The sequence below is a fragment of the Pinibacter aurantiacus genome, assembly GCF_019130065.1.
In the GTDB taxonomy this organism is placed as follows: Bacteria; Bacteroidota; Bacteroidia; order Chitinophagales; family Chitinophagaceae; genus Pinibacter; species Pinibacter aurantiacus.
Window position 1 is genome coordinate 115344 of the sequence record NZ_JAHSPG010000006.1, and the last position, 57671, is coordinate 173014.

Below are 57671 nucleotides of genomic sequence, written 5' to 3' on the forward strand. Positions count from 1 at the left end.
GATTTTCATCAATACACTACCAATTACCAGGAGATGTTGAATGATCCGGAAATTGATGTGATTGCGATTTATACACCTGATCATTTACACGCACAACATGTGAAGCTGGCATTGCAGCATGGCAAACACGTGATTTGTACAAAACCTTTTATAGATGATCTTGCCGATGCAAAAGAATTGCTCGAACTAAGTGAGCAAACAAAGAAGAAAGTGTTTGTTGGTCAAAGCTCCCGTTTTTTCGAACCGGCAAAAAGACAAAGAGCAGATTTCGAAGCAGGATTGCTTGGGGAATTGATTACCATTGAAAGCCACTATCACGCAGATCACCGTTGGTTTTTGGAAAAGGGATGGTCGTTGCAACAATCATTCAAATGGTTGTATGGAGGTCTCAGTCATCCTGCAGATTTTATTCGCTGGTACCTGCCGGATATTGAAGAAGTGATGGGCTATGGCATGATCAGCAGCAATGGAAGAAAAGCAGGCTTGAAAAATGAAGATACCATGCACTTTATTTTTAAAGCAGCAGACGGACGCATTGCACGCGTGAGTGGCGCGTACACAGGACCTACACAGCCTGCACAACGCGATAGTGGCATGAGTTGCATCTTGCGCTGCACAGAAGGTGCAAGCCAGGCAGATTATCATGAATTGCGCTACAGTGTGACGGATAAAACAGGTGAAGAGAAAATCGTAGTGTGGGGCGATTCCACACTCAAACATTATTTCCGTTTTGAAGGGCAGAGTCATCATGCCGGAGAATACCAGAATTACCTTGAATATTTCGCTGATGCTATCGAACAGGATTTTGTTGCCTATCCGGATATGAAAGAAGGAATCGGTACAATTGCATTGTTACAGGCAATGGATCGTAGCCTGAAAACAGGGCAGCCGGTGAAGGTGAAAGATGTGTTGAAGGAGCATGGGCTTTGAATGCTGAACGCCAAACGCCAAACGCCAAACGCCAAACGCCAAACGCATAACGCAGCGAGCTGAGCTATCGGAAATTGCGTTAAGCATTAAGCGTTCGGCGTTAAGCCACTTAATAAAACTAACAACAAACAACTAACTAAAGCTTGCCGTGAATAACATTGTAGAACGCCTAACAAGGCTGGATTATGCCATTGTTGTGGCTTACCTGATTATTTTGATAGTGATTGGTTACAGGGCCAGCTTCAGTAAAAAGAAGAAAACTGGAGAGTCACTTTTCCTCGCCAGCAAATCATTGGACTGGCCGAGCATCGGATTCAACATGTGGGGCACAAATGTAGGGCCCTCCATGTTGCTCGCTTTTGCAAGCATTGGCTATAGCACCGGCATTGTGGCGGTGAATTTTGATTGGTATGCTTTTGTGTTTTTACTGTTGCTCGCAATGGTGTTTGCGCCCCGCTATCTCGCCGCGAATGTAAGTACGATGCCAGAGTTTATGGGCAACCGTTATGGTGATTCGACACGCAATATCTTAGCGTGGTATGCACTCATTAAAATATTGATCTCATGGCTTTCACTAGGGTTGTTTGCAGGAGGTTTCCTGGTCAGGCAAATATTAGGCATACCCATGTGGGAGTCAGTTATTGTACTCGTGTTGTTTGCCGGATTGTTCGCGTTTGCCGGTGGATTAAAAGCCATTGCCAAAGTGAATGTTTTCCAAATGATTTTGCTGATCTGCGTTTCGCTCACGCTTACTATTATGGGTGTATCGAAAGTAGGTGGCTTATCAAAAGTATTTCATAGTGTGCCGGGACACTATTGGAATTTGATTCGTCCCGCTTCTGATCCTAAATATCCGTGGTATGCAATATTGTTGGGTTATCCTGTAGCGGCTGTAGCATTCTTCTGTACAGATCAGGCGATGGTGCAATCGGTGCTGGGCGCAAGGAATTTAGAACAGGGACAACTCGGTGTAAACTTTATCGGATGGTTGAAAATACTGTCGTTGCCTTTGTTCATCCTTACAGGTATTTTGTGTTTTATTTTATTTCCGCATTTGAAAGATCCGGCAGAAGCATACATGACAATGGTAACGCATCTCTTTCCGCCGGGCATGAATGGTTTGGTAATTGTAGTGTTGATAGCCGTACTTGTAGGAACTATCGGTTCTTCGCTTAATTCACTGAGTACAGTTTTTACGATGGATGTGTACGCAAAGAAGATCAATCCAAACGCAACGAATGAACAGATCATTAAAGTGGGAAGAATGACGGTAGTTGCCGGTTGCCTGTTTGCCATAATGATGGCTCTGGCAATAGACAGCATCAAAGGTTTGAACTTGTTTGATGTGTTTCAATCGGTACTTGGTTTTATTGCACCACCATTGTCTGTTGTGTTTTTGCTGACTGTTTTCTGGCAGCGCACGACACGTAAAGCGGTAAATGCAATACTTTCATTTGGCTCTGCATTCAGTCTCGGCGTGGGTGTGTTGTATCTGTGGGTGCTTACGCCGGATAAATATCATTTCTGGCCGCACTATTTGTTGTTGTCTTTTTTCATTTTCTTATTTCTCCTTATTGCAGCTGTCGTGATTTCATTGTTTGATCCATCACCAGTGGTGATGGACAAAGAGGCACATGCAACACATGATCTTCCAAAGCCAACAAAAAAAGTTTGGAGAGCGTGGATATTGCTGATCATTACGATGCTAGCACTGTATGTTATTTTTAATGGGCATTGATAAACAAAATGATTTTTTTCAAAATACAAACCTTGTTTCCAACCATTAACCTTAATCTCTAAACGCATGAAACCTTTCTTATTGGCTGCGGCGCTTATGTACACAGCGTTGTCGTTCGCTCAAAAAAGTGATGAACTGACACTGCCCATTACTTATGTCTCCGGCTTTGGCTCATTTGATCCCGCATATGGTGGTTTGAATTTTATGGAACCTCCTGTAGATCATCCGTTTTACAAAGCAATAAAGGCTCTTCAGTTTAAGGGCATTCCATCTGGCTTAAAGAACGTTAAAAAGGGTTTTATATTTATCGATGCTGAGCAGTGGGTGTATCAAACCTACCGCTCGGGGAACCTTTCGAAGGAAACATTCGAACAAGTTGTTGCAGAACAACAAATGAATCTTTCATTCAGAAGTTTGACCGCGGATTCTATTGCTTGCCTGGTTTTGATTGTAAAAGGTACTGACGAAAAAGGGGACGAAAAACTATTGGTGGACTACAACAATAATGGTGATTTTAGCGATGAAGAACCTGTTATTGTTCCGCAAACAGCCCCGCTTTGGAAAGTAGACAGTCTTGTCAGGTACTCAAAAAATGTAAAGTACCAGGTTGGTAAAACCGCTTCAAAACAAATACCATTGTTGATTTTCAAGACTGGAAATAATTATATGTATTGTTTTTCTCAGTACGCAGTAGCGAGTTTTAAACAAGGTAGCAATACGTATAAAATTGCGGTAAGTCATGGGTTTGTTTATCCGTCGTTTTGGACTTTTCAGGCAGGCTTATGTTTAAGTGATAAGCTCGATAAAAATGCGCTTGTGAAAAGAAATGAGTTTCTTAATGTGGGCAACCAATTTTACAGTGTAACAGGAGTAAATGTAAATACAGATATGCTGCTGTTGAAGAAAGCCGCTGTCAATGGTAAGAATATTGAAAGCTCACAGGTTGGCTATCGCGCAATACAATTTACGGGGAAAGATATCTTGAGTGATAAAACTATTGCGCTCGGTAACTACAGTGGTAAATATGTGTTTGTTGATTTCTGGGGCAGTTGGTGTGGCCCTTGTTTGGGCGAAATTCCGGCACTAAAAGAAATATATGCTAAGATGGATTCTTCGAAGATTGATTTTGTTGGCGTCGTTGGAAAGGATACGCTTCTAAACGCCAGAAAAGCAATTGTGGAGAAAGAAATACCATGGCCGAATGTCTTGTCTGATAAAGAAAATTTAATTGTCGAAAAGTATCACAACTTAGCTTATCCCAAAGGTTTATTAATTGGCCCTGATGGTAAAATAATTGCAACTGACTTGCATTCCTTTACACTTAAGTCAAAATTAAAAGAGCTGGGTTTGTTGCAGTAAAACAAACTTTGTCTTTTGCTGTTCAGGACACCCGTTGGAACATCCTGAACAGCAAAAGAAAGTATGAAATATTAGGAAGCTAATCTCTTGGTACGCTCACGCATCAATTGAATCGCTTGTTCACGCGAATCGAACATGCCATTAATGTTTACAAGGTTATCAGCAAGTTTATCGTATCGTTTAGTCATAAGGTAAATGAACACATGTAAGTAGTGGATGCCGTCAAACACGATCGCTTTCTTTTCCGCGAATTCATTTCTGCGTTTCCAAAACTCATTCGGCATTTCTGTATAGTGCATGCCCGGGCGCAGGTGATGAATGATGTGGTAGCCATCATTCCAGCAAATATGGTTGTATTTGGTATTGATGCAGTTAATTGAGTTTGTATAAATGTCGTCAGGGTTAGTATGGTCAATAAACGAATGCTGCGTCCAGTTTCCAAGCATCATCACAAAACGGGCGAACGCCAATGGGATCACAAAAACAACCAGCGTCGCTTTTAAGTTTACAAAGCACATGCCTATGCAAAACAAAATATACAACCACTCCCCAAGAGTGAATCTTGTGTACAATGTTTTTCTTTTGCGGTCATACAAGTATTGGAAAGTCTCTTTAAAACCAAGCAAAACAAAATTGAAGAAATAGGAAAGAAAACTTCTGAAGCTGTCACGCTGATAAAACATTGTACTGCTGGAATCCTCTTCTGTATTGTTTTCTACGTGGTGCATGCCAAGGTGATGGCTAAAGTAACCTTCCGGCGCGTGGCCAAAAAACGGACACACTAGCCAGGTAATATAAAAGTGAAATTTGTTTTGATAAGAAGTCTTGAATGTTTTGCGATGGCACAGACAATGAAACATCAATCCAAATCTTCCCTTAAAATAGAACTGCGAAATATAGAAATAGCCCGCGGCAACCAGCCACCACGCCCAGCCCGTCAGCACATTGGTAAATAGCAGAATGGCAATAGGGGCAACAGTTAAATGTATGATTGTCAATAAATGAATAAAGGGAAGATCACGTTTGTCATTCATAAACCTAAGCCAGAATCCATCGTATGCGGTTTTCTCATAGGTAGGATCGTAAGTAGGGTCAGTAACGGCCTGTAATAGCTTCATTATTATTTTTTAGGATTTAACAATTATCTAGCTTGAAAGGAGAAGGTGTTAGAAAGCTGTAATATAAGCCTAATAATTGTCATATGAACACGCACGGTGTTAAAAGAATGGTTTTGTCTGTTAAAGTAACAGATATGTTCAGTGAAAGCGTTGCCAGTGTTGGATTGTTCGCTGTTCGGGATGTTCCGAAGGGCATCCCAAACAACAGATAACGGGGAATTAAATCCCTGGGTTGGGCAGCACCATTGTTCCTTCATAAAACGCATTGGATTAAAATCCTTTTTATCGATGCTTCGGGATGCCCTTCGGAACATCCCGAACAGCAGCGTTTATTTCGTCGTCTCGCTTCCCATTTGTTTGCCTAATTTTTCATACTCGACATCATTTGGCTCCCAAAGCTCTATTTTGTTGTTTTCCGGATCAAGAATATGAACGAATTTTCCGTATTCAGCCGATTGAACGGAGTCTGTAATTGTTACGCCATTTTTCTTCAATTCTTCCAAAAGAGCTGCCATGTTTTCAACCCTGTAATTGATCATGAACTCTTTTGTGGAAGGCTCGAAATATTTTGTTGTTTCCTTGAAAGGGCTCCATTGTGTAAAGCCTTTTTTTGTACTGTCTGCGCCCTGGTACCATTCAAACACAGCGCCATACTGATTGGTGTTCAGTCCGAGATTTGCCTTGTACCATTCTCTTACTTTCTTTGGGTCCTTGCATTTGAAAAAAATGCCGCCAATGCCGGTTACTTTTTTTATCGAAGCGTGTTTATCAGATTGATTTGAAATGATGCTCTTAAATGCGAAACCAAAACAAAATGATGTCGCAATAATTAAGATCAACAATGGTGTCTTTTTCATTGTACGTTTATGTTTATTTGCGCAATATTTTTTCCATTGCCTTTCCTTTCGCCAGTTCATCGATCAGTTTATCCAGGTAGCGAACCTGTTGCATTAGCTTGTCTTCAATATCTTCCACGCGGTAGCCACATATAACGCCGGTAATTTTTGAAACGTTCGGATTTAGCTTTGCATTCGCAAAAAAAGTTTCAAAGTCTGTCTTGTTGTCAATGATTTTTTGCAAAGCTTTTACATCATATCCCGTGAGCCAGAATATAATGTGGTCAACTTCTTCTTTTGTGCGTCCTTTTCTTTCCACTTTTTTGATGTAAAGTGGATAAACACTTGCGAAAGACATTTTGTATACGCGGGTATTGTCCATTTTTTTTAATTGAGAGTTGAGAATTGAGAGTGGAGAGTTGAAAGTGGAGACTAGAAGCTGGGTTGCTTTAATTTTGGCTGTTTGAAATTAAAGAACTCTCAACTCTCCACTCTCAATTCTCCACTATTCTATCGCTTCGATTCCCTGCGCCTTCAGCTTCTCTAGCGCGTCCTTCATTGCCTTCACTTGTTCCTGTGAATGACTTTGCCAAATGGTGACTTCGCCCACCACTTTAAAAGGGTGCAGAGAGCGGAACGACTTTGTCGGGTTGCCTGGAAATTTTTTATCGGTTAAATTCGGATCGTCTTCTATGGGACCTGTGGCTTCGACCAGGTATATTCTTTCGCGCCCATCGCCTGCAGCCAATTCCGCTCCCCAAACAGCGGCATCAAGCGTAGCGGAGAGATAAATGTATTTTGCTTTTCTCTGTTGGCCGTAATTTGAATTAAAATTAATATCGATCATATCCCCGATTTTCAGGTCAGCCCTTGTTCCGTGAAAATATGTCTGGGCAAAAGGAGTGTGGCCCGGTGGATTTGGCTTTGCTTCAATTTTGTTTTCCATGGCGTTTTTTTTGCAGATTTTTTCGATCGGGAGTGAAATGCCTACAGTAAAAATATATTAATTAGCTGAAAGATTTATTGCCTGCAAAGATTCATCGTGAAATCGTAAACCTTCTTTAAAAAAATAAAGAAAAGTTATTATTATGATCGAGATGGCTTTTTCTGTTTTGTGTTTCTTAATTTTCAACCACACACTTTAATGCCTGACTTACATGAACTTTGACGACTTAAATATTCAGAAAGAGATCATTCCTTTATTCGATACATTCCTGAATCGAAGAAGCAGGGAAGCTCTTGAAAGCATCTTTGCCGATATGCCGGCAACACTTGAAGATGTATTGTACAGGCAACAAATTATTTCCGCCATCATTTCAAATAGGAAGAGGATAAGGTCGATTGCTTCAATCAGGTCGGATATTGAAGATGCCTACCGTTTTTGTAAAGCAATTGGAGAAACACATCAGGAACTTTTTAGTGACAATATAAATGCAATCATTGTTCGTCTTTTATTTAACAGTCCATCCCGTGCACGGCTAATCAGTGGTGCAATACAGCTGGGACATGTTTTGAAAACAATGGACGAAAGATATTTTACGACATTGAAAGTTGATTTTTTCCCCCAGGCGTACGGGTTGGAAATGTCAGGTGCGCTTGGTTTTTTGAACAGTCTCAGATCGTTTTATAGTGTGGAAGGGTTTACCACCGGCAATCTGCCGCGCCGTAAATATCTGCTATTCTTAAAGCAGGTTGCAATGCATGTTACTGAAATGGAATTGTTCTGGAAGTTTTTCTTCAGGTTCGACGCCTATGTGTCCATTGCAGGAACCATGGAGTCAAAAGGGTTTTGCGTGCCGGTATTTCAGGATTGGGGAATAGCAATTGACGACGTCTTTCATCCGTTTTTGGAAAAGCCTGTGAGAAATAGCATTTCAAGTAAAGCCGGTATTATACTTTTAACCGGGGCGAATATGTCCGGTAAATCCACCTTTTTGAAAGCGATAAGCATGTGTGTATATCTGGGGCACCTGGGCATAGGTGTACCTGCATCCAAATGCGTGATGCCATATTTCAAGGACATTGTTGTAAACATTTATAGCAAGGATAATTTGCAGTCGGGCCTAAGTCATTTTATGTCAGAAGTAAAGGCTTTAAAGAGTGCCGTATTAAGTGCAGAGAAAGGGCAACATGTATTTGCAGTGATGGACGAACTTTTTGCAGGAACAAATACCCAGGATGCAGAAGCATTATTGCAACTTACCATCGAGGGTTTGAAGAAGTATTCTAAAGGACTGTTTATTATTTCGACGCATTACAGCCAGCTAAAAGAGTTTGTGGCAAGCAGGCCGCATCTGTCAGCCAGCTATTATCTGGACGCAACATTGGAAAATGGATTTCCTCGGTTCAACTATCAACTGAAAGAAGGCTGGTCGAATCATAAGTTTGGCATGCTGTTGTTCGAGAAAGAAGGTCTGAAAAAACTGTTCGAGTTGTAGATTATTCTAGTTCTCTACTTAACATTTATTAGGTCATAACGCTGTTCCATCAATGGTTTGCCGAATGCGGTTGAAGGTTTTTCCTCTGTTAGTTCGAAACCATGTCTTTTGTATAACGATGCTGCTGAATACAACTCGTTAGTGGTCCATAAGTACGAAGATTGATATCCTTTTTCTTTCAGGAAATCGATATAGAGGTTCATTAATTTTTTGCCCAAACCAATTCCTCTGTATTCAGGTTCGATGAGGAAATAGCGAAGCTGGGCTGCATTGTTTTCGCGATGCATCAGCAATACAAATCCAACGATTTTGTTTTCATGCTCACATATCCAAACCCTGTCCATTGCAGGATCATAGCTGCTATAGAACTCATACAAACCGGCACCAACGTATGTTTCAAATGATATGCCGTAGTTGTATTCGGAGTGATATAATTCTCCGTGCCTGTAGATCACGTAACCCAGGTCGCCGGGCATTAAGTCTGTCCTTATCGTGATGTCATCTAAAGTTGCGTTTATCTTATTCATTTTGCAGGCTTTTTTTAAGTAGTTTTTGTATTCCGGAAATTTTCTTTACCAGCTCGTCACACTCTTTATCGGATAGCTTTTCAAACAAGGTCGCAATCTGTTTTTCAGAAGCTTTGTCCAACGTTTCAAACTCTTTTTTGCCCTTTGGTGTCAATTGTAACATAATGGCTCGTTTGTCAATACCCGAACTAACTTTATTGATCAGTTTGTTTTTTTCAAATCCTTTGAGAATGCGACTCAGGTAGCTTTTGTCAATATCGATCTGCGCAATAATATCCGACGCCGTCATGCCACGATTGTGATACAGCTCAAACATTATACGTACTTCCGGCAGTGAATAATTGCTATGTAAAATATGCCGGTCGAGCAAACCGATAATGTTTGTATAGAACCTGTTGAAGGCCCTGATTTCCTGGATATGTTTTGCATTCATGCCGTAAATATACGAAATAGTGGACAAAGTCAACTAAATTTGATTGAACGCTTAATGCAGAACGCTTAATGCTGAACACACACAGCACGTCATTTCAATAATGAATGTCGCACCTCTTAATTATTAATTATTAATTCGTTGTCGCCACATCTCTGTTTGCCCCAATTTCGATTCACCGACACAATCCTAACCTTCACCGAGGTGATTTTTTGCATGCTTACAAAGCGTATACTTTAAGGTGTTTTTTAGATCGCAGTTTTTTCATTTAAGAAATCTGCCTTATGATGAAACTATTTACCAATGAACGAAGGGATAAAGAGAATTGCTTTTATTGTATGTCTTTTAGTATGCTGCAGTGCAATGTTGAATGCCCAGGTTTGTTCAGGTAGCCTTGGCAGTCCAGTTGTAAATTTTGACTTTGGCACCGGAACCGGAAAAGGAGCGGCACTTGGAAACGCCTTTACTTCTTACGCTTACACGGCGTCAGGGTTTCCCAACGATGGCTATTACACTATCACGAACTCAACAGCCGGTTTGCTCGGAAGTTGGTGGAGCACGTATGACCACGACTACCAGGTAACGGGTAAAACGAATGGCTATATGATGGTGGTAAATGCCAGCTTAAGCGTAACGGATTATTTTTTCAAGGATACCGTCAGCGGTTTATGCGCAGGCACCAGTTATCAATTTGCCGCATGGGTGTTGAACCTGTTTAACAATGGCAACACTGTTTATCCAAATCTTACTTTCAGCATCTACGACGCAGCCAGCGGCACACTGCTGGGTACTTACAATACCGGAAACATTTTAGGGAGCACGTCCTCAGTTCAATGGAAACAATATGGCTTATGTTTTACTGCTACTACCAATTCCGTTATACTGAAGATAACAAACAATAAAGCGGGGGCCGCGCCGGGAAATGATTTGGCGCTTGATGATATTACGTTCAGTCCTTATGGAGGCACCATTACAGCAAAAACAAGCGATGGCGCAAGTTCCAAGGATATTTGCCTTGGTGCTGCAAAATCGCTGAGTCTTGTTTCTACGTTTGCCTCTGCAACGGCAAACACAAAATATCAGTGGCAGTCGAGCACAGACAACGGAACTACCTGGATAGATATTTCAGGGGCAACTTCTTCAACATACACCACAACCGATATAAAAGGTGCAGGCACTTACTTGTATAGGATCGCGACAGCAGAAGGTTCGAACATTAATTCAACAACATGCCGTGTCAATTCTGAGAATGTCACAATAAACGTAACAGGCTTTACAGGTGCGAGTTTACTGCCTTCGTACATCAATTGCGATAACTATAGCTTCAACTTTAAAAATGAAAGTGCAGCAACTGATGTAACAACATACACTTGGGCATTTGGCGATGGCAAAACCTCGTCAGCTGCCGCACCAACATATGCGTATACAGATACCGGCACTTATACATTAAAGCTAAAAGTTGCCAACTCAAATGGTTGTAGCGATTCAGCAAATGCTATTGTGAAAGTTTATCCCGGTTTTACGCCCGCCTTTTCAATAACAGGAAGTTGCTATTTGTCACCGTTTCAATTTGCCGACAAAACGCTTGCGAAATATGGCAGCATTAATAGCTGGAGCTGGAATTTTGGAGATGGTGCCGTATTAAGTGATACATCGCATTTGCAAAATCCTTCTTACACATTTTCATCAACAGGCAGTTACGCCGTTTCATTGAATGTTACGAGTTCGATGGGTTGTTCGGGCACCGCCACAAAAACAGTTGTTGCGTATAACAAACCGTCTATCCAACTGCCTTTCTCAGATACGCTAATTTGCAGCAACGATACGTTACCATTGCTGGTGCAAACTTCCGGGACAAATATCACGTGGTCTCCGGTTATCGATATGGTCGCTTCTACTGCGCATTCCACAACTGCCAGTGTCTATCCGCAAGATACAACAGTGTATACAGTTACAGTGCAGGAAAACGGATGTCTAGATAGTGCAAAGATCCAGGTAAATGTGTTGCCCTTCATTACTGTAAAATTCAATGCAGATACCGTATTGTGCAAAGGTGATATCATTGAGTTATCTCCGGTAAGTCAAGCTTTAAGTTACTTGTGGAGCGAGTCGCCGGCAGACAATTCACTGAATAGCTACACCATAAAAAATCCTTTGGCCTCGCCTGCTCAAACGACAACATATTACCTGAAAGCAAATCTTGGTCATTGCCAGGATAATGCGCAAATGACTGTTTATGTTTCTCCTTATCCCACTGCAAACGCCGGGATGGATACTGCTATTTGCTATGGCACTACAACACAATTATCGGGTGCCACAGATGCGCAATACTATGCATGGTCACCTGCTGCGAACTTAACGGGTGCAGGTACGCTCATTCCAGTAGCTGCGCCGCTGAGCACAACAAATTATTATCTTACAGTTCACGGTCTTGGCTATTGTCCCAAGCCTGTAATAGACACTGTAGTGGTAACTGTAATTCCTAAACTCGTTATCAATGCAGGTAACGACACGACGGTTGTGATAGATGAACCTTTGCAATTCAATGCGGCGGGAGGCGATATAACAAACGACGGCTACTCATGGACTCCCGCAACAGCATTAAGCGGCCGTTATATTTACAACCCGGTTGGCACTTACTCGAAAAACGATCCGGATTCCATTTTATACACCGTAACAGTTACGACGCCGCAAGGTTGCAGCGGCACCGATGATGTTTGGGTCAAGATCATGAAGATCAAACCGGACATTATAGTTCCATCAGGTTTTACGCCCAATAGCGACGGACAGAATGATGTGCTAAGGCCGCTGCCATTTGGGATCAAAGAGTTTAAATACTTCAGCGTGTATAATCGTTATGGTCAGCTGGTTTATAAAACAAACAGAACAGGAGAGGGCTGGGACGGCACCATCCACGGGCAACCGCAACCAACCGGCGTGTTTGTATATGTGGCAGAAGGAATAGATTATTTGGGAAATAAAATTTTCCAAAAGGGCACGAGTGTTTTGGTGAGATAGTGGAAAAGTAAAAAGTAAAATATCAAAAGTAAAAAAGTGAACAACGCGACACGAAATGAAGCACGCGTTCGCGGCGACTATTTTTTACTTTTGATTTTTTGCTTTTTACTTGCCTAAGGCGCAGCTGTCCATTTGGAAACGTTGATGGCATGTTCATTTATTTGCGCCGGATCAAATATCTTGATTTTTCCATCCTTAGCCTCAACCTTTAGCGTAGCTTTTGTTGAAGTGCCATCCTGCTGTACTATGTAACCTTTGTAAATAGAATACCCTTCTGTCAGATCCGAATTTAAGTTACAGTCGATGCTTTCTATTACGGTGTCAAAGTTGACTTTTTGCTGGGCAGAAGGAATTTCTGCGTGTAAAGAAATAATTTTTGTAGTTGGGTTAATTACAAGGTCAACATCGGCAGCTACTTCGTTCCCTTGCTCGGAAAGTTTATCGGCGTGATAAGTAATAGTCTGGCTGCATCTGTCATTCGTAACCGGTTGTGAATTGGATACTTTTTGTGGTTTGCTTTCCACCTTAGAAGACGGCTTACAAACAGAAAGCGTTGAAATAATGGTGAATGATACAATGATCAGGGAAAATAATCTTCTTTGTGGCATGGTGGTTGAAATGGGTTATGGGATAAAGTTAGAAAATCAAAAGTAAAAAGGAAAAAGTAAAAATAGTCGCTAAATGTGCATGATTCATTTAGATCCCGATGTTCGCCTTTTTACTTTTGATTTTTTACTTTTGACTTATCAGCAACTACCAACCAACAACTTTTTTTCACTACCAGTACTGCACAACTGTTCCCTCCGCGGCCTTGCTCGCACAATATACAACCTGCCTGTGTTGCCATCTTTTGTCCATTCTATGTCCATTGATTTTGCATAGTGGTCGTGTATGATGGATGCCCATTTCGCAAGTTGAATTATTTCCTCATCTGTTAATACATAGTTTGGAAATTCTGGAAGAACGGGTTCTTCAGCATTCATTTCTCTGCCTTGTGCAGGCTTTTCTTTTTTTCTGCCGGATCGTTTTCTAAGGATGGGATTTTTCCCTTTTTCCAGTGCAGGTTTGAATACGAGGAAATGGTCAGGTGAGGTAATTTTGAGAATGTCTTTGCAAAATCCTTTTACAGCGCTTATGTCCAGCATGTCGCCGGAATCATCCAATTCTATAATCATTCCGGAATAGCCACAACCGGATTGTACCATTTTTTGAACGCCTACGGAGAAGAATAACTTTGCGTGCGTAAAATGATTGTCCTCCCTGTATTTTATTGCGCGGTCGGTATAGAGCGATGCAAAACATTTTTTAATAGCATCGAGCAATGCATCTGCATCGTCAATATTTAGAAAGCTTTCATGGAGGCCCACGAAACTGGCGAGTGGAAGATTTTCCGCTGATGCACTGCTGCGGACCGCAACACTCACCTTGTTGCCTTCACTATTACACAGGTTATCATATGCCTCTCTTATCGCCACTATCATATAATAGGGAATAGTGCCCGCGAGGATCATAGATCTCGCTGAAATACCGATCTCCTCCAGGTTAGAAAAATTGTCACGATCCAGCTGACGCATGAGTTCGTGCAGGCGCTGGTGCAAAACATTAGCTGTTAGAAAATGTTCAAATGCGAAAGAAGTAACCGCAAATCCATCGGGAACATTTATGCCAAGAGGAGAAAGCTTTGAATACATATCTCCAAGTATTGCATTCTTACCGCCTACAGAAATCACATCGCAGGCATTGATGTCACTGAATTTGCGGGTATATGCACTGGTTACCATTGATTTGTTTTTTAATGGACCGACATGACGGGTACATGTGTGTGAAGCACCAGGTTTTGGGAATGGCTGTGTCTGAACAGATCTCGTAACAGATTGTATTTTTTGGGAATGACGATCATCAGGTCTATCTTGTTTTTTTCTGCAAATTCCGTCAGGCACTCTTCCACATGTTCACCGTGCAGAATGTGATATTTGGAGCATGTCCCTTTTAAAACGTTTTTCAACCATTCAAATTCTTTTTCATAACGCAGCGTATTCGAATCATGGTCATGTTTTGCAATATGCACCACTTGCAGCTGCGCATGCAGGTCGTCCACCAGTGTTTTAATGTAGGTAAGCGGAATGGTTGACAGCACATCTTTGCAATCGCAGGCAAGCGCTACTTTGCGAATGTTTGCGAATCTTACGGCAGGCGGCACAACAATAAGCGGCCACGCAAGTTGTCTTAATGCAGAGACAGCTTTTCCGGCAAACAGAAATCTCTCAAAGGCATTAGCGCTTTCTGCGCCGATGATTACGATGTATGGCTTAACAGCGTTGCAGTAATCATTTATTTCCGAAACAGCATCGCCAACGCGCAAATGTGCTTCCACAGAAAGCAAGCCACCAGTTTCGTCTATAATGCTTTCTTTAAGTCTTGCGAGTTCGATCTCTGCGTCGGACTGCATTTCAATGAGGTCAAAAATAGGTGCCGGTACTTCGCTGAATGACAACGGTATTGAGGAGACATGCAGTATAGACAATTTCATTTGCAGAAATAGAGCGAGTTCTGTAGCGTAGTCAACTGCATTCTGGGAAATGAGTGTAAAGTCTGTTGTTACAACAATTGTTTTCATATGCTTTCCTTTTTCGATTACAAACGTTAGAGATATTCGCTACTTTGAACAAAGTATTTTGCATTCGGTTTCAACAATAGGGCCCGGAGGTTAAAGAAGGTTGTTGTTGAATACCAATACGAAAGTACCCACAGTAGCCACCGATTCAAATGACAATTGTCACCGGAAAATATGATTTGAGGACAGAACGCAGATTTTCATGATTGTCATGATTGGTGATGATTTGAGATTTGAAACTGGGTCATTTGTTTGGGAGCTGGATGTAAGTTTGAAGTAGTAGAAAAAAATCGGAACAGAAATTTGATTTCGAAACTCAAATCTCAAATTGAATATTTTATCAAATCATGAAAATCTGCGTTCCAGTCTCACTAAAATAAATGTCAATATCACAGTTAAAATGTTTATTTTGACATCGATCAACCTAATACTATCTCCTTAATGAAACGATTACTTTGCCTGCTGTTCCTTTATAATTCTGCATTTGCACAAACTGCCACAATTAAAGTGGACCTTCGTAAGGAACTCGGTGACATGAAGCCCGTGTGGGCCTGGTTTGGATATGATGAACCAAACTATACCTACATGAAAGATGGAAAAAAATTGCTTTCAGAAATTGCGGCGTTGAGTCCAGTACCGGTTTTTGTGCGAACCCATAATCTACTTACGAGTGGCAATGGTGAGGCTGCATTAAAATGGGGTTCTACAAATGTGTATACAGAAGACTCTTTAGGCCGGCCAATCTACCATTGGAATATTGTAGACAGCATTTTTGATACCTACGTGCAAAGAGGAATGAAGCCTCTGGCACAAATTGGCTTTATGCCAGAAGCATTGTCTGTTAAGCCACAACCATACCGGCATTACTGGAAGCCCGGCGATCCATACAAGGACATTATTACAGGCTGGGCCTATCCTCCAAAAGATTATCAAAAGTGGGCGGACCTTGTGTATGCATGGGTGACGCATTGCGTGGCACGCTACGGTCAAAAGGAAGTGGAGAGTTGGTATTGGGAACTGTGGAACGAACCCAACGGAGATTACTGGAAGGGTACAATGGATGAGTTTTTCAAGTTGTATGATTATACAGTAGACGCGTTTAAGAAAGCGTTGCCCAATGGAAAGATCGGTGGCATTAACGTTGCAGGCACACGCGGTGCAGGCGCGCAAAAATGGCTCAATGCATTTGTGAAACATTGTTTCGAGGAAAAAAATTATGTTACGGGAAAAATAGGAACGCCGGTGGATGCAATATTGTTTCATGCAAAAGGATGGCCCCACCTTGTTAATGGCCGTGTCGTAATGGATATGAGCCCACAGTTGCGCGACATAGAAACCGGTTTCAAATTCGTTGCATCAGATCCGCGATTAAGGGATCTGCCCATCATCGTTGGTGAATCAGATCCTGAAGGATGCGCCGCTTGTGGAATGGCCACCAATCCGGAGAATGCCTATCGCAACGGAACAATGTATTCAAGCTATACTGCAGCTTCATTTGCTCGTGAATATCTTTTGGCTGATCAATACAAGGTTAACTTTAAGGGAGCTGTTTCCTGGTCGTTTGAATTCGAGCACCAGCCGTGGTTTTATGGCTTTCGCGATCTTGCAACAAATGGAGTGGATAAGCCTGTGCTGAATGTGTTCAGGATGTTTGGAAAGATGAAGGGCAAACGTGTTGCGGTAGAGTCAGCCCGCATGTATGACTTGCGAAAGATAGTAGATTCAAGTGTTCGCGGCTCAACTGATATTGGTGCGGTTGCAGCCGCAGATAAAAAAACAGCGGCCATTATGGTGTGGAATTATCACGATGTTGACAGTGCGGGTGATGGTGAACTTGTTAAAATTCTTGTTGACGGATTAGAAGGTAAACGTGTGGAAGTTTCTGAGTACAGAATTGACATTGAACACAGCAATTCTTACGAAGCGTGGAAAAAAATGGGTTCTCCTCAAAACCCTACGGCAGCTCAAATTGAAGAACTTCAAAAGGCGGGTCAATTGCAAAAAATGGACGATATTGTAATTGAAAAACAATTAAAATCGCCATTGGAAACAAAGATCATTCTGCCTCGGCAGGGCGTATCTTTGATTTGCTTAAAATGGTGAGAGTTTTAATTCCTGATTTCTAATTCAATGTCTTTTAGTTAAGGGAGATCCCTAGGATTAATGCCCTACGGGCAAAAATGGATGACTGTGCTGGTTTCTATTGATATTATTCCGCTACGCGGAAGGTTCTATTGCCCGTAGGGCATTGATATCAATAGAAAATCTAACCGAAAGGACACCATTGTCCGTAGGACATTGATCTGACATGCTGGCTGTTGCTTAACTAAACGACATTGAATTTCTAATTCCAAACTTCAAGCCATGCCAATCAAAAGAAGCGAACACCTCATACGACTTTCCCGGGAGCACCACTCCGGACTTTTGTTTTGCTGGAAAATAAGACAAGGGTTAAAGAAGAATGCAGACACAGAACGCATTAAAAAGTATGTTGAGTATTTCTGGCATCATGATCTTGCAGATCATTTTCGTGAAGAAGAAGATATTCTGTTTGCGTTAATGAAAGATGATGATAAAGTTAAAAAAGCATTTCGCGAACATGTTGAAATAAAAGCACAGATTGATTCTATAACAAAAAGCGCTGCGCCAGAAACAAGCCGGTTAGTAGATCTTGTTGATGCGGTTGACAATCACATTCGTTATGAAGAAAGAGAATTGTTTCCATATCTTGAGACAACATTTACTCCGGAGCAATTGGTGAAGATAGGAGAGCAGCTCAATGCAGCACCTTCTGCAGCTGATAATTATACAGATGAATTTTGGTTGTAATGTACTGTGTGCGAAAGTTATCCGTGTAGTGCAATCGAGTGAATTTCGTACACCGTACATTGTACACCTCACATGCTTAGAGTTTTCTTAAAAATAAATCTGCTGTTTTCAATTCTGGCCTGGTCGATTGTGGCTCAGCAATTGCCAGCAGCTGCTTGTAATACCTTGCAGCGCTTGCATTATCTGCGTTCAATTCTGCACTTCTACCAGCACCAAAGAGGCTGTTAAATCGATTGGGCGATTTTTTTAGTGCCAGTTCATACTGCGCAAATGCTGCACTGTATTGATGTGACTCAAATAACATATCAGCGTATAGTTCTCTCGCTGGTAAAACTTCTCCGGGCGTTACGGGCGATTTGGAAACGCTGTCTTCCTGGTCGGCTGCAGATTCCATAAGAGCCAAAGCTTGTTTCTGTTCTGTGTTTGCGAAAGCGATCCATGCTTTGCCTGCATTCATTTGTATTTCGACCTGTCTCGCTTTATAAGAGTCATTTTGTTTGACAAGGTTTGCGTGCAGCGAATCTAGTTTTGCCAGTTCTGCCTTTGCAGCGTGTAAATTGCCGATATGTGCTAGGCCCATAAGTTTTCCAAAATGTATGATCGCTTCCTGCCACGGATAATTGTTCCATGGCAGATCTGCAGGTTGGGGAGCAAGCTGCGCAGCGGCTTTCCAGTCTTTGTTTTCAACCGCAATACGACATGGAACCGCAGCGAATGTGTAAGCAACTTTAAAATTAGAAGGAGATACTTCTTTGATTGTTGACAAGTATTGCAATTGCTTTTCAGCCGCACTGTCATTGCCCTTTTGCAGATAAGCATATGCCAAATAATCCAGTCCGTGCAGCTCTTCATCCCAATGCCCTTTTATTCCTGCGGCCTTTGCATAACATTGCGCAGCTTCTACTGAGCGTGTATTCATTCGAATGCTCTCATCCCATAATCCAAGTCTCGTAAAAATATGCGAAGGCATATGCAAAGCGTGTGCGGAGGATGGAGCTACATCTGCATATCGACGTGCTGCATTTAAAGCGAGAGTAGCGATGCCGGGATAGTCATACGTGTGAATAATGTAGTGCACAATGCCCGGGTGATCCGGCGCCACTGCATACATGCTGTCCAATATTTTTCCCGCCTTCAATTGATGGGCATATGTTTTGTCTGCAGGGTTTGCAGAAGCATCCAGGGACAGCGCATAAAAGATCGCGGCCTCCCTGTCATCCGGATATGATTGGTGCAACTGTTCCATTGCGTTCTCAAAACGTACGGCACGACTGTGCGGATCTGTAGTGCTCCAATCTTTATAATACAATGCAATAGCATCGATAAATTCCGTTTCTTTCGGTGATTGTTTTTTTATAGAGTGGGCGATCTCTATTGCCTTTGAACCTTTCTTCAGATTAGCTTCGGTTGGAGGCTCCCACAAAGGATGAAAGTTGCACATCGCTACGCCCCAGTAGGCCATCGCGCAATTGGGAGATTCGTCGATGACTTTTGCGAATGCTTTTTCAGCGTCGTCGTATTCAAACGAGTGTAACAAAGCAACGGCCAAATTGAAATCCTCCTGGGTTTGTTTACTGCCGGTTATGCGAAAGTCAACCGTTCCGAATTCTTTATCCGGAGGTCCACAGGCAATAACTTGTCCCCGTTTCAACCCCAACTGATCAAGCATTTTTACAGACGGTGTTGTATTTCCCGCACATGCAATCAGCAATGCCGCCTGGAATAAAAGAACAAGGTATTGTTTGAAATTAATCATTGTAGAACATTGAGCAACTCTTTGTTAATGTAAGAAAATGAATTGAAAATTGAAAGCGGAAAATTGATAATTGAAAGTTGAAAATTGAAAATGGGAAGTCAAAATTATCAACTCTCAACTCTCCATTCTCAACTCTCAACTCTCAACTCCCATTTGCTACCCCTCATTTTCAACTTTCAACTTTCAATTTTCAATTAAAAACTGAGTGTTTCTACCTAATTCCATTTTTAAGTATTTAAGCTTACCGGGCAAACTTTTCTTAGAAATATCTTTATAACCGGTGCCAAATAACCGGTTGATCTCTTTGAGATTGAAATGATACTCAGTATGTTTGATGTAATTCGCTGCACAAAGCAACCTTCATCCACTGCCTATTCATTAGACCTTTCCAACTCGATCAACCTTATTTACAATATCCCTGGTAAAGCCGACCAATACTAATAACGCATGATGAAATTGAAGATGAAACGTTTAGTTTATATACTGCTTTTTTTATTTGGCTTACAAGCTGTATCCAGTGCCCAAAGGATAACAAATAAAGGAACGGAATTTTGGACCGGAATGGGCCACAGTTCTTCCTATGAGCGCTCATCCTGGTTTCCTTCTGATACACCACGTTTCACGATTATCATTAGTACTGATGACAAGCCTGCTAAAGTAACTGTTAGTCTTGATGGGACCACTTACGTCAAAACGTATAATGTGCCTGCCAATACTGTTTTTACAACGGAAGAATTTCCGATAGGGGTTAGAGATGTTCCGGGTTCTCCATTTGATGCTACATTGTATACGAGGCCCATTATATGGGGCGGTACAAGTTCAGAAGGTGTCTTTAGTAAAAAAGGGATCCATATAGTTAGTGATGTGCCCATTGTTACCTATGCTTTTTGGCCCAATGAAGCGGCCGCCACGGCAACCATGTTGATACCGGTTAATTCATGGGGATATTCCTATAAGGTAGTAAGCGCCGATCAAACGGTGAATAAATTTAGTGACTATGAGCGTTTCGCCTGGATCTTTGTGGTAGCTAATTATGACAATACAAAGATCAGAATCAATCCCTCGCATAAAACGAGAACCGGCCTTCCCGCCAATGTACCGATTGATGTAGTGCTGAACAAAGGGCAGATCTACCAGATATTGGCAGCTGTGGATGATCCGGATATCACCAATGATTTTTGTGGAACAACAGTTAATTCAATTGCCAACAGCAATGGCATTTGTTATCCAATCGCCACCTATGTTGGTAGCAGTGCGGGATATGTTGATTTCTGCCCCGGCTCTTCGACCGCCATAAAGACCGAAGATCAAATGATGCAGCAAATGTTTCCGGTAGAGTCGTGGGGAAGAAGATATATCACCACCCCTTCAAGCCAGAGCGGAAACTTTCGTTTGCATAACCCCAATATGTTTAGGGTAATGGTTAAGGATCCGTCGATTGTAGTGAAAAGGAATGGAGTTCCTCTTACCGGCCTGACGCCCCAAAATTATTATCAGTACATAAGTACAACTTCCGATTATATTGAAGCTGACGGACCGGTACAGGTAGTGCAGATCTTCCCTTCCCAGCAATCTTGTAATTACGTGGGCGACGGTGACCCCGAAATGATATTTTTGAGCCCCATAGAGCAGGGGATTAAAAAGGCTTCCTTTTTGCGAAGCGAGAAAGTAAAGATCAATGTAAACTTACTCACCCTTAATATTCCTACGGCTGGTATTTCTTCATTATTGATAGATGGGGTAGCACCGCCGGCTAAATTCACCAATATTTATCCTAACCCTAATCTTCCAGGTTATTCTGTAGTTGTGAGGTGGTGGGATGCTCAATCAAACGAAGACCCTAGGCCACCGCAACAGTGTACGGTGCAAAGCGATTCCTCATTTAACGCTATTACGTATGGCCTCTCGAGTGCACAGAGTTATGCGTACAATGTGGGTACATACATCAACAACCTGAGTGGTCTGCCATTTGTAAAAAATGTGTATGGAAAAATGCCGGACTCGACCAGTTCGGTTACCTGCGCAAACACACCTGTAGAATTGTCTGTGTTGATTCGCTATAAACCAACGAAGATACTTTGGAACTTAAGCTCAATGGCAGGTGTGATGACACCTGCAAAAGATACCATTATTTTAGCACCACAGGATTCAGGTGTGGTAATGGTTTGGGGCGTGCCTTACTACAGGTACAAATTGCCAGGTGTGTACAAGTTTACAAAGCCTGGAACTTATGACCTTCCAGTATTTGCGTCTGCACCTGGTGTCGAAGCTTGCGATAATACAGAACCGCTTTTGTATGAAGTGATTGTAAAAGACACACTCAAAACCAACTTCGACATTCTCTTCGATGATAAATGTGCCGATACAAAATTGGTGAAATTTGTGGCCAACGATAAATTCACAGATGGCAGCGCGGCCCAGGGTTGGCAATGGAACTTCCTGAATGGTACCACACCTTTGACAGGTACGGGCAAAGAATTGTCGCTCACCTTCAATGCCGGTAAAAACAGTGCAGAATTAATGGCCATAGACGCCGCGGGTTGTATTGCAGATACCACCAAAACATTTGTGATTGGTGCCAAACCTGCCATTCCTGATTTTACAGTAGATGCAGCAATGAACTGCGAGCAAACGCAACTTAAGATCAGTGAGAACACACCTGTTACTGCGCAATCCTATTACTGGAACTATGGTGATGGTGTTGATTCAACGTTAACACTCAATGGTTACGCAACTTCGCATGCTTATAAAAATGCAGGTACCATAACGATCAAACACGTGGCGAAGATCAGCGACAATTGTGTGAGTGACACTGCGACCAAAGTGATCACTATTTATGGTAAACCAAAACTGAATGTTGCTTATCCAAAAGGTTGCAGACCCGATGATGGCATCATCAAATTTACTAGCAATGTAACAGCGAACGATAACCAGGCAATTAGTTCGTACTTGTGGAACTTTGGAGATGCAGCCTCAACACCTGCCAATCCAAATACGGCCACCACCGCCAATGCATCGCACATGTATGCAAACCCTGCGGTATATAAATTGTCATTCACTGCAACTTCTGAAAAAGGTTGTGTGAGCGATACCGCATGGGACGCCAGCTTCCAGCCAAAACCGATCATCAAGTTTGATCCTATAACACCACCGGCTGTTTGTTTGAATGCAAAAGGAACGGTCTCTGTTGCTTTTGCAAGCGTAACAAATGGCGTAACGGGTAAAGGTTATTATAAAGGCGACGCTACAGACGCAACGGGCAACTTTACACCTTCGTTAACTACGGCAGGCAAACACGATGTCTGGTACATCTATGGTTCTGATAATGGCTGTACAGATTCAGCGTCCAACGCAATTTTCGTAAGGCCAGTGCCACAAGCTTCCTTCACCACTTTGGCCGATGTTTGCTTTGGCGACAAATCAACCTTTACCGATCAATCCACCATCAACACGGCTGCAGATCCTGCCGCTGCCATCGGGTCATGGACATGGAACTTTGGTGATGGCAACCCGGATGTAACGTATACAAATGGCAATCCGTTTGACAAAACTTTTGCAACAGCAAAATCATATCCTGTTACTTTGAAAGTAACGAGCAAAGATGGTTGTGTAAGCGATGTGTTTACAAAAACATTGAACGTGCATGTATTGCCCACTGCAGCATTTGACTTGCCAACCGCAGTTTGTATGCCGGGCGGTGATGCGGTGTTTACCAACAAGAGCACCAGCACTGAGCCAGGTGCATTGACTTATAACTGGCAATTTGGCGATGGTGGCACTTCCACCGATGTAAACCCAACACATGTGTACACTGCACAACAACCATACACTGTAACACTGAAAGCCACATCAGCATTTGGATGTTTTGCCACTACAAACAAACAATTCACCAGCGATGTGTTCAAACCAAAACCTGTGGTGGCGTTTGATATTTCTGACAAAGGTCCTTGCGAAGGAGTAGCGGTGATCTTTACTGATAAGAGCACTTCTGCCAGTGGTGCCATCACAGCATGGAACTGGAGCTTTGGCGATGGTACGAGTTCCACCGAGCAAACGCCTAGCAAACTGTTTGATAAGTTTGGTACGTATGCCATATCCTTAACGGTAACAGACAACAACGGCTGTACGGCCAGTGGCGCAACGGCAGATGACAACGTTACCGTGCGCATCAAACCCGTGATCGATGCAGGTCCGGACATGGCAGCAGAAGAGAACACCTCTGTAGTACTAAAAGCGACTGCTCAAAATGCCAACCAGTTAAGCTATAGCTGGGCACCTGCTTCCTTGCTGAACAATCCAACGATTTTGAATCCATCATACTATGTGATACAGGACCAAATATTTGTGCTGACGGCAACAGATAAAGACGGTATTTGTAAAGCAACTGATCAAATGATGGTGAAAATATTAAGACCGGTAAAAGTGCCAAATGTATTTACGCCAAACGGAGATGGCATCAATGATACATGGAACATTAAGAACCTTGCCGACTACGCTGATTGCACGTTGACCGTGTTTAACAGGTACGGCCAAAAAGTATATACTACTCATGGCTATAGCACACCATGGGATGGAAGAATGAATGGAAGTCCGCTACCGGTAGGAACGTACTATTATGTGATCAATGTAAAACAAGGCGAGCCGCCGATGACAGGTTCGGTGACGATATTGCGTTAGTGGAGAGTTGAGAATGGAGAGTTGAGAGTGAGGAATTAGAAATTCGTTTAGATGGCACTTAAATAAAAAACAGGTTGAAGATGCGTCTTCAACCTGTTTTTTATTTAGAAGCGGGGGCGTTTAGACAACAGTTTAATATTAAGTGCAGGCTCTCTGACTATAAAGAACTCTCAACTCTCCATTCTCAATTCTCAACTCACTTTGTTTTCCCGTCACTTAAAAGCCCCATTTCTTTAAGCCAAGCTTCAAACAACGTTGTCCACTGTTCAACTGAACCGGGATTGTTGTGCAATATGATGGCATGTGCGCCTTGAGGAAATATGTGTATGGAAGCTGGTACCTGTTTGTCGAGCAATGCCTCATAAAACAGCAAACTGTTTTTAACAGGAACTGCATTGTCATTGTATGCATGCACCATGAACACCGGCGGACATGTGGCTGTAACCTGCAGGTAAGTAGAGTATTGTTCAATGCGTGCTTTTGAGGTATCTGCACCCAAAAGATTGTTGCGGCTACCTTTGTGAGCGTATTTGCCAAGGTCGATAACGGGAGATAAAAGCATGGCAAAATTTGGTCTTGAAGATACATTGTCCAATGAGTCGCCAATGTTTGCAATTTCTTTTTCCGTCACAGCTGTGAGCGATGCAAGATGACCGCCTGCAGACGTTCCCTGTATACCGATCTTGTTTGACTGAAAGTTCCATTTTGCAGCGTTTGCCCTGATAATCTTCATTGCACGTTGTGCATCCATTAATGGTCCTGTTTCTCTTTGAACGAGATCAGGCGAATTGGGTAGTCTGTAGTTCAGCACAAATGCTGTTACGCCAATCGAATTGAACCACTTTGCCAATTGCCATCCACTCGTAATGTAGGCCAGCCTTTCGTAACCGCCACCCGGGCAGATGAGCACAGCAGCGCCCCTGTTTTCCTGCGAAGATGGAAAGAACACATACATGCCGGGTGTACCTACTCTGTAAATTCTTTCGTTGGCAATGCTGTCTGTAAGGTGCATTCCTTTTGTGTTGGGCATTTTACCCGTCGGCCAAAGGGGGATGAACTCTTGCGCCTGCGTGAAAAGAGAAAAGAAAGTGACTATTGAAAGAAGAATCGTTTTGTTCATGAGAAAAAAGTAAAAATTAAAAAGTAAAAAAGGTCGAAAATTGTTTTGACCGAGTAGCTGAAGAGAGACTTCCCCATCATTGCGAGACCGGCGGAGAACATATATTCCAATTATAAAAGCAATGTTGAAAAATCGACGAGCGGTCGAAGCAATCTCCGGATCAACCTGTCGATGAGATTGCTTCGGCCGAAGCTGATTTTTGATGTTGCTTTTGTTGGGCCATCATTCATTCTCCGCAGGCCTCGCAATGACGACGCGGTTTTCGCGCAAGGGTTCAGTCATTCAGTCATTCAGTTACTCAGTTATTCAGTTATTCAATCATTTCCCTTTCCCCGGCCATTCAAACAGTTTTGTTTCAAACTTATACCAGCTTGTTTCTATGTTGAAATTTTTATCGTTTATGCCGAGAATGTTTTCCAGTGTGTAGTCTTTGCTTTCTTTGTCTGTCAGCTGATGCGTCCATGCAGACCTTGTGGAGGGACTGTTGCCTTCTCCTGTGTTGTTGTATTCTGCGTAGAAAACTGTTTTTTCATTTTGTGGATTGTCCCAGTTGTGCCAGCCCTTCGGCACGATTGCTTTTGGCAAAGCGCAATTCATGAATACTGTTTTTGCATTCGCTCGCCATGGTCGTCCGAGCAGTAACTTGTTTACAGAAGTATCTGCGATTATTTTACAATTCATAAAAACATAGCCGAACTTTTTACCCTTTGTTGTGCTGGCTGCAGTAATGAATGAGTTTGCTTTACAACGAATCGTGCAATTGTTGAACACTGCAGTGGCTGGGCCAAATATAAAATCTGTCGTGCCTTCGATGTAGCAATCTGTAAACAGTTGTCGCGACATTTCACCACCCGTGAAAATAGTGTCCTGGTTGCCAAGGAAACGACAATTTTTAAACACTGCCTGATCTGCATCTACGTGCAATGCAACTGCCTGCCCAACCGGACCTGCGGAGTTTGCAAAAGTGATGTTCTCTGCAATGAATCTGTTGCCGGATATTTTAGCGGTGTAAGAAGTGAAGGTTGTGTTTTTCCCTCTTCCTGAATAATCATTGAAAGTGATGATCGTGCTGTCTGCACTCTGTCCTATGAAATGCACATCAGTATTAGTATTGGGCAACTCTATCTTTTCATTGTACACACCGTTTTTTATGTAAAGTAAAATTGGCATTAAGGGATAGACACGCATGGCATCAATGGCATCCTGAATATATTTGAAATCTCCCGAGCCGTCTTTTGCAACGGTGAACACATATTTGTATTGCTGCGGATTGGCAGTTTGCGCGAAAATGTTGGTGAAGAAACAAAAGGTAAAAAGAATGCTAAGGAAAAAGATCTTGAAATTCATCTGGCTGTTATTTGTTCGTGAAAACTTTTTGCAAAAACCCGTCGATATAATTTACCATGGGAGTGAACCATGGATTAAACAACGGAAATGAATGCGGTGCATTCTCAAATGTATGGACTTCTGAATAAATACTATAGTCATTCAGCACTTTAATAAAATCGTTTCTTCCTGCGTGCATGCGATCGACGGAACTGTTGAGAAAAAGAGTAGGAGGCGTTTTGCTGCCCACATAACTCAATGGAGACGCGGCGTTCCACAATCCTGTGTTTTCTTTTTTACTGTAACCAAACCAATAAGTACCTGCAGAAGTACTTTTGCTGTCATCTCCCTCGCCGGTTTCAGGATGTGTGAAAGACAATGTGCCGTCGATGTCTACAATGGCATTTACATTGGAGTTGATACCGTCATTGCAACCAGCTCCTTCAAACAATGGCATGTTACCCGTAACACCGAGAAATGCTGCGAGTTCGCCACCGGCAGAAAATCCAGCAATAACAATTTTAGAAGTGTCGACATTGTATTTTGCAGCATTTGCTTTTATCCATCTGATAGCAGCTTTGAGATCATACACAGCCGCAGGAAAAAGGGCTTCCGTTGAAAGCCTGTATTCTGGAGTAAAACAAACATATCCCTTTGCTGCAAGTGCCTGCGCCAATGGGTAATGTTGTGTTCTGTTGCCCGATCTCCAACCTCCACCATGAATCATGATGAATGCGATGCGATTGGTTTTTGCATCTTTTGGAGCAAACACATCGAGTGCAAGTTTGCGTTTGCCGGTCGTGCAATAGATAATATCTTTTGTGGTTTGAATATTTTTATCAGTAAACTCAGGTACAATTGAAATTTCAGGATTGCCTTTGAGGCTGTGCTTGTAGGCGCTGTAGTTTGTATAGCTCGTATCACGGATACCAGTAATGCCTTTTAGGGATTGTGCAGATGAAACTACAACTATAGAAATGCAGAGCAATGTAGCCGCCGTGTTTTTGAATAATTTTTTAATCATTGTGGCAAATTCGTGGTTGTTGTTTTGCTGAATAAAACTTGCGTTAGAGTGTGCGACGCCCGCCTGAATGAATTCTTTCGGGCAGGCAACGATGTTTAATACTTATTCAAATGTTGGGATCATAAATATAGAAGAAATTTTGAAATAACGAAGATTGAAGCGTAGGCAACGTTGCTTGCCCCACGAGCAAGGAATTTCAGAGTAACACAAAAAGACTGCTTGTGCTAATCCCAGATCCCTCGTATCTCGGGACGACAAACAGTCTTTGGTTACCGACTATTGACATGCTAGTAAGAAAAAAAATCCGTGTAAATCAGTCTTATCAGTGTCATCTGTGTGCCATCACATTTTCAAAATATTCACCATTCCGAAGAACGGGCTACCGGTAATTATAACGTTTGCTTTGTGAGGAAACCGGCCTCACCCGCTCTTCGGAAATGATGAATGTTGCTACCACATTTCAATTTTCAAATTTTCAAATTCCCAAATTTTCAAATTAATTATATCCCGGATTTTGTTTCAGGTTTGGATTCGCGGTTATTTGCTCGTTAGGAATTGGCATGAGACCACGATACTTTTCTGTTTGTGTGGTTTTGAATGCCCATGTGCCTGTGAAGAAATCTCCAAAGCGAATCATGTCCCTTCTCCTGCAGCCTTCCCACAGCAGCTCTCTTGCACGTTCGTCTTCGATGTTCTGTATGGTCAGCGCAGACAAACTGCTTGCTTTGCTTCTTGTTCTTACCTTGTTGATGAGTGTTAATGCATCTGAACTATTTCCCAGCTTAAACAGTGCTTCTGCTTTTGTAAGAAGAATCTCAGAATATCTCACCATCACAAGATCGTTGTCTCCATTATAACCAGACCATGTGGTGCCAACCGGTGTATACTTTAAAACTTTGTAACCTTCATTATCCTGCGCACTGATGATGTCTTTAACCGGCACCAGCACCAATTGTGTACCATTAGCATATTTTAAAGGGCTCCCGTCTAGGTATGTTTGCGGGCCATATTCTATCAGCGTTTTTCTTACATCCTGGTTTTCGTACCTGTCAAGCACTGCTTGCGTTGTGCTGTAGCCATTGGCTGGTGCGAATGGCAGCGCATATTTCAACTGATCAAGCGCATTTTGTGTGTACAAAATAAACTGGTTGTTGCCTGCGGTTTTTACCGGATCAACAGTGAACGCAGAAATGATTTCTTTTGAGTTTGCCTGCAAGTTGGATTTGAAGTTGTTCAACACTTCGGCCTCCAGATCGAATGCGCCGGAACTGATCACTTTATCGCACATGTCACTTGCTTTTTGCCATTGCGGCGTGCCTGTGTAGACTTCTGCATTCAGGTAAAGAATTGCCAGTATAGAATAGATTGACTCCTTTGTAAACCTTGGATAGTAGGAGGTTCTGTTTACTTTTGTCACAGACGGAATATCGTCCACGGCAGCCAGCAATTCTGATTCAATGAATTTATAGATGTCTGCCCTTGCTGTGTTTGTCGGCAGGTTGTTAGGATCGATCCTTGCAACTGTTACCAGCGGTATATTCCCCCAGTAATCCATGCAATAGAAATAACCGTAAGCTCTCAGCGCTCTTGTCTCTGCGATGAGTGGTTTCATTGCATCCTGGTTCGGAGATTTTTGCAAACTCTCTAACACTGCGTTTGCTGTTCCTATTTCCTGGAACATATATTTCCATGCCCTTGCATTAGTGGCGTTGTTGGGATCTTGTTGATGTTTAGTCAAATCAATATTGTTCTGGTCAAACCATCCACCACTTGCTCTGCCCGGCACGATGAATTCATCCGTCATAAATTCTCCCATTCTCCATGGATCATTTATATCAACGTTGTACGACAATAATTGGTACACGCCTGCAACGGATGACAATCCTTCGGCCTCTGTTTTATAGTAAGTATCTGGAGACAAGCTTCCATACATTTCTTCATCCAGCTTGGTACATGCGGCAAGGCTGCTGAGGGAAGCGAAGCAAATAATCAGTTTTTTTATATTAGCATTCATAGCAATCAAAAGTTAGTTTTAAAAAATAGCTTAGAAAGAAAGGTTTACTCCTGCACTTATTGCTTTAGCTCTTGGATAAGCCAGGTAGTCGATGCCAAGTGGTGCAACACCTGTGCCTGACACTTCTGAATTCACTTCCGGATCAAGGCCTGTGTATTTTGTAAACATCAACAGGTTTGTGCCTGTAATAAATGCCCTCGCATTTGAAATGAATGTTCCCTTCACAGGAATGTTGTAGCTAAGCGTTACATTGTCGAGCCTGCAGAATGAACCATTCTCGATCCAGCGGGATGAATACTTTTTAGGTTGGTCACGCGCTACACCACTTGATACAGCGATGTCCATTACATTTCTTCCTGGCAGGTTATTTAAGTAGGCGAGGTTGTTGGCCGTCATATTGTACACGTCATTACCAACAGAGCCACGGAAAGTAAAGTTCAATGCAAATCTTTTGTAAGAAAGCGTGTTGGTGAAACCATAAATATAATTCGGTTGTGCATTGCCGATAATTGTATCATTTGCGCTGAGTTGTTCTACACCGCCTTTGATGCCATAGAATTGCTTACCATAAAAAGTTCCAAGCGGTTGCCCCGGCATGATTAGTTGCGCATAAATACCTGCAAGGCCCGCGCCTTGTATGGGAGCTATTTGAATGTTGTTTCCTTTGTATTGATCATTAGAAAGGCTCAAGACTTTGTTTCTATTGAATGAAATGTTGAAGCTACTTTCCCATCTGAAATTGTTGCCGTCAATAACAGTTCCATTCAGGTCGACTTCCACGCCTCTGTTTTGTACACTTCCCACATTAGCGAGTTGTGTGCTTACAGCAGTTGGAGAGGGCACAGGTAATCTCAGCAGCAGATCAGTTGTTTTCTTGTTGTAGAAATCAACACTACCACGCAGCCTGTTGTTAAGTATAACAAAGTCGATACCCGCATTGAATTGCGCCGTTTGTTCCCATCTCAAATTCGGATTTGCATATTGTTGTGGCAATACTACCGTTACGCGTTCGCCGCCTACAATATAACCTGTAGTAGTGGCTCCCAGTGTTGTTACAGAGTTCAGGTTACCTATTTCCTGGTTGCCCGTAACACCATAGCTGGCGCGTACTTTCAGGTCATTGAATATTTTGGCAGGAAAAAATTTCTCACGAGAAATCCTCCATGCTACTGAACCTGAAGGGAAAGTTCCCCATTTGTTGCCTTCGCCAAATCTGCTTGAGCCATCTCTTCTGATCGTTCCTGTAACAAGGAAGCGATCATCAAAGCTATAGTTCACTCTTGCATAGAAGGAGATGAGCGTATTGCTTTGTTTGAATGTACTTACGCCTTGTATTGTTTTTGCAGCTTGTAAACTGTACCATTTAAATTCATCTGACAAAAATCCTGAAGCCGAAGTTCTATCGCCTTCATTAACGAAGTACTGCCAGGAATAACCGCCGATCGCATCTACAGAATGTTTGCCGAATATGTTGTTGTAGCGCAAAACTGTTTCCAGCAATTTGCTGTAATCCTGTAATTTCTGCACGCTTGCATAACCGCCAAGACCTGCGCCAAGAAGGTTTGATTTCTTGATGTATGAGTTACGGTCGATGTCTTGTTTTGTATAACCAAGATTAAGGTTGATGCTTAATGGACGCAATATTTTATACGTTGTAGAAAGATTGCCTAGGAACCTGGTGTTTGTAAGTTCGTCAATCACATCCGTTGAAAATGAAACCGGGTTTACACGATATGGTGGAACGAAAGTATAGTTACCATTTGAATCGTACACGGGATAGGTAGGGTTGAAAACATATGCCTCATAGTTCATGCTCGTGCCTGATTCACTACCCACGGTATTAGAAACCGGTGCAGATTTGGAAAAAGTTGTACCATAGTTTACACGCATGTCAAACGTAAGCCTGTCGTTCAATGCAGAGTGATTGATGTTGATGCGGGCATTGGCTCTTTTTAAATCGGAACCAAGCATTACGCCTTGCTGATTGCCATAGCCAAGTGATGCACGATAAGTGGTTTTGTTATTTCCTCCAGACATGGCAAGGTTGTAATCTTGCAAATATGCGGGTCTGTAAATTTCATCCTGCCAGTTGGTGTTGGCGCCTTTATCATCCAATGGCAAGCTGAGATCTTTCACCGTTTTTCTATATTGATCAGCAGATAAAACTGGCAATGTTTTAGAAACTTTAGAAACGCCGCCCATTGCACCCACGCTTACTTTCGGACTGCCTGCCTGGCCTTTCTTTGTGGTGATCACAATTACACCATTTGCACCGCGTGAACCATAGATGGCAGTTGCAGAGGCATCTTTCAAAACAGTGATTGATTCGATGTCATCAGGATTCAATGTCATCAAAGGATTGGTTGGTTCCTGGTCAAATACATCCGTACCATTACCGCGAATATTTGCCTGCGACACACCGGCAGAAGTGGAGATAGGCACTCCGTCGATTACATACAGCGGATCGTTAGAGCCTGTCAATGAGGTGCCACCGCGAATGCGTATGGTGTTGGAACCACCGGGCTTGCCGCTGTTCTGTGAAATGTTCACGCCGGGCAGTTTACCCTGTATCGCCTGCTGTGGGCTAAGTACAGCGCCCTGGTTAAAGTTTTTATTGGTTACGGCCGACACTGAGCCTGTCAGGTCTTTTTGCTTCTGAGTACCATAACCTACCACCATGATCTGCTCAAGTGTCGCCGCAGTTTCTTTCATCGTAACAGATAATGAAAACGTAGTTCCTTCTTTTACGGAATATCCTGAAAGTGTTTGCGTTTCATAACCGATCATTGAAAGGTTAAAGTTGTAAGGCCCGCCAGATGGCACATGCAGGAATGCGAACACACCTGTTGAATCTGTTTTGGTGCCTGAAGTAAAATTTGTTTTTGCATTGCGGATAACAACCGATACTCCCGCAAGTGGTTCATTTTTAGCACCACGAACAATTCCCTTTACTTCTCCCGAAGCATCCTGTGCACTTGCAAACAAAGGATGAAAAATTTGCAAAATAAATAGCAGTGGAAGAAAAGCCTTTGGTGGCTTAAGCAGTTGTAATCTCATATGGCTTTGCAGTTTAAAAATGAACAAAAAGTTTCCCTTTAGCCGGTGCAGCGCACCGGCTTCACATCTCGCAAAAGATGAATGGTTTAAAATTTTAAGGTTGAATTACTTTGTAATGATGAACGTGCTATCGTCCAGTTTGTTAATCGTTAGTTTGTGCAGAATTCCAATGTCTTTTAAAATTGTTTCCAGCGAGTCTGTTCTATTGTATTTTCCGGTGAAATAAATATTCCTGACATCCTGTTGCTGATATTGAATCTTCACGTCAAACATTTCGGACAATTGATCAAGCACCTGCGCAAGTGTTTGATTATTGAACATGTACCATGATCCCTGGTTATTTTGTGGTATTGACGGATTTTCTTTTTGTTCGCTCGACATGATCTCTGCCGGAGTGCCGCTTGTGTTTAGTTTAAAGCCCTTCGCTTTTGTAAAATTCTTGTCGTACACAAACTCCTGGCCAGGCATCAGATACACATCTTTTTTCATTCTTCGATTTGTCGCTTCCACAGGTTTTATCACCACTTTGCCTTCATACAATCGTACTACGATTTGACTAGTGTGCGTGTAAGCCGTTACTGTAAACTCTGTGCCCAACGCTGTTGTTGCTATATCGCCGCTGATAACTGAAAAAGGTTTTGCATCATCTTTTGCCACTTTGAAATAGGCTTTGCCAATCAGTGTAATATCTCTCTTCGTTTGGAAAGGTTCTTCGTAAGTCACTTCACTCTTATCTGCCAGTGTGATCGAAGAGCCATCCATTAATTGCAACACTTCTTCATGTCCTGTTGTGTTTATCCTGTGCTGCATAACCGGCGCGTTGACACGGGTATTTTCTTTTCGCGCAACAGCCGGTTTTCTATCCGCCTTGTCGCTTGTCAAAAATTTGATGCCGACTCCCGCGAGTGCAATGAACAAAGCCGCTACGGCAATACGTTGTATGATCTTTCTTTTATACCACGGTAACACAACAATTGGCGTTTCAATGCCTGTTTCCGCCTGCACATTTTTCCAAATGATCTCTTTCAGTCTTCGCTCGTTCTCAACATCGGGAAAAGGGGTATCCTGCGACTCTAGCCTCGTCATATATTCTTCCATCAACCGGCGCTCTGCGTCGGTCGCGGTACCTGTCAAATATTTATCAACCAGTTGTATAAAATGTTCTTTGATCATGCGCTTCAATATATAAGTACCAAAATGAAAACGATACCCTACGGAAAATGAAAAATATTTTAAACTTTTTTTCGGCGATTATTTGGCGAGGCTGATTACCAGCACCACCATCATCAAAATATGTTTGTTCTCCTGCAATACCTGGCGGAAATGTTTCAGGCAGAAGGTCATTTTTTTCTCTACGGTTTTTTCGGAAATGTTTAGTTGCAGGGCAATTTGTTTGTAGGTCATTTGCTCTTCCCGGCTCATGTGGAATATAAGCCTGCAATCTTCGGGAAGCGTGTCCAGTATATCTTTCAGCAAAGACTCCTGCTCTTTAAATAGTAGTGGATTTTCGTACACAATGTTTGCGGTGATATTGACCAGGCGACTGTAGAACTGCTCGTCGGCCTTTTGTTTTTTTATGGCTTTCAATATTTGAAAACGTACAGCCTGGTGGAGATAGGCGTTTAAAGTTTGAATATCTACCTCTGCATTTCGCTGCCACAGGGCTATGAAAACTTCCTGAACGGCATCCTGCGCCACAGATTCATTTTTAATGATCTTGTAGGCTGACCAATACAGATTGTTCCAATACCGGTTGTAGATTTCGGCAAAGGCATCCTTGTTCGCCTCCTTAAGAAGCGTAAGCAGTTGCTGGTCAGTCAGAGCGGAATACTTCATCTCAAAAAAGCAATCGTTTTATCAAATATAACTAATTGCATGCACCATGTAAAGCGGCTTGTGCATGGTTTATATTTCAAGTTCAATAATAGGAAAGAATTGACTTGCTGCAAACAGTTGTGTTTCATTCTTTTGAAAGATTTTTCTTCTTTCTGTTTATTTGTCTGTGTTAATTGTCATTTTTACAATTTATTTTGATTATCAGTCACTAACGTTTTATTTTAGAGGCCAAACAATTTCCTTCGGGAAAAACACCAAACGAATTGGAACAATGCTGAACTTATGAAAAATGTTCTTACCGTAATTTTTAGCACTGCCATGATGCTCATTTTTTCAGGCACGCAGGGGCAGGAAAAACAGATACAATATTTATCAGGCACTGCCAATAATCACACAGTAACTTGGAACTTCTATTGTACCGGAGGTAGAAACAGCGGTAAGTGGACAACGATCCAGGTGCCGTCATGTTGGGAGCAGCAGGGCTTCGGTACTTATAATTATGGAAGGGATTACAAAACCTATGGCAGTAATTTCAGGTTTGCAGATGAGAAGGGTTTGTATAAATATTCTTTTGCTGTACCCAAATCGTGGACAGGTAAAGTTATATCAATTGTGTTTGAAGGAAGCATGACAGATACAGAAGTAAAGATCAACGGAGTGAGCGCGGGTGTCAAGCATCGCGGTGCTTTTTACGAATTCAGGTATGATATTACCGATAAAATCAAATTCGGCAGTGCAAACGTACTGGAGGTTACCGTGAGCAAAATGTCTGATGATGCGTCGGTAAACAATGCAGAACGTTTAGCGGACTACTGGGTCTTCGGCGGAATATTCAGGCCTGTGTACCTCGAGGCTGTTGAGCAACAACACATCGAACGCACGGCTATTGATGCAAAAGCAAGCGGAGATTTAACGATGCAGGTCTTCACAAAAAATGTAAAGAAGGCAAACAAGGTGGTTGCCGACATCATTGATAAAAAAGGAAACAAGGTTGCTACAATTACAAAAACGGTTTCGCTAAACGATACGGCCGTCCTTTTACAAACGAAAGTAAATTCCCCTTTAACGTGGACAAGCGAAACGCCAGAATTATACAGCGTTAATTTTTATTTGAAAGAAGGAGACAAAACTGTTTTTCGCACAAAAGAGAAATTTGGATTTAGGACTATCGAAGTAAGGCACGGCGACGGTATTTATATAAATGGAGTGCAGGTAAAAATGAAAGGCGTCAACCGCCATTGTTGGTGGCCGGAAACAGCGAGGACATTGAATGACAGCATTCAGTTGATGGATGTGCAGTTGATCAAACAGATGAACATGAATGCTGTTCGTTGTTCACACTATCCTCCCGATAAAAGATTTCTTGAACTCTGCGATTCACTTGGATTGTATGTGCTGGATGAATTGGCGGGTTGGCAAAAAGCATACAGTACAAAAGCGGGTGAGCCGCTTGTGAGGGAGTTAGTGATAAGAGATGTGAATCACCCGTCTATCATTTTCTGGGACAACGGCAATGAAGGTGGAACCAATAAAGAACTTGATGATGATTTTGATAAGTGGGATATTTCGCACCGTCCGGTAATTCATCCGCATCACAGACCGGGGAATCAATTCAACGGGATCGATTGTAATCACTATGAAGATTATTACAGCACAAAGAATATTTTGAATGACAGCCTCATCTATATGCCAACTGAATTTTTGCATTCACAGGACGATGGTGGCGGAGGCGCAGCGATGGATGATTTCTGGGAACTGCACTGGCACGCAAAAAGAAGCGGCGGTGGTTTTATTTGGGCAATGCTGGACGAAGGCGTTGTGCGAACAGATATGAACAACATCATCGATGCAAACGGACTAAATGCGAATGATGGCATCATGGGGCCTCACAGGGAGAAAGAAGGTAGCTTCTATGCATTGAAAGAAATTTTTTGCCCTGTGCATGTAGAAATGAAAAGCATTCCTGATGATTTCAATGGCAGCATTGAACTGGAGAATCGGTATCATTTTACCAATCTTAATGAATGTAAGTATCAATGGATGCTGGTGAATTTTGCGAAGCCATTTGACATGCAATCACGCGGATATGAGATTGTAAAACAGGGATGGGCGAATGTGCCATCGATATTGCCACTGCAAAAAGGAAAAATTAATCTGGGACTGCCTGCAGATTTCAAGCAGTATGAAGGATTGGTGCTTCGCGTAACTGACAAGTTCAATAATGTGTTGAATGAGTGGACGTGGAAGCTACAATCGAACAAAGAGTTGTTGCCCAAATTTATTTCCTCAACTGATAAAGTCGCTTCGGTTGCAAAAAACGATTCGGTAATAACATTGAAAGGTGGTGATGTGACAGTTGAGTTGGATACCAAAACAGGTTTATTGAAGAAAGTGGTGAATGGCAAAGCTTCTGCGCTCTCGTTTAACAACGGACCTGTGATGTTGAACGGCAAAGGGACTGTGATTGATGTTAAAGCATTTCAGGAAGGAAGCAGTAGCATTGCAGAGTTTAAATATGCGGGAGACATACAAGCGGTAAAATGGACGATGGCAGGCAATGGTTGGTTAACGCTTGATTATACTTATTCATTAACCGGTAAATTTGATTTCGCAGGTATAAGTTTTTCTTATCCTGAAAACTATGTGCTCGGTACAAGATGGCTGGGCAAAGGTCCATACAGGCAATGGAAAAACAGAATGAAAGGCACGCCGGTAAATGTTTGGCAGAATTTCTACAACAATACACAAACTTCTTATTGGCCTATGGTTTATCCTGAGTTCAAAGGATACTACGGCGATATTTCCTGGATGGAATTCAACACGATTGAAGGACGTTTTTACGTGGTAAGCCAGGAGGAAAATTTGTTTGTTCGCCTCTTTGATTTTTATGGTATCACCGGCCCTGAATTTTATCCAAAGCTTCCGGCCGGCAATATTTCATTTTTAGATTGTATTCCTCCGATCGGTACCAAACTCGCGGTCAATATCACTAAGAATGCAGCGGTGTACGGCCCTCAAAGTGAGTTGACAGAGATGAGCAAACCGGTTACACGGAAACTTTATTTTTATTTTGGCTTGCCCGCTATATCCAAAAGCAACGAAAATTATAGCAGACCATCAGTAGATAATGTATTTTAAATGACGATTCAATTGCAATGAAAAAATTATTAACCTTCTCCCTTTTACTAATTGTTTCTTTAGTTGTTAATGCACAAGTGCCCTCATGGGTAAATGAAGTGGGGTGCAAAAAAATAGATGTTAGCGATAAAGAATACAGCGTTGCGAAATATGGCGCGAAGCCTGGCTCTGCAAGCAATGTCTCAAAGCAGGTGCAACGAGCCATTGACGTGTGTTCGAAAGCTGGCGGCGGCAGAGTTATTTTCCCCGCAGGCACCTATGTGATGGGGGCGATTTTTCTTAAAACAAATGTGCAGCTGGTCATTGGTAAAGATGTCTTGATACTCGGCAGTGAATCGCTCAGCGATTATCCTGACATCGATACAAGAGTAGCAGGTATTGAAATGAAATGGCCCGCAGCATTGATCAACGTGATTGATGCAAAGAATGTTTCTGTAACCGGAAGCGGCGTTATTGATGCAAGGGGAAAATTCAACTGGGATCTTTACTGGAAGATGCGAAAAGAATATGACGCTAAAGATTTAAGATGGATCGTTGACTATGATGTAAAACGAGTGCGTACCATTCTTATTCAGAATTCTGAGAATGTGGCTGTAAAGGATTTGACATTGAAGAGCGCAGGATTTTGGACGGTGCAAATATTATACTCGAAGTACGTAACGGCCAGTGGACTAACGATCAAGAATAATGAGAACGGCAGCGGCCCAAGCACGGATGGCATCGATGTTGATTCGTCTTCATGGGTATTGATTGATGGTTGTGATATAGATTGCAATGATGATAATTTTTGCCTGAAAGCGGGAAGAGATTGGGACGGTTTACGCGTTAACAGACCAACGGAGTATGTGGTAATACAAAACAGTATCGCCCGTCGTGGAGCGGGTTTGATTACGTTGGGTAGCGAAACTTCCGGAGGTATAAGGCACATATTTGCCACCAACCTGAAGGCTAAGCATACAGATAACGGCCTCCGCATAAAGTCTGCGACAACACGAGGCGGCACAATAGAAGACATTTATTTTGAAAACATTGAAATGGATTCGATCAACAATGCTTTTCAATTTAATCTTAACTGGTTTCCTGCGTATAGTTATTCCACATTGCCGCTGGGCTATACCTATGATTCTATTCCCCCGCATTGGAAGGCCATGCTGCAACACGTTGAGCCCACGGAGAAAGGCATTCCCCATGCAAAGGATATTTACGTAAAGAATGTCAAGGTTACAAATGCAAAGAAAGTGTTTGATGCAACAGGTTTGCCATCTTCTTTGTTGAGTAATTTTCAGTTTGAAAATACATTCGTAACAGCAAGTGAATTTGGAAAGCTCGAATTTGTAAGTTCCTGGAACATGCAAGGATTAAAGGTTTCAATAGATAGTCCGGTGAAAGTTGAAGATAAAGTGAGAAGTGTTGAGGAAAAAGAAAGACTTCAATAAGGTGCTCCATTTCTTTTAAACCGCAAAGAAGGCGAAGAACATGTACCTAAATTAGAAAGTTGAATTCTTACGCCGCAAAGGAAACGAAGGCTGGCTAGGAGTAAATATCTTCGTTTTCTTTGCGCAGAACTTTGTGACCTTTGCGGTTAAAATAGTTTGCTAACAAACATTATCAAGTAAAGTACTGTTTACTCATGAAAAGATTGCTTATCGCTTGTTTCCTACTGGTTGCTTTCTCCTTAGCAGCAATAAGTCAAACCAAGAAAATCATCGTTTCCAAAGATGGGAAAGGGGATTGTAAAACTGTGCAAGAAGCTATTAATGCTGTGCCGGATTCGAGTAATTCGGAAACAATCATCTACATAAAGAATGGCGTGTACAAAGAAAAGCTTCGCTTGCCCGAAACAAAATCAAAAGTGCATTTTGTTGGCGAGAGCGTTGAAGGAACCATCCTGACATATGACGATTATGCGTCAAAGAAAGATAGTACAGGTCAGAATATTGGCACCTCCGGTTCTTCCAGTTTTTTTGTTTTTGGAAATGATTTTACTGCAGAGAACATTACTTTTGAAAACTCTTCTGGCCCAGTAGGACAGGCAGTGGCAATAAGGGTTACAGGAGATCGCGCTAAATTCATCAATTGCCGTTTTCTGGGGTTTCAGGACACGTTATATACGCAGGGCGACAATAGCCGTCAGTACTATTATAAATGTTACATAGAGGGAACAGTCGATTTTATTTTTGGTGCCGCGACTGCTGTATTCGATAACTGTACTTTATTCGCGAAGAATGGAGGATACTATACTGCGGCTGCAACGCCTGAAGGAAAAAAGTTTGGTTACGTTTTTCTCAATTGCAAATTAACCGGCAATGCACCGAATGGCTCGTTTCTGCTAGGCAGGCCATGGCGGCCATTTGCGAAAGTTGTCTATATCAATTGTTTCCTCGATCAGCAAGTAAAATCGGAAGGTTGGGACAACTGGGGGAAAGTTGACAATGAGAAATCGACCTTTTATGCAGAATACAAAAGCTATGGCCCTGGTGCGGCCAGCGACAAAAGGGTAGTGTGGTCTCATCAGCTGAGTGCACAGGATGCCAGTCAGTACACGGTTTCAAATATTCTGGGTGATTGGAAGATTTGAGACTCGAACTCTTTACCACTAAGACACTAAGGACACTAAGCATCACTTAGGGTTGTTTTAAATTTTAATGTTCTCTTAGTGAAACTTAGTGTTCTTAGTGTCTTAGTGGTTTTATTTTGAATTTTTAAATTTACGTAGATAGGCCGCCGTGAGTCTGGTACGAGGAGTGCCTCTCAATTTCTGACTTTTACATCCTCAACTCTGTCCGTTGTAATCGTTTTTGTGACTATTCTCGCATATGGTTTTCCATTGGCCGCATTTATTCTTTTGACGTAAACATTTCCAACTGAATCCTCATTTGAATAGATTGTCCAGGAAATCATTTTGTCCATTTGATCATAGGCCAAACTAATATTTTTAACTGACTTGATTTTAAATTCGACTGAGTCTTTCAATGCGGCTGCTATGGCCTGATCACAAGGAATGATCTCCAATTCGCCCCGCGTTAAAAATTGAATTTGACTTTCATCGAACAGTTTACCGTTTTTCAAAATGTCGAGCCTGAACAAAAACGGTGTGCCACTGCTTGCTTTTGTTTCAAATAACATGGCGTAGAATGTGTAAACAGGATTGGAACTCTTGTCGTTAATCGGATAAAGACGTCTTGTGTCTGAAAGTGCAAGATAGCTTGTGTCATACAACCTTACCTCCTTGATTTTTAATTCAGAGAAAAAATAAGCAGAACTCAAGCTTATGATTTCATTCTTCATGTTGAACAATGTTGAATCTGGAACGCTATGTATGTCAAACCTTTTCAGGCGTTTAAAATGAAATTCCTCGTAAGGAAAAAACATCTTGTCATACAATAATACTTTGTCACACGGAGATTGGGCTTTGGCTAGCGTAGCAAGAGATGCGAGGATTGCGATAAAGATAGTTCTCATAGATTTTCAAAGTCGCGAAAATAAAGCCCGTTGGATGAGGATTTAGCATTTGCCGTCTAACATAATGCAAAAATAATACTGGGGTTGTCTCTAGGTGAGTTTTATATAACCAATTGTATTGATGACAAACAAAACAATGGAAGCTAAACCGATCAGTGTAAGAAATGTAAATGTCAAATTATCAAAGTCTCTGTTATCATTAAGAATAAATTTTTTAGGATCGCTGGGATCTGCCAAGCAAAAAGCTATCATGAAGAGAGTTGTCGCATACTTTTTTTTAATAAAAGTGCATGTTTTTAATAGGGGTTATTTTGATAACAATACTGTAAAAAAGAATCGATCGCAATGAATTTTTGTCAGTTAGTTTTAAAGACTTGATGAATAGTTAATAAAGAATGAAAGTAATTTTAATGGCATTGCCTATTTTTAGCTCATGGAAAATCGCAGAGAGTTTATAAAGAAAGCAGGCCTTTTATCTGGCCTGATGGGTATGAATACTTTGATACCCGCCGCAGTACAAAGAGCATTGGCGATTGAAGCTGCGCCTGGCACTACATGGAAAGATGCAGAACACATCGTGATACTCATGCAGGAAAACAGGTCTTTCGATCACACTTATGGTACGCTGCGCGGTGTGCGTGGTTATAATGATCCGCGTGCCATCCGCCTTGCAAATAACAATCCTGTGTGGCTCCAATCCAACAGTGCAGGCAATACTTATGCGCCGTTCAGACTGGATATGAAGAACACAAAAGCGACATGGATGAGTTCGTTGCCGCACTCATGGAACAACCAGATCAACGCACGAAACGATGGGAAATACGATCAATGGCTGAATGTAAAAAAGAGTGGCAATAAGGGATATTCAGACATGCCATTAACGCTGGGCTACTATACACGTGAAGACATTCCTTTTTATTATGCATTGGCTGATGGTTTTACCGTATGCGACCAACACTTTTGCTCATCGCTTACCGGCACAAGTCCAAACAGATTATTTTTTTGGACGGGCACAATAAGGGCAGAACAAAATGAGAACTCAAGGGCGATGGTTTGGAACGATGATATGGATTTTGAGACGCTAAATTATCGCACGTTTCCTGAGTTGCTTGAAGAGAATAATGTATCATGGAAGTTCTATCAGAATGAAGTGTCCATCAACGTCGGATTTGAAGGACAGCAAGACGCCTGGTTGGCAAACTTTACCGATAATCCTTTGGAGTTTTTTTCGCAATATAATGTCAGGCTGCACGACAAACATCTTGTATATCTGGAAAAAGTGGTTGAAACTTTTCCCAAACAAATTGCCGATCTGCAATCAAAACTGGCAGGCTTAGACACTGGAGATGCCGCGGCTAAACAACTACAAAAAACTATAGAAGGCAAGCAAAAGGAGTTGAAAGAATGCACTGCAGAGCTTGAAGTGAAAAATCGAGAGAAGTTGAATAGTCTTTCATCAAGAGGAAAAGCGTTGCAACAGAAAGCTTTTGCGACGAATACAAACGACCCTCACTATCACTCGCTGGAATCTGTAACCTATAACGACAATGGTGTTGAAAGAACGATGAACGTTCCAAAAGGCGACATTCTTCATCAATTCAGGGAGGATGTAAAGAGTGGTAATCTGCCCATGGTCTCATGGCTCGTAGCTCCTGAACATTTATCTGATCACCCGTCTTCTGCATGGTACGGTGCATGGTATGTATCGGAAGTGATGGACATTCTTACACAAAATCCAGAGGTATGGAAGAAAACGATTTTCATTCTTACCTACGATGAAAATGATGGCTACTTCGATCACGTTCCGCCATTTGTAGCGCCACATTCTGACAGACCAGAGACAGGAATGGCATCAAAAGGAATGGACACGAAAGTAGAGTTTGTAACAAAGAAACAACTGGCTGCAAGAAATGGATTTCCTGAGAAGGCTGATCGCGAAAGCGCTATAGGACTTGGTTACAGGGTGCCAATGGTGATTGCGTCGCCATGGACAAGAGGCGGTTATGTGAACTCTGAAGTGTTTGATCATACATCCACGATACAGTTTCTCGAAAAATTTATTAAGGCAAAAACGGGTAAGGATGTTCATGAAACCAATATCAGCGATTGGAGAAGAACGGTTTGTGGAGACTTGACATCTGTGTTCAGACCTTCCAATAAAAATGACTCGCCGGGGCTTGACTATATCGTGATGCGTCCTTTTCTTGAACAAGTGTACAATGCGCAGTTTAAAGGCTTGCCCAATGGATTTAAAGCGCTAACGGAGGATGAGATTGAAACAATTCAAAAAAATCCTCGTTCTTCTCAGTACATGCCAAAGCAGGAGGAGGGCGTGAAACCTGCAACATCATTGAATTACGAACTGTATGCAGATGGACAGCTAAATGCTTCAAAAGATGCATTTGTTATGAAATTGAAAGCCGGCAATGAAGTGTTTGGTGCGGAAGCTCTTGGTTCTCCATTCAATGTTTATAGGCCAGGTAAAAATTTGCAAACATGGGCCTTTGCTGTTAAACCGGCAGATCAGTTGGAACCAAATTGGCCGTTGAAAGATTTTGAAAATGGTAATTATCATTTGTGTGTATACGGGCCGAACGGATTTTTCAGAGAGTTCAAGGGCTCCGCAAATGATCCGGCAATTTCTGTTGAATGCAGTTATGAAAGATCAGGCAGCAATAAGAATAAGCTGACAGGAAAGATTGCCATTGCTTTGCATAACACTTCTCAAAAGCCTTGTAAAATAAGGGTTGCAGACAATGCTTACAAAGCTGCCGCAATCGAAAAGACATTACAACCGAACGCTAAAATTACTGTTCCCATCGAATTATCTAAACAGCATAATTGGTATGATTTCTCTCTTACAATAGCAGGTGATGAGCTATTTGAAAAAAGATATGCGGGCAAAGTAGAGACGGGAGCAGCGGGTTTTACGGACCCTTTTATGGGAAGGGTAATTTAATTGAAAATTGAAAATGAGGAACGCAGATTTTCATGATTGTCATGATGGTTAGGATTTTTTGATTTGAGATTTTACATCTCAAAATTCAAATCATCAATAATCATGACAATCATGAAAATCTGCGTTCCGTCTTTGCTTTAATTTTGGATCAACTGAATAGATCTTACTTCAAAGTAATTTCCCGGATCGCCGCTTCCAACAAGGTTTCCGAGGAGTCCGATAGAAACTGTTTGCGACGAAGTAAGCGTGAAATTGAAGCTTTTGCTTTCAGTTACGTTCGGTGAAGTTGCTCCAACGTTAGCCCCGTTGTACATGGCTGCATAACCAAGTGCACCCGAAAGATCCGCGACTGAAGGTATTCCACTGTTGCCTGCTGCTGCAATAAAATATACAGTAGAGTTTTGCTGCACTTCAGAATAGTAGTTGAATGTAACTGTATAATTTCCTGCAGGCAATGGCGCAGATGTTGCCTGGTAAATTTTTCCATCAACCACAGGCGTTTTTCCCCATGTTTCCCAGGTGATGACACCTGCAGACTGCCATGAAGCGTGCTGATAGCCGCCAAACGTGCCGCCACCTTTATTTAATGCACCGGCGTTTGATACCCATGGAGCATTCAGTGTTCCAAATCTGCCATCGCTGCCGAGTGTGCCTTTTAAATCAGGGCCGTAATTAGAAAGATACACTTTTGTTACGTCTGCTTTCACGCTGTGATCCTGGTAGTCGGTATAAAATGTATCAATCGCAGTTGGGTTTGGCAGGTAAGCTGTTCTGTAGGAAAATGTTGAACCCACTTTGATGTTAGGCAAATTCGTTGTTAAGTTAGCAGGTTGAGAGTATACAACGGTGTCATGCAGAACATTTGAAACATCAGAAAATTTGATCTGCATGTATTGCACACCTGCATCTGCACTCACATCTGCCCAAGTGATTTTTGCTGAACCATCTGTTTGTAGTGACGCATCTGCAACGCCGCGATTCACAATAGAAGCCTGATAGTTGGCGCCATAAACATTTGCCGAAATAAACACTGGAACAGAAGAGTTGCCTGCGCTGTCATAGGTTCTTATTTCAAAGCTTTGTGTGCCTTCTTCCAGATTTGGAATGATTGTCTTTGCAGTGTCCACACCAGAAGTTCTTTTCACTACTACTTCCATTGAATCGAGTCCGCTGTTTGTGAAAACGCGGTACTTCACAATGTTTGGATCAGATGTAAATAGTCCGTTCAATTGTGCGCGGTATTTACCGGAGAAGATTTTTACCGAGTCCATTTTGCCGGTGTAGATGATGCCGCCGCCGGACATATACTTTGACTTGTAGTCATCTATTTTCGTACATGCCGCCACCCATATCGCAGTAATGGTGATGACAGTTGCTATTGCTAAATTTCTTTTCATTATTCTTAATTTTTTTATGTTAAGCATGTAACTATTTTCCCCACAGTGTCAACTCTGCAATGGTTAGGAAGTAGCTTCCCTGCCAGTTGGATAATTGACGCACGCGTATGTAGCGATAGTCTTTCAAGCCTGTAGGAAAATCGAACTGCCAGCCATTGTAGGCCGCTTGTTGATCGGCCGTTGTTTCAATCTGGTAACTTGATCCTGAAGGTTTGGTTACATGATACGTGCCGATCTTTTCCCATGATGATCCCGGCTCATTTGTAGCCGATACAGGGTCGTTAAGATCAGGACTGTTTGATCCCCATACTTCAAAATCTTTTAAGTTACCTCTCACATAATAATAGTTGCCAACTTCGAGGTATGGATTGATTTGGAAACGGCTGAAGGTGTGCACTGCGCCAAGGTCGAGCGTTACCATTTGCGGAGTGATGGAGCTTTCTACTGTAAAATAAGTAGAAGGCCAACCCGGATGGTAGTTGCCATCGTACATGTAATACGGCCACGTATAGCCACCGTTGTTCAACACCGTAGCATCATGTGGCAATACAAGCGTTGCAAATTTGCTTTTATCCAACTGTTGCTCAAACAAAGGAGTGAGCGTTAAAAACAATGTGTCAGAATAATGGAACCATCTGTCTCTTACAGCAAACGCATATTTTCTTTCTACAGAAGGTTGGTTCCTGATGGTAGCAGTGATAACAGTATCTGCACTGTACACGTTATCCATGCCTGTAGTTTGTCCCCAATTGCCTTTACCTGTGGTGTCAACCATTGGAATGATCGCAAGGTTGTCACCTGTTGGATTCAGGGCTTTGATGGTGAAACCGCCGAAGGTAATGTTCACTTCTAAAGAACGGCGGGCCAGAATATAACCCGGTGTCAATGGTTGCACTGTAACATCAACTGGCGTAGAAGCGACCTCGCTTGAGTTTACTGAATACAACTTTATGGTGTGTGCCAATGTGTCGCCAAAGCCATCAACAGTAAGGTTGTTGGCATAACGTGATGCGATCACTTGTGCCGCAACACCCGGTGAAGTTTCATACACCGCTTTTACGTACTGCAGGTCCTTGTCTGTTGGCAACGAATAAGTGATGCTTGCCTTTCCATTTTCATTAACCACCTTTACATTGGCAACCGTGCCCGGAGCATTTGAGTTGGTTACAATCGGTGAATTCAAAGTCTCCTGCTTACAACCAAAGGCCAGTAAGGAGAATGATAGAATATATAAATTTAGTTTACCCATTTTGAAAGATTTATTAGTGAGCGATAGCATTAACTTTTACCAGTTTGGATTCTGCACCAGGTTTGGATTGTTCAACAGATCGTTGTCTTTTAGTGGGAACAAATAGTCGCGCGGTGCAACAAATTTCCTTGAGTAAAAAGTTAATTCACGGTAAAACAAATCCGATGTTTTTGCAGTTCTGTCCCAACCTGTAATGTTGCCGGTAAGCTCTGCAGCTGCTGTTTTCCAGCGGATCAGATCCCAGTAGCGTTGTCCTTCAAAACACAATTCAATAGCACGTTCCCTTTGAATGATAGAGCGCATACCTGCTTTGGTAGTGTACTTGGTTGGGTTGTTGCTATAGGTAGACCATGCATCCTGCACTGATTGTAAACCTGCTCTTGCTCTTACAAGATTTACGTATTGGTAAACATCTGCGTTAGGTGCGTCATTCGCTTCGTTCAAAGCTTCAGCGTACATGAGGTACAGGTCAGCCAGCCTGATCAAAGGATATGGGTAAGGAGTGTACAAACGCGTATTCCAGTCGAATTTCCAGTTAAGGATTTTCTTCATGTACATAGTAGTGATTGGAATAGGAGAGTTCTGTCCAAACTCGCCAGCATGGCAAAACAGGTAGAAAGTGTTCTCATCGGAATGAGAAGGGCTGTTTGCCATATACCAGATACATCTGTCAAACCCGATGTTCGCATAGAAACGTGGCTCTCTGTCAAAGTTTAGTCTCGCAGTTGCTTCACCTTCTTTTACATTGAACCTTTCTTCATGCTTCGCGATACGAAGGGCCGTGTAGTTGGAGAAGTCAAGGGTTTTGTCTTCATCAATAGGTACACCATTTTTCGTGTAGAACATTTTGGCCATTTTAAGCGTTGGCCCCATCAGTGCATTACCATAAGTAATACCGTTGTTCTGGATGTATGTTCTGTCGTAAGCTGCACCGCCTATAGCCTGGAAGAATGAGTTAAGCCCCATTCCGCTATGCGTCAATCCCCACACTAGTTCTGAGTTCCAGGGGTCACTCATGGAATTGCGAATGCTCATTTGTGTGATAGTAGTGTCTGTAAGTACACTGCCGGCAGGAGTTGTGAAGGTGTACAGTTTAATGCCTTGTGCTGTACTCGCATCAATTGCTGCTTTACATGCATCCGCTGCTCTTTTCCATTTGTCCACGCTGTAAGTAGTATTGAATAGTAGCTCGCCACCCTTGTTTTGCATACTTGCAAAATCTGAGTTGCCGTTGAACAAAGGACTTGCAGCATACAACAGTAGTTTTGCTTTCAGGCCCAAAGCGATTGGCTTTGTAATTCTTCCCAGTTCAGAAGCTTCGTTAAGAATAGACGACGGTAAGCGAACTGTTGCCGTGTCGAGCAGGTTGGCAATGTAGTTAACAACGCTGTCAACCGGTTGTCTTTTAACCTGTGTTTCACTCAACGGTGCACTGATCGGAATGTTTTTATCAACTACAGGGATCGGGCCATAGGACCTGAACAATATGAAGTGATAATAGGCTTTCAGAAACTGGGCCTCAGCGATCCATCTTTGTCTTGTGTCGATATCAAGATCTGGAACTTTGGTCAGGTCCTGTATGTTTTCGAGGAAAACGTTACAATCCCTGATGGCTCTGAACATGCCGTGCCCATTGCTGTTCAATGCGCCGTCTCTTGTTCCGTCCCAGTAGTTACAGATAGGATCAGAAGTGTTCTGGCCGCCTCTTGGCATTTGCGCAACGTTGGTAGAGCGGATGTGAATCTCGTTGTCTTCGATCCATGTTTCATCACTCGCTGTTATGCCAGGGTTGTAAGTTGGGTCCTCATCATTTGGTAAATAAGAGTAGCAGGTAAACAGGTATTTCTCTGCTTCCGTTTTAGAGGCAAATGCGTTGTCGATTGTTGCCACGTTGTCCGGCACCACATTTAGAAACCCTTTGTTACAGGCTGTTGCCGAGAGCAATATCACAAGCCCTGTTGCTATAATACCACGTAACTGCCCGGATGGTTTCATGACCTTGAAAAATGAATATCTTTTATTTTTATTGAAACTGTATTTCATGAATTAGCTGTTTGAAGTTTTAGAATCCGAATAGCGCACCTACGTTTACAACTTTTTGAATTGGATAACCTAAGCCCGATGCTCCCATTTCAGGGTCCCATGTTTTAAAGTGACTGAATGTTAACAGGTTGATGCCATTCAAATAAATTCTTGCATTTGCGAAACCTATCCTTTTAATAGCGGCTGCAGAAAAGTTGTAACCAAGCTCTGCAGATTTCAAACGCATGAAAGAACCATCTCTTAACCACCATGAAGAAGCATAGTTGTTGTTGTAAGTGGGAGCGCCACCAACCACATCACTGTTGATGTTCAGGCGCGGCCACAATGCATAGGCATTTCTGTTGTCTTCAGACCAATGATCCTGGGCAATTGCATTCAGCAAGCCATGTTGATTGTAAAACGGAGAAATAGCAATTGGATCGATCATGAATGCTACACGTGATGTACCCTGGAAGAACGCACTGAAGTCAAAGTTTTTGTAACCCAGTGAAAAACCAAAGCCGTACTGCACTTCAGGCACGCTTGGGAAACCAAGAGGAACATAGTCTGCAACACTGATCTTGCCATCACCGTTGATATCCCTGTATTTGATGTCGCCTGCAAGTACGCGACCAAACTGAGTCGGCGAGTTGTTTACCTCTTTGTCATCGCTGAACAATCTTTCTGCTACAAGACCATACATCTGCGCAACAGAGTTGCCAACATGAGAAAGGTTGATGTTGTTTTCTGCATAAGCAGGTTCTTCATTTACGAGTACTTTACTTTTCGCATAAGTAAATGTTCCTCTTACCTGTGCCCACCAATATCTTGAAATTGTTTTGTGATAATCAAGCGCGATATCAATGCCCTGGCTCTCAGCTTGTCCTACGTTCGCAGATGGCGTTGCCTGCAGTCCCATTGTAGTAGGGATCGTGGTTCTTGCCATCAGGATGTTGCTGCGTTTTTGATGGTATGCGTCTACCGTTACTTTAATATCATCCAGCAAAGTCAGGTCCATACCAAGGTTCAGCTGTTTTGATTTCTCCCATGTGATATCAGGGTTTGCGTAACGGTTGGTGTAAACAGTATTTCTGCTTGAGTTAAAGTTGGTACCAAAACCTCCTGCTACAGCGCCGTTTAAGCCAACTTCAGACAAATAGAAGAATCTGTCTTCTGGTTTACCAATCTGGTCATTACCCACCAAACCATAAGTAAATCTGAATTTCAGGTTATTGGCTACTTTAAGTAAAGGCTCCCAGAATTTTTCATTAGATACAACCCAGCCACCACCAACAGAAGGGAAGAAACCAAATCTGTGGTTCTCTGCAAATCTTTCTGAACCATTATATCCGAAGTCAAACTCTAACAGGTATCTGTTGTCATAGCCATAAGTCATACGGCCGGAAACTCCGGCGTTTCGTGAAGGCAATGAAAGTTGTAAAGTGGAAGCGTTGCCCGTAACATAGTTGCGCATCGTTCCAATGAACATCGCACCCACAGCATGTTTGTCATTAAATGTGCGGTTGTAGTTAATCGCAGCTTCTCCGTAAAATGTGCTGTTCAATGTTTTATCGCCCGGTGCATAAGTCAGGTATTCTGTTGGAGCAGGGAAGGGGTTACCCGCGCTACCATCGTTGATGAGATAGATGCCGTTGAGTTTTCCGTCAACAAGGTCAGAACCGTAGTAGTAGGGGCTAACCTGTCTGTCAACTGAAAACGTTGAATAGCGTGTTGTGTAAGCCATTGCTCTTGCCGATAAACCGTTTGTGATGAAGTTGAAATTTTGTTTCAGGCTCAACTGCGCTGTCATTGTGCTGGTGTTTGTAGCCTGGAATCCTGAAAGGGACTGCGCGTAAGGGTTCGTGTACAGTGCATTTGCAGATCCCGGAATTACTGAGTTACCAAACAAAGGATGGTTCGCATACGGGATATAGCTCTGCGGATATACAGCAGGGAACGCTACAGGATTGCTGTATATAGCATTGTGATAAACAGTGGCACCACCACTAAGTGCATTGCCATATTCATCATAACCTGGAACCGGACCATTATAATCGTCAAATTGACCTTTAAGACTGATCAATGCTTCGGTTGTTTTGGTCAGGCTCAACGTAACGTTGGAAAGTATGGAGTATGTTTGAAGTTTAATGTTGTTGTCAAAACCGTTCAATGAACTGTTGCGAATGTTACCATTGTCACGGTTGTAACTCAGTGCCAGATAGTATTTCGCTTTTTCTCCACCGCCGCCGATATTCACGTTGGCTCTCTGGTTGGTTGTAACCGGTTTGATCAGTTGATTCACCCAATCGTTGCTTGGGTATAGCAAAGGATCGTCACCTGCTGCGGTATGATCAATTTTGTTTTGACTATATAAAACTGCGCCCAGCGGATTTCTTGTAAGTACCGCTTCATTGGCAAGATTCATGTAATCAATGTTATTTGCCAGATCAACATTTTGCGTGTTAGAAGAAAATGAATTCTCCATGCGAATGTTGAATTGCATTTTGCCTGACTGTCCCACTTTAGTCGTTACGAGAATTACACCGTTTGCACCACGCGCACCATATACCGAAGTAGCGGTCGCATCTTTCAAAATAGAAAATCCGGAGATGTTGTCTGGCTGTAGTCTTGCGAGGTCCGTAGTGCTTGACTCAATTCCATCGATGAGGATCAGCGGGTTCACTTTTCCCGAACCGAAAGTTCCCAGACCGCGGATAAAGAAATTGGCATTATCGCCGCCGGGTTCGCCAGTCGTTTGAAAAGAGATCATACCCGAGATCCTTCCCGCAAGCATTGTTGTCAGGTTGCTTGTAGGTCCTTTGATGTCCTTGGGACTGATGGAGGTAACAGAACTCACCACGGTGGCTTTTTTCTGTGTACCGTATCCAACTACCACTACATCGGTCAGTTTGTTATCCTTTGCCTTCAGCACAACGTTTATTATACTGTTGCCCTGGATGTCAACTTCCTGTGTTTCAAAACCTACGGAAGAAACGATCAACGTTCCGTTGGCTGGAACTTTAAGAGAGAAGTTGCCTTTCTCGTCGGATTGGGTACTTCTTTGCGGATTCGTTTTAAGCACAATCGTTGCGGACGGGATCGCCGCTGAGTCGGAACGGATCTTTCCTCTCACCGTAATCTCGTTTTCCTGGGAATAGCACCTCGATGCAATTCCGACAAGGATGCAAATAAATAATGGTAACAAGCCATTGTTTAATAGCTGCTTTCTGTTCATAAGCATTCTGCGTTTTAGTTTAAAGTCAATATTGTTAGTTGGAAAAGTCAGTACATGAATGAAGAGTAGGTAAATGGTCACGTACTTCAAATGAAAAATGTCGTGGTTTCATGGCAATCGTTTTTGGCAAGACAAACTTGAAATATTTGTTAAATATGCAACATGGACAAAATGATAATTTTGGGGGGACAAATTGCCAACTGCTCGTAAATTCTGCGTTTATTCCCATCACAAAGGGGTGAAAATTTAGGGTCTTATTAATTTAAGTGTAAAAATGACCTTTAATGATTAGAATATTACCTGAATGTTGAGAGTTGCAGTATTATCAGCTATTTTGTCAAAATGACAATTAATCGGTGATTTTTGAAACCCAAATATCAATTTCCAGTTTTCGGTGAAATTAATTTTCACCGTTTACCTTTTTTAATATGAATGGATGAAACGCAAAAAAATACCGCCCAAAAAAACGGGCGGCATTTTGGGCTTCCAATTTCTGTGGATGGTAAAACTTAGTTTGAGCTGCCTATCAGCCAGCTTGCAAGTATTTTTTGTTGGAGCGAATCGGGATTAGCGACGGGCGTTACTGCAAAACTTCTGTTTTGCGCGTCGATATTTAATCCAGCATAAGCCAGGTATTTTTGATAATTCAGCTCCTCAGTTGAGTGCACATAATTATATATTGTGGTTAGGGACGTCCCAGCTATCGACTCACAAGCGGCCCAGAATTCTTTCTCGGTAAAACCACGTTGCTTTTCCTTGTAAAACTTTTGATACAGCAGGCGCATTACATCATCCAATGACTTTGTATTCTTTGTTTGGTGCCGGATCTCAAAATCGAGTAATAGCGCAACCACAGGACCTTTGTCATAGTAGGAAATTGTTTTGTTTTTATCATTTCCAAAAGGGCCGTCGTTCCAGGTTTCGCTACTGGATTGTGACAATGACTGCACCAGCCGGCCATTGTGTTTTTCGTAGGCAAGAATATTCACCTGGAAATTTTTGTACAGGTCATTGGCAGAAAGTATACCTGCTCTTGCCAGCAGCAGGTATTCATAATAAACTGTCCAACCCTCTGATATCCAAAGTTGATTTGTTTTGCTGCCATGTTCGTAATCAAATGGCCCCAGCTCAATTGGGCGAATGCGCTTTACATTGTAGTTATGAAAATATTCATGCGCGAGGAAGCTGAGTATGCTTTTTCTTCCGTTTTCATTGTTTAGCTCTGCACCTGTAAAACTGTTTGCCGATGAAGTCAAATGTTCAATACCGCCATTACCTGGCCCAATACCCAGAAAGGTGTAATGTTGGTAAGGAATGTCGTTCATGATGTTGTAACTTGCCGTAACAATTTTTTTCAAATCATTCATAAAATCCTGCTTGTTAAAATCTGCAAGTCTGTGGCCAATAAAACGATGAGTAACGCCGCCGACCTTGAACGAAGGGAGTTCTTCCAGGTTGCCCGCAAGGATAGGGCAATCATACAGCATGTCAAAATCCGGCGCAGTATATTGAAATTGCTGACCCGCAATAGAATCAAGCCCCGTTGCTACACGGCTCCATTTTTCATAAGAAAGCACATTCAAAGAAACGGGTAATTGAATTTGGTTTTCCACATACAAAAAAGTGGCTGCGGGAGTGATATAAGCGTGTGTTGAATCAATAAAACTTGTTGCTACAAAGGCGCTGTCGGCGATGACATTGTATTGAAGCGTGACTTTTTTCTTAGGCTGTGTATGCACCTCCCATGTATTCGCGTTGCTGTGTTCCCACGCAAGGGGATTGTTGTTTTCGTCAAATGCAGAAAATTGGGTGACTTGTTCAGCGTAGTGCATGAGCTGGTAATAGCCGGGCGTCCAGTTGGGCATCTTGAAAACAGTTTTTGCTGCCGTAGCCTTGTATTGCAAGGTAACATGTACTGTATGGGTCTGCGGATTTTGCAACGAAAGTGAAATGACAACGCTGTCCTGCTGCGTGAAACCTGCAAAGCCGAAGATCAGCAGAAACGCTGCTAAAACAAGCCCATGTAGTTTTCTATTCATTGTATAAATGGAGAAAAAAATAGTTGCCCGGCCAACACATATTTTAACCGTTACAAAACTAAAATTAGCTTGCTACAGGTTTCTAACTCCTGCTTCAATGCCGTTTCTTTAGCTAGAAGGCTTCGACAAGCTCAGCCTGACAGCGAAAGCGGAGTGTCAGGCTGAGCTTGTCGAAGCCTCGATTAAACAGAGACAACGGCATTAAATGCTTTTGACTGAACGACATTTAATTATTAACTCATCAAATACGGGTAACAATAGGTTAATAATAGATAATTGTGTTTTTTGCAGACAAGTTACTTTCACACTATAATAATCAACGTTCTAATGTCAATTGTCTCCAAAATCTGTTGCCTTATCTTTTCCGGACTTTTATTTGCCGCATCATGTATTGCACAACCGCTTCCTGACTATAAACCTTCACACGCTGAAATGGTTGCCAATTACAAAGAGGCGGCCCGCAGAGACAGCGCTGTATTGAAAACCATTGGTGGATTCTCGGTAGTTCCTCACTGGATAAAAGGCGAAGAGGCTTTTTGGTACAGCAATGTATTGGCCGGTGGCAAAACGGAATACATTTACGTAAACGCCAAAACAGGCGCGAAGAAGCCGTTGTTTGATACAGACAAAATGAAAGCTGCAATCCAGGAAGCAACCGGCATAAGCGATCCACGGGAAAACGCTACCATACCAATAATAGGCTACCGCTCTTCATCAAAGAGCATCATTTTTGTGTTTGATGGAAAAAATTACAGTTACGACGCAGCCAAAAACAAACTCACAACCATAGACTCACTGCCACAGGTGGAATTAGCCAGCGTTGCATTTAAAGAGCCGCCCAGCCGCTGGGAAAGCTTTGAAACTGATAGCCTTTCTCCCAACAAACAATATGTTGCTTTTATTCGTGACAACAACGTGTTCATAAAAAAAGTGGGAGAAGATACCGCCACTCAGTACACATTTGATGGCAGCAACAGTTATTTGTACGAGTCGCTGGCATGGAGCCCGGATAGTCGTTACGTTGTAGGGTATCACATAAAACCGGTAAAAGATTCGTCTGTATACTATGTGCTGTCTTCAGTGCCGGGAACTACTCGCGGACAGCTTCGATCGCAGGCATACAAGCAACCGGGCGACCCTGTCACCACCTATGAAATGTATGTGTTTCCTGTAGACAACAACAAGGGCATTAAGGTACAAACGCCTGTCATCGATTTCTTTGATGCGCCGTTACTGCATTGGAGTACGAACAAGCAATATTTCTTTTACGAAAAAATGGACAGGGGACATCAACGTTTTAGAATTATTCGTGTGAATGCTGCGAGTGGGGAAACGAATACAGTGATCGATGAACAAACAAAAACTTTCATTTACACCAATAGAATTTTTACTCACTATCTGCCCGCAACAAACGAGATCATCTGGTCATCTGAGAAAGATGGCTGGTATCATTTGTATCTGGCAGATGATCGTTCGGGCGACAGCAAAATGATCACGCAAGGAAATTATGTAGTTAGAAATATTGACAGCATTGACGAAAAGAAAAGACAGATCTGGTTCACGGCGAGTGGTATGAATTCCAATGAAGATCCTTACTTCGAGCATTATTACAGAATAGATTTCGACGGAAAAAATCTTGTTGCTTTAACGAACGAAAGGGCCAATCATAAAGTTGTTTTTTCACCAGACAGGAAATATTTTCTTGACACTTACTCAACGATTGACCAGGCTCCACAAACAATTTTAGGAAAAACAGAAACCGGAAAAAAGATCGCAGACATTCAGAAAGCAGATATCAGTTCGTTTTTGCAGGTGGTAAAAACATTGCCACATGCCTTTAAAGCAAAGGGCAGGGATGGAGTTACAGATATCTGGGGTGTATATTTTGTACCGGCCAATTTTGATTCCACAAAACGATATCCCATCATCGAAAATATTTACGCCGGTCCGCAGGATGCATTTGTTCCAAAATCATTTATCGGTTACAGCAGGGAAATGCAAAGCCTTGCCGACCTCGGATTTATTGTAGTGCAAATGGATGGCATGGGTACGGCCAACCGTAGCAAGTCATTTCATGATGTATGCTGGAAAAACCTTGCGGATGGCGGGTTTCCCGACAGGATATTATGGATGAAAGCGCTGGCGAAAGAGCATCCTTATGTTGATACAACCAGGGTTGGTTTGTATGGTACCTCTGCAGGTGGACAAAATGCATTGGGAGGTTTATTGTTTCACCCGGAATTTTATAAAGCCGCAGTTGCCGCTTGTGGTTGTCACGACAACAGGGTGGACAAACAATGGTGGAATGAACAATGGATGGGATATCCCGTGGGCAAGGAGTACGAGCAGCAAAGCAATGTTACAAACGCTTATCGTTTGCAGGGAGACTTGTTACTCATCGTTGGTGAGGCTGATACAAATGTGCCGCCCGAATCTACTTATCGTGTAATTGATGCGTTGATCAAAGCAAGAAAGACCTTTGATTTTCTGCCTGTGCCCGGCATGGGACATAGTGATGGCGGGCCTTACGGGAGAATGCGCAAACGCGATTTTTTTGTACAGCACTTACTCGGTGTGGCGCCCCCTTCAAGAAACGATTCAAAAGCAGATCTTTAAATTGTAAAGATTGTGTAGTAGTTTAAAGAGTAAAACCAAATAACACATATGACTAATTGCGTGAACCGTTCCCTCTTTTATTGTTCCGCTTTATTGTTGACCGCTTTGCAGGTAAATGCGCAAACTGAAAAAGTAAATGATCTTTACCAGCAAACAAGTGAAGTCAATAATGTGATGGTGCAATACAATGCTGATAACGGGAATCTTGTTCGATTTTATACCGTTGAAAATTCTCCCGAAAGAAGAGCGAGATTGCTCGAGGTTAATAAGAGCTACCAGGCGAAATTGCAAGCGCTGAATTTTGACAATCTCAATACAGGAACGAAGGTTGACTATGTGTTGTTTGATCGTAAGTTGAAAGAAGAGCAATACCAGTTGCAGTTGGAAGAGAAAGACTACAATGCTGTTAAAAAATGGTTTCCGTTTGCAGACAGCATTTATGCATTGGAGAAAAGAAGGCGCAGGGGATTGCTGCTCGATCCTTCACAGGTGGCAGATCAGTTTAACACAGCCTACAAAACAGTGCAGGACCTGCAAAAGAAGTTCGCCAAAGAAAATGCCATTGCAATGGAGCAGGGCAAAAGAGCTGAAGGAATTATCAAAGGATTGAGAAGTGCGTTAAAAAGCACTTTTGAATTTTACAATGGGTACGATCCCATGTTTACATGGTGGGTGCCGCAACCGTATAAAAAGCTTGACAGCGTTCTTGCCGTTTACTCAGATAGCATTAAAGTAAAAGAAAAAAGCATCACACCGCAGAAAGATGATGGCAGCGGCATCTTTGGAAATCCGATTGGTGCAAGTGAATTGCAGCGTCGCTTGCAGCTGGAAATGATTGCCTACACACCAGATGAACTTGTTGCAATTGCCAATAAAGAGTTTGCATGGTGTGACCAGGAAATGCTGA

The 57671-nt window shown here is 42.3% G+C and carries 39 protein-coding genes (2 of these 39 cut by a window edge); 15 read left to right on the top strand and 24 right to left on the bottom strand.

What is annotated here, in order from left to right; genetic code table 11:
* The 3 genes from KTO63_RS10135 to KTO63_RS10145 all read left to right on the top strand — a co-directional run.
* Positions 1-930 carry the 3' portion of a Gfo/Idh/MocA family protein gene (locus KTO63_RS10135; RefSeq protein ID WP_217791152.1) on the top strand. It extends 135 nt beyond the left edge of the window, so the window shows 930 of its 1065 coding nt (coding positions 136-1065); its start codon lies beyond the left edge, outside the window; its stop codon occupies positions 928-930.
* A 148-nt stretch (positions 931-1078) separates the two neighbouring features.
* Positions 1079-2668, top strand: coding sequence for a sodium:solute symporter family transporter (locus KTO63_RS10140; protein WP_217791153.1), 1590 nt, complete (start codon positions 1079-1081; stop codon positions 2666-2668).
* 66 nt (positions 2669-2734) lie between these two features.
* Positions 2735-4027, top strand: coding sequence for a TlpA family protein disulfide reductase (locus KTO63_RS10145; RefSeq protein WP_217791154.1), 1293 nt, complete (start codon positions 2735-2737; stop codon positions 4025-4027).
* Positions 4028-4098: 71 nt separating this feature from the next.
* Here the strand turns inward: KTO63_RS10145 and KTO63_RS10150 are convergent, their stop codons facing one another.
* Entirely contained in the window at positions 4099-5145 is a 1047-nt protein-coding gene (locus tag KTO63_RS10150; RefSeq protein WP_217791155.1) for a fatty acid desaturase family protein, read from the bottom strand.
* Positions 5146-5228: 83 nt separating this feature from the next.
* Here KTO63_RS10150 and KTO63_RS26380 point away from each other — a divergent pair, with 83 nt between their 5' ends.
* A complete protein-coding gene (locus tag KTO63_RS26380; RefSeq protein WP_262901968.1) occupies positions 5229-5357 on the top strand; it encodes a hypothetical protein in 129 nt (42 codons plus the stop codon).
* A 117-nt stretch (positions 5358-5474) separates the two neighbouring features.
* Here KTO63_RS26380 and KTO63_RS26265 read toward each other — a convergent pair whose 3' ends face one another.
* The 3 genes from KTO63_RS26265 to arr form a co-directional block, all read right to left on the bottom strand.
* Entirely contained in the window at positions 5475-6002 is a 528-nt protein-coding gene (locus tag KTO63_RS26265; RefSeq protein WP_232373113.1) for a VOC family protein, read from the bottom strand.
* A 13-nt stretch (positions 6003-6015) separates the two neighbouring features.
* Entirely contained in the window at positions 6016-6363 is a 348-nt protein-coding gene (locus KTO63_RS10160) for a DUF2200 domain-containing protein (RefSeq protein ID WP_217791156.1), read from the bottom strand.
* Between the two features lie 123 nt (positions 6364-6486).
* Positions 6487-6927 (bottom strand): NAD(+)--rifampin ADP-ribosyltransferase, encoded by a 441-nt coding sequence (arr, locus tag KTO63_RS10165; protein WP_217791157.1) that lies wholly within the window; start codon positions 6925-6927, stop codon positions 6487-6489.
* Positions 6928-7138: 211 nt separating this feature from the next.
* On the opposite strand from arr, the gene KTO63_RS10170 reads away from it, so the two are divergent.
* Positions 7139-8419 carry a MutS-related protein gene (locus KTO63_RS10170; protein ID WP_217791158.1) on the top strand — a complete coding sequence of 427 codons (1281 nt, stop codon included), beginning with the start codon at positions 7139-7141 and terminating at the stop codon, positions 8417-8419.
* Between the two features lie 14 nt (positions 8420-8433).
* Here KTO63_RS10170 and KTO63_RS10175 read toward each other — a convergent pair whose 3' ends face one another.
* Positions 8434-8946, bottom strand: coding sequence for a GNAT family N-acetyltransferase (locus tag KTO63_RS10175; RefSeq protein WP_217791159.1), 513 nt, complete (start codon positions 8944-8946; stop codon positions 8434-8436).
* Positions 8939-9406 (bottom strand): MarR family winged helix-turn-helix transcriptional regulator, encoded by a 468-nt coding sequence (locus KTO63_RS10180; protein WP_217791160.1) that lies wholly within the window; start codon positions 9404-9406, stop codon positions 8939-8941. Before KTO63_RS10180 ends, KTO63_RS10175 begins: the two co-directional genes overlap by 8 nt.
* Before the next feature lie 273 nt (positions 9407-9679).
* Between KTO63_RS10180 and KTO63_RS10185 the strand changes: the two genes are divergently transcribed.
* Positions 9680-12394 carry a PKD domain-containing protein gene (locus KTO63_RS10185; RefSeq protein WP_217791161.1) on the top strand — a complete coding sequence of 905 codons (2715 nt, stop codon included), beginning with the start codon at positions 9680-9682 and terminating at the stop codon, positions 12392-12394.
* A 113-nt stretch (positions 12395-12507) separates the two neighbouring features.
* On the opposite strand, the gene KTO63_RS10190 is transcribed toward KTO63_RS10185, so the two are convergent.
* From KTO63_RS10190 to KTO63_RS10200, 3 genes are all read right to left on the bottom strand, one after another.
* The gene (locus KTO63_RS10190; protein ID WP_217791162.1) at positions 12508-13002 is read right to left on the bottom strand and encodes a hypothetical protein; all 495 of its coding nucleotides are present in this window, start codon (positions 13000-13002) and stop codon (positions 12508-12510) included.
* A 138-nt stretch (positions 13003-13140) separates the two neighbouring features.
* Positions 13141-14175, bottom strand: coding sequence for a PEP/pyruvate-binding domain-containing protein (locus tag KTO63_RS10195; RefSeq protein WP_217791163.1), 1035 nt, complete (start codon positions 14173-14175; stop codon positions 13141-13143).
* Between the two features lie 11 nt (positions 14176-14186).
* Positions 14187-15011 (bottom strand): universal stress protein, encoded by an 825-nt coding sequence (locus KTO63_RS10200; protein ID WP_217791164.1) that lies wholly within the window; start codon positions 15009-15011, stop codon positions 14187-14189.
* Between the two features lie 438 nt (positions 15012-15449).
* Between KTO63_RS10200 and KTO63_RS10205 the strand changes: the two genes are divergently transcribed.
* A complete protein-coding gene (locus tag KTO63_RS10205) occupies positions 15450-17111 on the top strand; it encodes a GH39 family glycosyl hydrolase (protein WP_217791165.1) in 1662 nt (553 codons plus the stop codon).
* A 261-nt stretch (positions 17112-17372) separates the two neighbouring features.
* Positions 17373-17837 (top strand): hemerythrin domain-containing protein, encoded by a 465-nt coding sequence (locus KTO63_RS10210; RefSeq protein WP_217791166.1) that lies wholly within the window; start codon positions 17373-17375, stop codon positions 17835-17837.
* Between the two features lie 76 nt (positions 17838-17913).
* Here the strand turns inward: KTO63_RS10210 and KTO63_RS10215 are convergent, their stop codons facing one another.
* Positions 17914-19593 carry a hypothetical protein gene (locus KTO63_RS10215; protein WP_217791167.1) on the bottom strand — a complete coding sequence of 560 codons (1680 nt, stop codon included), beginning with the start codon at positions 19591-19593 and terminating at the stop codon, positions 17914-17916.
* A gap of 462 nt (positions 19594-20055) precedes the next feature.
* On the opposite strand from KTO63_RS10215, the gene KTO63_RS10220 reads away from it, so the two are divergent.
* Complete coding sequence (locus KTO63_RS10220) at positions 20056-24270, top strand: PKD domain-containing protein (protein WP_217791168.1); 4215 nt, start codon at positions 20056-20058, stop codon at positions 24268-24270.
* Between the two features lie 196 nt (positions 24271-24466).
* Here KTO63_RS10220 and KTO63_RS10225 read toward each other — a convergent pair whose 3' ends face one another.
* From KTO63_RS10225 to KTO63_RS10255, 7 genes are all read right to left on the bottom strand, one after another.
* The gene (locus tag KTO63_RS10225; RefSeq protein ID WP_217791169.1) at positions 24467-25390 is read right to left on the bottom strand and encodes an alpha/beta hydrolase; all 924 of its coding nucleotides are present in this window, start codon (positions 25388-25390) and stop codon (positions 24467-24469) included.
* Positions 25391-25708: 318 nt separating this feature from the next.
* Positions 25709-26737: a pectinesterase family protein gene (locus KTO63_RS10230; RefSeq protein WP_217791170.1), complete on the bottom strand. Its 1029-nt coding sequence runs from the start codon at positions 26735-26737 to the stop codon at positions 25709-25711.
* A 7-nt stretch (positions 26738-26744) separates the two neighbouring features.
* The gene (locus KTO63_RS10235; protein WP_217791171.1) at positions 26745-27740 is read right to left on the bottom strand and encodes an alpha/beta hydrolase; all 996 of its coding nucleotides are present in this window, start codon (positions 27738-27740) and stop codon (positions 26745-26747) included.
* 496 nt (positions 27741-28236) lie between these two features.
* Positions 28237-29754, bottom strand: a complete 1518-nt coding sequence (locus tag KTO63_RS10240) for a RagB/SusD family nutrient uptake outer membrane protein (RefSeq protein ID WP_217791172.1) — start codon at positions 29752-29754, stop codon at positions 28237-28239.
* Positions 29755-29784: 30 nt separating this feature from the next.
* The gene (locus tag KTO63_RS10245; RefSeq protein ID WP_217791173.1) at positions 29785-32811 is read right to left on the bottom strand and encodes a SusC/RagA family TonB-linked outer membrane protein; all 3027 of its coding nucleotides are present in this window, start codon (positions 32809-32811) and stop codon (positions 29785-29787) included.
* A gap of 105 nt (positions 32812-32916) precedes the next feature.
* Positions 32917-33984 carry a FecR family protein gene (locus tag KTO63_RS10250; RefSeq protein ID WP_217791174.1) on the bottom strand — a complete coding sequence of 356 codons (1068 nt, stop codon included), beginning with the start codon at positions 33982-33984 and terminating at the stop codon, positions 32917-32919.
* Positions 33985-34062: 78 nt separating this feature from the next.
* The gene (locus tag KTO63_RS10255) at positions 34063-34647 is read right to left on the bottom strand and encodes an RNA polymerase sigma-70 factor (protein WP_217791175.1); all 585 of its coding nucleotides are present in this window, start codon (positions 34645-34647) and stop codon (positions 34063-34065) included.
* A gap of 282 nt (positions 34648-34929) precedes the next feature.
* Between KTO63_RS10255 and KTO63_RS10260 the strand changes: the two genes are divergently transcribed.
* The 3 genes from KTO63_RS10260 (at position 34930) to KTO63_RS10270 (ending at position 40363) form a co-directional block, all read left to right on the top strand.
* Positions 34930-37785 (top strand): glycoside hydrolase family 2 protein, encoded by a 2856-nt coding sequence (locus KTO63_RS10260; RefSeq protein WP_217791176.1) that lies wholly within the window; start codon positions 34930-34932, stop codon positions 37783-37785.
* Positions 37786-37802: 17 nt separating this feature from the next.
* The gene (locus KTO63_RS10265) at positions 37803-39221 is read left to right on the top strand and encodes a glycoside hydrolase family 28 protein (protein WP_217791177.1); all 1419 of its coding nucleotides are present in this window, start codon (positions 37803-37805) and stop codon (positions 39219-39221) included.
* A gap of 194 nt (positions 39222-39415) precedes the next feature.
* Entirely contained in the window at positions 39416-40363 is a 948-nt protein-coding gene (locus tag KTO63_RS10270) for a pectinesterase family protein (RefSeq protein ID WP_217791178.1), read from the top strand.
* Positions 40364-40536: 173 nt separating this feature from the next.
* On the opposite strand, the gene KTO63_RS10275 is transcribed toward KTO63_RS10270, so the two are convergent.
* Both KTO63_RS10275 and KTO63_RS10280 read right to left on the bottom strand, forming a co-directional pair.
* Positions 40537-41247: a hypothetical protein gene (locus tag KTO63_RS10275; protein WP_217791179.1), complete on the bottom strand. Its 711-nt coding sequence runs from the start codon at positions 41245-41247 to the stop codon at positions 40537-40539.
* Positions 41248-41337: 90 nt separating this feature from the next.
* Positions 41338-41499 carry a hypothetical protein gene (locus tag KTO63_RS10280; protein ID WP_217791180.1) on the bottom strand — a complete coding sequence of 54 codons (162 nt, stop codon included), beginning with the start codon at positions 41497-41499 and terminating at the stop codon, positions 41338-41340.
* Between the two features lie 181 nt (positions 41500-41680).
* Between KTO63_RS10280 and KTO63_RS10285 the strand changes: the two genes are divergently transcribed.
* A complete protein-coding gene (locus KTO63_RS10285) occupies positions 41681-44206 on the top strand; it encodes a phosphocholine-specific phospholipase C (protein WP_217791181.1) in 2526 nt (841 codons plus the stop codon).
* Positions 44207-44343: 137 nt separating this feature from the next.
* Here KTO63_RS10285 and KTO63_RS10290 read toward each other — a convergent pair whose 3' ends face one another.
* From KTO63_RS10290 to KTO63_RS10310, 5 genes are all read right to left on the bottom strand, one after another.
* Positions 44344-45603, bottom strand: a complete 1260-nt coding sequence (locus KTO63_RS10290; RefSeq protein ID WP_217791182.1) for a DUF4998 domain-containing protein — start codon at positions 45601-45603, stop codon at positions 44344-44346.
* Between the two features lie 31 nt (positions 45604-45634).
* A complete protein-coding gene (locus tag KTO63_RS10295; RefSeq protein WP_217791183.1) occupies positions 45635-46852 on the bottom strand; it encodes a DUF5000 domain-containing lipoprotein in 1218 nt (405 codons plus the stop codon).
* A gap of 36 nt (positions 46853-46888) precedes the next feature.
* A complete protein-coding gene (locus tag KTO63_RS10300) occupies positions 46889-48895 on the bottom strand; it encodes a RagB/SusD family nutrient uptake outer membrane protein (protein WP_232373114.1) in 2007 nt (668 codons plus the stop codon).
* Between the two features lie 19 nt (positions 48896-48914).
* Positions 48915-52109 carry a SusC/RagA family TonB-linked outer membrane protein gene (locus KTO63_RS10305; protein WP_232373115.1) on the bottom strand — a complete coding sequence of 1065 codons (3195 nt, stop codon included), beginning with the start codon at positions 52107-52109 and terminating at the stop codon, positions 48915-48917.
* A gap of 509 nt (positions 52110-52618) precedes the next feature.
* On the bottom strand, positions 52619-54148 hold the full coding sequence (locus tag KTO63_RS10310; RefSeq protein WP_217791185.1) for a M61 family metallopeptidase: 1530 nt from the start codon (positions 54146-54148) through the stop codon (positions 52619-52621).
* Between the two features lie 327 nt (positions 54149-54475).
* Here KTO63_RS10310 and KTO63_RS10315 point away from each other — a divergent pair, with 327 nt between their 5' ends.
* Entirely contained in the window at positions 54476-56764 is a 2289-nt protein-coding gene (locus KTO63_RS10315; protein ID WP_217791186.1) for a S9 family peptidase, read from the top strand.
* 48 nt (positions 56765-56812) lie between these two features.
* Positions 56813-57671, top strand: the 5' end (the start) of a protein-coding gene (locus tag KTO63_RS10320; protein WP_217791187.1) for a DUF885 family protein. Its footprint extends 878 nt past the window's final position; the window shows 859 of its 1737 coding nt (coding positions 1-859); its start codon is at positions 56813-56815; its stop codon lies off the right edge, out of view.

Coding starts and splice junctions, on each gene's coding strand:
- KTO63_RS10190 (WP_217791162.1), bottom strand. CDS start 13,002: ATGCCACAAAGAAGATTATTTTCCCTGATCATTGTATCATTCACCATT.
- KTO63_RS10215 (WP_217791167.1), bottom strand. CDS start 19,593: ATGATTAATTTCAAACAATACCTTGTTCTTTTATTCCAGGCGGCATTG.
- KTO63_RS10210 (WP_217791166.1), top strand. CDS start 17,373: ATGCCAATCAAAAGAAGCGAACACCTCATACGACTTTCCCGGGAGCAC.
- KTO63_RS26265 (WP_232373113.1), bottom strand. CDS start 6,002: ATGAAAAAGACACCATTGTTGATCTTAATTATTGCGACATCATTTTGT.
- KTO63_RS10245 (WP_217791173.1), bottom strand. CDS start 32,811: ATGAGATTACAACTGCTTAAGCCACCAAAGGCTTTTCTTCCACTGCTA.
- KTO63_RS10275 (WP_217791179.1), bottom strand. CDS start 41,247: ATGAGAACTATCTTTATCGCAATCCTCGCATCTCTTGCTACGCTAGCC.
- KTO63_RS26380 (WP_262901968.1), top strand. CDS start 5,229: ATGAACACGCACGGTGTTAAAAGAATGGTTTTGTCTGTTAAAGTAACA.
- KTO63_RS10235 (WP_217791171.1), bottom strand. CDS start 27,740: ATGATTAAAAAATTATTCAAAAACACGGCGGCTACATTGCTCTGCATT.
- KTO63_RS10265 (WP_217791177.1), top strand. CDS start 37,803: ATGAAAAAATTATTAACCTTCTCCCTTTTACTAATTGTTTCTTTAGTT.
- KTO63_RS10150 (WP_217791155.1), bottom strand. CDS start 5,145: ATGAAGCTATTACAGGCCGTTACTGACCCTACTTACGATCCTACCTAT.
- KTO63_RS10300 (WP_232373114.1), bottom strand. CDS start 48,895: ATGAAATACAGTTTCAATAAAAATAAAAGATATTCATTTTTCAAGGTC.
- KTO63_RS10285 (WP_217791181.1), top strand. CDS start 41,681: ATGGAAAATCGCAGAGAGTTTATAAAGAAAGCAGGCCTTTTATCTGGC.
- KTO63_RS10225 (WP_217791169.1), bottom strand. CDS start 25,390: ATGAACAAAACGATTCTTCTTTCAATAGTCACTTTCTTTTCTCTTTTC.
- KTO63_RS10230 (WP_217791170.1), bottom strand. CDS start 26,737: ATGAATTTCAAGATCTTTTTCCTTAGCATTCTTTTTACCTTTTGTTTC.
- KTO63_RS10305 (WP_232373115.1), bottom strand. CDS start 52,109: ATGAACAGAAAGCAGCTATTAAACAATGGCTTGTTACCATTATTTATT.
- KTO63_RS10315 (WP_217791186.1), top strand. CDS start 54,476: ATGTCAATTGTCTCCAAAATCTGTTGCCTTATCTTTTCCGGACTTTTA.
- KTO63_RS10195 (WP_217791163.1), bottom strand. CDS start 14,175: ATGGTAACCAGTGCATATACCCGCAAATTCAGTGACATCAATGCCTGC.
- KTO63_RS10175 (WP_217791159.1), bottom strand. CDS start 8,946: ATGAATAAGATAAACGCAACTTTAGATGACATCACGATAAGGACAGAC.
- KTO63_RS10295 (WP_217791183.1), bottom strand. CDS start 46,852: ATGGGTAAACTAAATTTATATATTCTATCATTCTCCTTACTGGCCTTT.
- KTO63_RS10200 (WP_217791164.1), bottom strand. CDS start 15,011: ATGAAAACAATTGTTGTAACAACAGACTTTACACTCATTTCCCAGAAT.
- KTO63_RS10240 (WP_217791172.1), bottom strand. CDS start 29,754: ATGAATGCTAATATAAAAAAACTGATTATTTGCTTCGCTTCCCTCAGC.
- KTO63_RS10280 (WP_217791180.1), bottom strand. CDS start 41,499: ATGATAGCTTTTTGCTTGGCAGATCCCAGCGATCCTAAAAAATTTATT.
- KTO63_RS10170 (WP_217791158.1), top strand. CDS start 7,139: ATGAACTTTGACGACTTAAATATTCAGAAAGAGATCATTCCTTTATTC.
- KTO63_RS10290 (WP_217791182.1), bottom strand. CDS start 45,603: ATGAAAAGAAATTTAGCAATAGCAACTGTCATCACCATTACTGCGATA.
- KTO63_RS10185 (WP_217791161.1), top strand. CDS start 9,680: ATGAACGAAGGGATAAAGAGAATTGCTTTTATTGTATGTCTTTTAGTA.
- KTO63_RS10310 (WP_217791185.1), bottom strand. CDS start 54,148: ATGAATAGAAAACTACATGGGCTTGTTTTAGCAGCGTTTCTGCTGATC.
- KTO63_RS10145 (WP_217791154.1), top strand. CDS start 2,735: ATGAAACCTTTCTTATTGGCTGCGGCGCTTATGTACACAGCGTTGTCG.
- arr (WP_217791157.1), bottom strand. CDS start 6,927: ATGGAAAACAAAATTGAAGCAAAGCCAAATCCACCGGGCCACACTCCT.
- KTO63_RS10270 (WP_217791178.1), top strand. CDS start 39,416: ATGAAAAGATTGCTTATCGCTTGTTTCCTACTGGTTGCTTTCTCCTTA.
- KTO63_RS10255 (WP_217791175.1), bottom strand. CDS start 34,647: ATGAAGTATTCCGCTCTGACTGACCAGCAACTGCTTACGCTTCTTAAG.
- KTO63_RS10205 (WP_217791165.1), top strand. CDS start 15,450: ATGAAACGATTACTTTGCCTGCTGTTCCTTTATAATTCTGCATTTGCA.
- KTO63_RS10250 (WP_217791174.1), bottom strand. CDS start 33,984: ATGATCAAAGAACATTTTATACAACTGGTTGATAAATATTTGACAGGT.
- KTO63_RS10260 (WP_217791176.1), top strand. CDS start 34,930: ATGAAAAATGTTCTTACCGTAATTTTTAGCACTGCCATGATGCTCATT.
- KTO63_RS10220 (WP_217791168.1), top strand. CDS start 20,056: ATGAAACGTTTAGTTTATATACTGCTTTTTTTATTTGGCTTACAAGCT.
- KTO63_RS10160 (WP_217791156.1), bottom strand. CDS start 6,363: ATGGACAATACCCGCGTATACAAAATGTCTTTCGCAAGTGTTTATCCA.